The organism is Microbacterium sp. ZXX196 (genome assembly GCF_009709595.1).
Classification (GTDB): Bacteria; Actinomycetota; Actinomycetes; order Actinomycetales; family Microbacteriaceae; genus Microbacterium; species Microbacterium excoecariae.
Genome location: NZ_WMEE01000005.1, coordinates 57,313 through 113,482, shown reverse-complemented (window position 1 = coordinate 113,482; position 56,170 = coordinate 57,313). Strand labels below are relative to the sequence as shown.

Here is a 56,170-nt window from a genome sequence, read left to right as displayed (position 1 = left end):
GTGCGAAACGGCGGCAGGGCCAGTCGGAGCAGGATGGCCGCACCGATGGTCGCCCCGAGCGACATGACCCAGACGATGGGCAGGAAGAAGATCCCGACGCCCACGATGCGGAGGACCAGCTCGGGCGCGACGATGAGGGCGATGGGGCCGAGCGGGAATCCGACGAACCAGTAGACGGCGGCTTGCAGCCACGACATGTCGGGCGGCCGGGTGGCGGTGGTGGGCGTGGTCATGCGGGGACGCTATCCGGCCCATGCTCTGGCGTGTCCACCCGCGATTTAGACCTGTGGATAACTGCGGCACGAGGTCGGGGGCGGTGCGTGCCGCGTTCCGGGATCCGCCTCTCGTGCGTGGGAGAGGACGCGGTCGCTGCTTATGGATCCGCCCCACCCCGCGCCGGGGTCCCTGCGCGCCGCCCGCCGCAACGAGATGTCGGGGGTGCCCGCCATAATGGACGCATGAGCGCCGCGCCCGAGATCACCGGCTGGAAGCACGTCTATTCGGGGAAGGTCCGCGACCTGTACGCCCCGGAGGACGGCGCAGACGGCCGGATGCTCGTCGTCGCGAGCGACCGGGTGAGCGCGTTCGACCACGTCCTCGAGCCCGGCATCGGCGGCAAGGGCGCGCTCCTCACGGCGCTGAGCGGCTGGTGGTTCGCGCAGCTCGGGGGCGCGGACGGCGGCCCCGCCGTGCCGAATCACCTCACGGGCGAGAGCGCCCCGGCGGGCGTCGCGGATCGCGCGATGGTCGTGCGTTCGCTCGACATGCTGCCCATCGAGTGCGTCGTGCGCGGGTATCTGACCGGATCCGGGTGGGCCGAGTATCAGGCGTCGGGGACGGTGTGCGGCCTGCCGCTGACGGCGGGGCTCGAGAACGGCGACCGGCTTCCCGAGCCGATCTACACCCCCGCGTACAAGGCGCCGCTCGGCGAGCACGACGAGAACATCTCCTTCGAGAAGTCCGTCGAGCTCGTGGGCGAGGCACGCGCGGCCGAGCTGCGCGACGCCTCCCTCGCGATCTACACACGCGCCGCCCGCGCCGCCGAGGCGCGGGGCCTCATCCTCGCCGACACGAAGTTCGAGTTCGGCACCGACGCCGAGGGCGTCCTGCGCCTCGCCGACGAGGTGCTCACGAGCGACTCCTCACGCTACTGGGACAAGCGCGCGTGGGAGACCGGCGCGACGCCCGCCGCGCGCATGGCGAGCTTCGACAAGCAGATCGTGCGCGACTGGCTCGCCGCGAACTGGGACAAGACGGGCACGCCGCCCGAGCTGCCGGCGCACATCGTGGACCAGACGCGCGAGCGCTATCGCGAGCTGCTGGAGCGCATGACGCGCTGACCCGCGGGACCGATCCGCTCCTGCGGATAACTCCGCGCAGGGGCGGGTCTCGGTGGCACCGTGTCGGTATGACGCCGCGCCTTCCCCTACCGCCCGACCTTCCCGAAGCGTTCCACGTCCGCTCCGCGCGGGACGAAGGGGTCGGGCGGGACGGCTCCGCGGATCCGACCTCGACCGCCCGTTCCACGGCGTCCGCGCGCTGACGCCTGCGGTCGTCGCGACCGCAGATCCGGATCCGGATCCGACGGCGCACGTCGCGCGGCTCGCCCGCGCGGACGCGGACGTGCCCCGCCCTCCGGGCGGAGGGCGGGGCACGTCGGGGCGGGGTTACTTACCCGCGGCGAGGATCTTCTCGACGGTCTCGGCGGGCATGCCGAAGCTCACGAGACGGCCGAGCGGCATGGCCTCGCCCATCGCGGAGGGCTCGCCGTCGATGAGCATCATCTCGCCGAACGGGGATCCGGCGAACAGCTCGCGCGCGACGGGCGCGGCGGCCGGGTGCGCGAAGACGTCGCCGATCGAGGAGTCGCGCGTGACGGGGATGACGAGCTCGTCGCCCGCCAGCTCGGTCTCGGCCGCACCGCGCAGGTCGCGGCTCGATGCGCCCACCTCGACGCGGTACGTGCCGGGCTCGACCACCCACGCGTCCGTGCGGGTCTCCCAGTAGGCGAGGTCGCGGCGGCGGATCGCCAGCTCGACGCGGGCCGTCTCGCCCGCGGCGAGCTCGACGCTATGGAACGCCTTGAGCTCGCGCGGGGCGCGCTCGACCGTCGTGCCCGGGACCGACACGTACGCCTGCACGACCTCGCGGCCGGCGACGGATCCCGTGTTCGTCACGTCGAGCGCGACGGCGAGGCCGCCGTCCTCGGTCGCGGTCACGGTGGGCTCACCGTAGGAGAACGTCGTGTAGGACAGGCCGTGACCGAAGGGGAACGCGACGTCGATCGCGCGGGCGTCGTACCAGCGGTACCCGACATAGATGCCCTCGCCATAGCGAACGTGCTGGTGCTGGCCCGGGAAGGAGGTGAACGCCGGGGTGTCCTCGATGCGGAACGGGAAGGTCTCCGCGAGGCGGCCCGACGGGTTCACCTCGCCGAAGAGCACGTCGGCCGTTCCGGCGCCGCCGGCCTGGCCGAGGAGCCACGTCTCGAGGATCGCCGGCACGCGGTCCGCGAACGGCAGCGCCACGACGCCACCGTTAGAGAGCACGACGACCACGCGCGGGTTCGCCTCGACCACCGCGTCGAGCAGCGCGAGCTGCTCCGCCGGGAGCTCGATGTGCGTGCGGTCGAAGCCCTCGGACTCGTCCTCGTCCGGCAGGCCGAGGAAGACGATCGCGACGTCGGCGGCGGCGGCCTTCTCGGCCGCCTCGGCGCGCAGGCGGACGAGCACGTCCTCGGTCGGCTTCTCCGCCTTGCGGCCGCTCATGCCGATGCCCTCGGGCGCCTCGGGCAGCACGTACCCGGCGGCGTAGGTCACGTCGGCGGCGACCTGGCGGATGCTGTCGAGCGCGACGTCGACGCGGGTCGGGTTGATGTGGCTGGAGCCGCCGCCCTGGAAGCGCGGCTTCTCGGCGAACTCGCCGATGACAGCGATCCTCTGGGAGGGCTGCAGCGGCAGGGTCTGGTCGTCGTTCTTGAGGAGGACGATCGAGCGCGCCGCGGCCTCACGCGCGAGCGCGTGGTGGGCGTCGACGTCGAGCGCGTCGGCGACCGCCGCGCGCTCCGTGGCGCGACGGATCAGCTGGAGCACGCGCGCCGCGCTGCGGTCGAGGTCGGCCTCGGCGAGCGAGCCGTTGCGGACGGCGTCGACGAGCTGGCGATCCGTCATCCCGCCCGAGGACGGCATCTCGAGGTCCATGCCCGCGCGGATCCCCGCGGTGCGCACGTTCGAGGCACCCCAGTCGGAGACGACGAGGCCCTCGAAGCCCCACTCCTCGCGCAGGACCTGGGTGAGGAGGAACGGGTCCTCCGACGCGTAGACCCCGTTCACGCGGTTGTACGAGCACATGACCGTCCACGGCTGCTCGTCCTCGACGACGCCCTGGAAGGCGCGCAGGTAGATCTCGCGCAGCGGGCGCGGGTCCACGTCGCTGGACACGCGCATCCGGTCGGTCTCCTGGTTGTTTGCGGCGAAGTGCTTGAGCGACGTGCCCACGCCCTGGCCCTGGATGCCGCGCACGACGCCGGACCCCATGTCGGAGGCGAGGATCGGATCCTCGGAGAAGTACTCGAAGTTGCGTCCGCAGAGGACGGAGCGCTTGATGTTCACGCCCGGGCCGAGGACGACGGCGACGTCCTCGATCGCGGCCTCGCGGCCGATCGCGGCGCCGACGCGGGCGGCGAGCTCCGGATCCCAGGAGGCGCCGAGGCCGACGGCCGGCGGGAAGCACGTCGCCGGAACGCTCTCGTTGAGGCCGAGGTGGTCGCTCTCGCCCGCCTGCTTGCGGAGGCCGTGCGGGCCGTCCGTCACCATGATGCTCGGGACGTTCAGGCGCTCGACGGCCTTCAGCCGCCAGAAGTCGAGTCCGCTCGTGAGGGCGGCCTTCTCCTCCAGCGTGAGCTGCGAGACGTCGGGGAAATCGTTCGTCGACATGACTCTCCATCGGGTCGGGTGGGGTTCCCGAAAACCGTATGCCGTTAGGCTTTGAATCTCAAGCCCCGGTCGGCTTTAATCGAGGGATGGCACAACGAGGCGCATACGCGAAGGGCATCGCCAAGCGCGAGGAGATTCTCACGACCGCGCTCGACGTCATCGCCACGCACGGCTACCGCGGCGCCTCGGTGCGCCAGATCGCGGACGCCGTCGGCCTCAGCCAGGCGGGCCTCCTGCACTACTTCGGCAGCAAGGACGAGCTCTTCACGGCGGTGCTCCGCAAGCGCGACGAGGTCGACACCGTCGCGTATCAGGACGATCCCCTCGACGGCCTCCTGCGCGTCGTCGCGCACAACGCGACCGTCCCCGGCCTCGTGCGGCTGTACACGCAGCTCAGCGCGGAGGCGGCGGATCCCGACCACCCCGCGCACCCCTACTTCGCCGAGCGCTTTCGCCGCCTCACCGAGCTGAGTGCCGCAGCACTCCGACGCGGGCAAGAGGACGGCACGATCCGCGCCGATCTCGACCCGGATCGCGCCGCCGCCGCGCTCATCGCCGCCGCCGACGGGCTGCAGACCCAGTGGCTGCTGGATCCGTCCGCCGACATGGCCTCGAGGCTTCGCACGCTCGTCGACGCCCTGCGCGCATAGCGCGAGGGACGCCGGGGTCTCCCGCGGCGCCCCTCGCGCGGCGTCTCGTCAGGCGCCCGTCGGGCGGCCGTCGCCGTCGGCGTCTGGCCCCTCATCACCGGGCGCGTCCGCGGCCGCCTCGGCCGCCTCCCGCTCTCGGCGCTCGCGGCGCGTCCAGCGCTCCTCGCCGACCGTAAGGGACGCCTCGCCCGACGCGGAGTGGTGCGGATCCGCCGGGCCGCGCTGCTGGATCCGCCCCGGTTCGAGCGTGCGCGTGACGTCGCCCGCCGTCGTGGCCTGCGGCACGATCGGCATCTGCCCGGTCGCGGTGTCCCACCATTCGGTGAGCTCGAGCGCCTCGGTGTCAATGCCCGCGCCCGCGCCCTCGTCGGGCGCGACCTCGGTCGCCTCGAAGACGAAGTCGTCGCCGTGCTCCTCGATGCCGCGGCGCACGCCCTGCGCGATCGCGGCCTTCGCGAAGGCGCGCCGGATCATGTACGGGTCGCTCCGCAGGTCGCTGCCCCACGAGAAGAGCACGCCGATGAGGATGATCGCGAACGGCAGCGCCGTGACGACCATGATCGACTGCAGGCCCGTCAGCGCGTCGTTTCCGCCCGCGAGCAGGAGCACGAGGGCGGTCGCCGACAGCAGGAGGCCCCACGCGATCGTCACCCACGCGGTCGGCTCCGGGCGGCCGCGCTGGGTGATGGATCCCATCACGATCGACGCGGAGTCGGCGGAGGTCACGAAGAACAGGATGATCGAGATCATCGCCATGACGTTGAGGATCGTCGCGAGCGGGAACGCCGTGCCGAAGATCGTCACGTGCGACTGGAGCGCGTCGAACAGCGCATAGAGCACCGCCTGCGCGCCGCCATCGCCGTAGGCGGCCGTGAGGTCGCCGCCGGACGCCTCGTCGAAGAACATCGAGGCGCCGCCCATGATGCCGAACCATGCGACGCAGACGGCGGCCGGGACGATGATGACGACCGTGACGAACTCGCGCAGCGTGCGACCGCGGGAGATCTTCGCGATGAACATGCCGACAAACGGCGTCCACGAGATCCACCACGCCCAGTAGTAGTTCGTCCACGACGACACGAACGCCGCCGCATCCTCGCCCTCAGCGGCGTTGCGGGACAGCATGGCCCACAGCTCGTCGAGGAAGTTCGGGATGCTCGAGGGAATGATGTTCAGGAGGAACAGGGTGGGTCCGCCGACGAACACGACGACGGCGAGCAGGCCCGCGAGCACCATGTTCGCGTTCGAGAGCAGGCGGATGCCGCGCTTGAGGCCCGAGACCGCCGAGATCACGAAGCCGGCGGTCAGGACCGTGACGATCACGATGATGCCGGCGTTCCCGAGGTCGCCGATGCCGGAGACGACCTCCACGCCCGCCGCGACCTGCAGCGCGCCGAGGCCGAGCGTCACGGCCGTGCCGAAGAGCGTCACGAGGATCGCGAAGATGTCGATGACGGATCCGATCCAGCCCTCGGTCTTCTCCTTGAAAATGGGCGTGAGGATCGCCGAGATCAGCGGGGCGCGGCCGCGGCGGTAGGCGCTGTAGGCGATCGCGCCGCCGACGAGGGCGTACAGGCCCCACGCCATCGGGCCCCAGTGCAGCGTGGCCTGCGCGAGCGAGGCCATCATCGCGTCGCGCGAGCCCGGCTCGGCGTCGACGCCCGGCGGCACGTTCTGGAAGAAGTCGAGCGGCTCGGCCGGCCCCCAGAACAGCAGGCCGATGCCCATGCCCGCGGAGAACAGCATGGCGATCCACGCCGTCGTGGAGAACTCGGGCTGCTCGTCGTCGGCGCCGAGCCGCACGCCGCCGGTGCGCCCGTAGCCCACCACGAGCATGAAGCCGAGGATCACGATCGCCAGCGCCGAGAAGAGCCAGCCGAAGTTCGTCATCACCCAGGTGAGGGCGGATCCGCCCACCGCCAGGATGTTCTCGGGCGCCAGGATGCCCCAGATCACGACGCCGAGCGTCGCGATCCCGGCCACGCCGAGCACGACCCAGTTGGTCGCGAAGGTCCGGGGCGTGTCCTCCACGCCGATCCCGGGGATCAGGGCGGGGTGGGTCACCTCGCGCACCAGGTTGCGCACGGGGGTCTTCTTCTCCCGTGGGGTGTTCTCGTCCGTCATGTCCGTTCCGGATTCTCTTGTCTTCGCTCGGGTACTCGGGCGACAACATAGCGCGGAACAGCGCCCGCCATCAGGGGATTCATCGGCAATCCGACGAAATGCCGCCCAGGGAGATCCTGCCCGGGCGGCGTGCGCGATCCCTGGGAACGCGGGTAACGTGGATCCGACCGGCATGCGCTCTCCCGGTCACCCGCCCCTCGACGAAGGACCCGCATGTTCGGTTGGACCCTGCACGGAAACGGACGCACCGCCGCCCCCGGGGAGGTCGTCTCGCCCGGCGAGCGGCTGAACTGGCCCGCCACGATCGCGATGGGGATCCAGCACGTCGTCGCGATGTTCGGCGCGACGTTCCTCGTCCCGACGCTCACGGGCTTCCCCGTCTCGACGACCCTGCTGTTCTCGGGCCTCGGCACCCTGCTCTTCCTCGTCATCACGGGCAACCGCCTGCCGAGCTACCTCGGCTCATCGTTCGCGTTCATCGCGCCGATCACGGCCGCGACCGCGTCGGGCGCCATCGGGTCCGCCCTCGCGGGCGTCGTCGCGGTCGGCGTTCTCCTCGCCCTCGTCGGCGTCATCGTCCAGGTCGCGGGCCTCGGCTGGATCGATCGGCTCATGCCGCCGGTCGTCGCGGGCGCGATCGTCGCGCTCATCGGGTTCAATCTCGCCCCGACGGCGTGGGCGAACTTCCAGGTCGACGGCGTCGCCGCGACGATCACGCTCGTCGCCGTCATCCTGTTCGCGGTCCTCTTCCGCGGCTTCCTCGGGCGCATCTCGATCTTCCTCGGCGTCCTCGTCGGCTACCTCTACGCGATCGCGACCGGCTACTTCGGGGTCGAGAACCCCGACACGGGCCTCTCCCCCGCCGAGGTCATCTCGGACGCGGCCTGGATCGGGCTTCCCGAGTTCCACGCGCCGGACTTCGCCTCGCCCGGCACCTGGTCGACGATCGCGATGTTCCTCCCCGTCGTGCTCGTGCTCATCGCGGAGAACGTGGGGCACGTGCGCGGGGTCGCGACGATGACGGACCAGGGCGTGAACCGCTACACGGGCCGCGCCCTCATCGCGGACGGCCTCGCGACGACGATCGCGGGCGCGGGCGGCGGATCCGGCACCACGACGTACGGCGAGAACATCGGCGTCATGGCCGCGACGCGGGTGTACTCGACCGCGGTGTACTGGGTCGCGGGCCTCGCCGCGATCCTCCTCGCGTTCTCGCCAAAGATCGGCGCCGTGTTCAACTCGATCCCGCCGGGTGTGCTCGGCGGCGTGACGACCGCGCTCTACGGCCTCATCGGGATCATCGGGATCAAGATCTGGGTCGACAACCGCGTCGACTTCTCGCGCCCCGTGAACCAGTACACGGCCGCCGTCTCGCTCGTGATCGGCATCGCAGGCTTCACGGCGCACATCGAGGGCTTCGAGTTCGGCGGCATCGTGCTCGGCACGGTCGCGGCGCTCGCGATCTACCACCTCGGTAACCTCATCGCCCGCGCGCGCCGCACCGGCGCGGACGACGGCGGGCCGATCCCCGCCGTGGGCCAGATGGGCGGGGACCCGCAGTCCTGACGCCCTACCGCAACGTGTCGTCGGCCGCGACGATGTCGATCTCGTAGAACGTGCTGGCCGGATCGGCGCGGTCGTGCGCGCGCTCGGCGTCCGCGATGAGGTCCTGGATCCGCTCCATGAGGGCCTCGAACTCCGCCGGCGTCAGGCGCGCCGATGCGCGCGTGAAGGTGCCGTGCGTGTCCGCGTCGCGACCCGAGGTGTAGTCGGGCGCCCACGCGGCGACGCGGCGCACGAGGTCCTGGTGCTCGTCGACGACGGAGCGCAGCACGACCGCGCCGAGCGCCTCGTCCGGGACCGGGTGCTCCGGCCCGCCGAGGTTCCACGCCCCCGGCACCGCGCGCCACACGCGGTCGCGGCCATCGCGCGCGCGCTCCGGCGCCTCCACGAGGAAGCCGGCGTCCGCGAGCACGCGCAGGTGGAAGCTGACCTTGTTGGCGGGCTCGCCGAGCTCCGCGGCGGCGTCGGCGGCGCGGAGATACTCGCGGCGCCGGAGCAGCCGCACGAGGCGCTGGCGGATGGGGTGCGCGAGCGCCTTGAGCATCTCCGCCGTGAGCCAGCTCTCCCGCTCGGACCCCTCGGACCGCTCCGCGCCTGCCGTCATGCGTCGAGTCTAGCCAGCGATACTTGCGCAACTTTTATTGCGCAATTTCATTTGTGGATCTAGCCTGACGCTATGACCCCCCTGTTCCGCAACGCGCGCTACGTCGCCTGGCTCGTGAGCGACACGAGTCGGGGCCTCGCCGAGGCGCTGTTCGCCTTCGCCGTGCCGCTCATCGCGCTCGTCGTCACGGACGACCCCGCGCAGGCGGGCGTCATCGCCGCGACGGGCGCCGCCGTCCGGCTCGTCCTCACACTCGCGGGCGGCGTCCTCGCCGACCGGCGCCCGCGCGTTCCCCTCATGATCGCGGGAGCGGTGATCGGCTGCGCTCTCGCCGGGGCCTTTACCCTCCTCGCGACCGCCGACGCGCTGACCTTCGCCGTGCTCCTCGCAATCGACGCGCTGCTCGCGGCGCGCACCGGGTTGTTCGACGTCGCGGGGGAGAGCGCGCTGAAGCAGGTCGTCGCACCCGAGGCGATGGGCCGCGCGCAGGCCGCCAACCAGGCGCGCGACGCCGCGCTCCAGCTCGCGGGCGGCCCGCTCGGCGGCCTGCTGCTTGCGGCGGGCGCCGGCGCCGTCGGCGCGGCCATGGCCGCGTGCCACGCCATCGCGGGCGCCTCGGCCTGGGCGATCAGCCGCCTGCGCCCCGCCGCGGGGGCTCCCGGCGCCGCACCCCGCCCCCGCGCGGCCTCCGGGGCCGGCCCGCGATCGGCTGGGCGGGAGGTGGTCGAGGGGCTCGCGTGGATCTGGGCGCGGCCCGACCTCCGGGGCGTCGTCGTCGTCACGACCATCGTGAACCTCGGGATCTCGGCGGCCGTCACGACCGCGATCTACGCCCTCCAGCAGGCCGGCCACTCCCCCGCCGCGATCGGCTGGGTCGGTGCGGGCGTCGGCGCGGCCATGCTCGTCGGCGCCCTGGGAGCGGGCCCCGTCGTCCACCGCCTCCCGACCGGGCTCGTCGCGATCGCGGGGCTCGCCGCGCTCGCGTGCGGGGCGGCGGGCGTCGCGCTGGTGACGACCCCGTGGGCGGTGACGGCCGTGCTCGCGGCGCCCGCACTCCTCCTCCCCGCCGTGAACGCCGGCCTCAGCGGGTACTTCGTCGTGGCCACGCCCGACCGCCTTCTGGGGCGGGCGAACGCGGCGGCGCAGGTGTTCTCCCGCGGGGCGATGCCGCTCGCGCCGCTCGTCGCGGGCCTCGGGCTCGCGTGGGCCGGGCGCGGGCCGACGATCCTCGTGTGCGCGGGCATCTGCGCGCTCGCCGCCGCGCTCGCGGTCGGCACGCGCGCGCTCCGGATCCTCCCCGCGGAACCGGCGTGGGCAGAGCACGCGCGCAGGGCGGATCCGGTTCCCGCGGCGTAGCCCGCTCAGCCGCTGTCGCGCACGACCAGCTCCAGCGGTAGCAGCGTCTCGCGGGGCGGATCCTCCCCCGCGAGGATCCGCAGCATCACGTCGGCCATGGCGACGCCCTGATCGTGGGAGGGCTGGCGGATCGTCGTCAGCGCGGGCACCACCGCGCTGGCCACGGGCGAGTCGTCGAAGCCGACAATCAGGGCGTCGGTAGGCACGCGGATCCCCGCCCGCGCCAGCACGGCCAGCGCGCCCCGCGCCATGAGGTCGCTGGCGATGAAGAGCGCGTCGGGCGCGCCGCCCGCCGCGAGGATCCGCTCCATGGCGCGCGCGCCGCCGACCGCCGAGAAGCCCCCGTCCTCCACCGCGACGGGCGCCAGCCCCGCCTCTGCGAGCACCTCGCGGAAGCCCGCGAGCCGCTCCTGGCCGGCCGGCATGTCGAGCGAGCCGGCGATCGTCGCGATGCGCGTGCGCCCGCGCGCGAGGATCCACCGGGCCGCCATGCGCCCGCCCTCGCGGTTGTCGACGTCGACCCAGACGTCGCCGGGGCGGGGATGGGCCGGACGACCGCCGAAGACCACGGGGCCCGTGCGCGCGAGGCGCTCCAGGAAGGCGTCGCTCGTGTGGTGACTCACGATGAGGGCGCCGTCGACGCTCCCCGAGGCCACGAAGGCGGCGGCGCGGTCGTGCGGATCCTCCGAGGCCGCGAACAGCCCGAGCATGTACCGCGCCCGCGTCAGGCGCTCGTTCAGCCCCGCGACGATGGCCGCGAAGTACGGATCCCCGAAGAACCGCGACGTGTCCTCGGGCACGACGAGCGCGACCGTGTGGGTCTGGCGCGACGCGAGCGAGCGCGCCGCGCGGTTGGGCACGTACCCGAGCTCGGCAATCGCCCGGTTTACCGCGGCGAGCGCGGCGGGGCTGACGCGCTCCCCGCCGTTCACAACGCGGGAGACGGTCGATCGGGAGACGCCGGCGCGCGCGGCGACCTCCTCCAGCGTCGGGGCCGGACCGGGCGCGCGCGCCGGGCCGACGTCATCCGCGGGCATCGCGCCGCCCCCGTTCGCGCCGCGTCAGCGTGGGCGCCGCGGCGAGCGGGACCGGGAGTGAACGGATCATGGTGCGTCCCTTCGATGCTCCGGCGCGCCCATGCGCCGGTGCGCCCGCGTCGTCGCGGGCAGATCCGACGTTATGAAGAGCGCTCCCACGCTGTCAAGGCCCGCCGTGTCCCGTGCGAGGATCGAGGAATGCAGGCCACGGTCGACCGGATTCGCGGCGCCGCCCGCGCGGCGGGATTCGAGCTGACCCGTGATCAGGCGCGGGTCGCCGAGGCGCTCGCCTTCTCGCCGCGCGGCGTCTACGCGCATGGGCCCGTGGGGCGCGGGAAGACCTGGGTGGCCGACGCGTTCTGGCGCGAGGGCCCCCGCGTGAAGACGCTGCGCGTGCACGCGCACGCCCTGCTCGACGCGCTCCACCGCGCCGTGTTCCTGCGGCACGAGGAGGTCCGCGCGGCGCGGGAGGCGGCAGCACCGCCGGCGGGTCCTGCGGACGGCGACGGCCCCGCGGATCCGGGCCCTGCCGCTCGGCGCGACCCGCTGGATGAGGCGATCGGCGACGTGCTGGGCGATGCCCGCGCCGTGTTCATCGACGACCTGCAGATCGTCGACCCGGCCGAGGCGCGACTCGTGGGCCGGATCCTCGCCCACGCCCTCGCGCGCGGCGTGCGCATCGTCGCGACCTCGAACCACGCGCCGGAGGACCTGCTCGCCGACCCCGAGTGGCACCGGTTGGCCGAACCCGCGATTCGCCTCATCCGCGATCACCTGACCGTGATCGACGTCGCGGGCGGCGACGATTTCCGGGCGCGCGCGTCGGGAGGCGGGTTCGCCGCGGGGACCTGGCGCGTCGCGGCGGGCGGATCCCCCGGCCCGGCGGCCGCCCTGCTCCGCGCCGAGGGCCGCACGTTCCCCGCGGTCGCGACCGCGGACGGCGCGCTGACGATCACCTTCGCGCAGCTGTGCGAGGCCGCCACATCGGCGCGCGACTACCTCGCGTGGGCGCGCCGGTTCGGCGCCTGGACGATTCTCGACGTCCCGCCGCTCGCCACCGTGGATCCCGCCGCGCACCAACGCTTCATCACGGTCGTCGACGTGCTCGCCGACGCCGACGTGCGGCTCGACGTCGTAGCCCGCCGCACGCGGGTCGAGACGCTCGACGCCCCGCCGCTGCCGGGGAGCGTGCGCCTCGCCAGCCGGCTGCTCCTGCTGGGTTGATCAGCCCTGACCCCACCGACCTGTGCATCACGCGCGTCATCACGGTGACGCTAAGGATGCGAAGCGGGCGCAGGACCGGGAGGAAGACCATGGCGAGCTCAAACAGGTGCCGCGTGAACCAGCGGCGACGCGGATTCGCCAGTACTGGTAGGTCCGATTGTTGATGAGTGCACTTTTCGCGCACGGTTTGTCGACGATATAGAGGTTCGCGCTCGGAGGGCATTGGCGGCCCCTGCCAGAGCGGGGTGGGTGAACATTCGGTGACGAAGCCGGCTTGGACTCGCGGATTGATTCGATAGATGTCAATATAGATGCATGTCGAATCAAGAGGTGGAACTGGTCATCGTCGGGTCAGGTCCCGCCGGATACACTGCGGCTGTCTACGCAGCACGTGCGGGTCTCGCGCCGGTCGTGATCGCCGGCTCGGTGACGGCGGGCGGTGCGTTGATGACGACGACCGAGGTGGAGAACTTCCCGGGCTTCGTCGATGGCGTGCAGGGGCCGGAGCTGATGGAGTCGATGCGGGCGCAGGCCGAGCGGTTCGGCGCGCAGATCGTCTACGACGACGCGATCCGCCTTGATCTCGACGGCGACGTGAAGACCGTTGAGACCGGTGCTGGCGAGACGTACCTGGCGCGGGCGGTGGTCCTGACGATGGGATCCGCGTATCGCAAGCTCGGCCTTCCTGAGGAGGAGCGCTTGTCCGGGCACGGAGTGTCTTGGTGCGCGACGTGCGACGGGTTCTTCTTCCGCGACAAGGAGATCTCCGTGATCGGCGGCGGGGACTCGGCGATGGAAGAGGCTCTGTTCCTCACTCGGTTCGCGTCGAAGGTGACCATAGTGCACCGCCGGGACGAGTTCCGGGCGTCGAGGATCATGGCGCAGCGCGTGCTGGAGGATCCGAAGATCGAGGTCGCCTGGAACAGCGAGGTCGCCGCGATCCTCGGCGACGAGCAGGTCACCGGGCTCGTGCTGCGCGACACCGTCACCGGGGCCGAGCGCACGCTCGACGCGACGGGGGTGTTCGTCGCGATCGGGCACGATCCTCGCTCCGAGCTCGTCGCGGGCCAGGTAGACACCGACGCGGACGGCTACGTTCGTGTCGCGCACCCGTCCACGCGGACGAACCTGGCCGGGGTGTTCGCGGCCGGGGATCTCGTCGATCACACGTACCGGCAGGCGATCACCGCCGCGGGCACCGGCTGCGCGGCCGCGCAGGACGCCCAGCACTACCTGTCGAACCTCGCACCCGCCACCCTGCCCGAGCCCGTCCTGGAGGTCTCCGCATGAGCACCGTCACCCCCGTCACCGACGCCACTTTCCAGGCTGAAGTGCTCGAATCCGAGCTGCCCGTCGTGGTCGATATCTGGGCGACCTGGTGCGGGCCGTGCAAGGCGATCGCCCCGATCCTGGACCAGCTCGCCGGCGAGTACGCGGGCCGGGTGAAGATCGTGAAGCTCGACGCCGACCAGAATCCCGAGACTGTGGCCGCGGCCCGCGTGACCTCGATCCCGACCCTCGGCTTCTACCGGGACGGGGAACGCGTCGACACGCTGATCGGCGCGCACCCGAAGCCCGTCTACCTCGCGAAGATCGAGGAGCTGCTCGCATGACCGATGCTTTGACCCGTACCGCCCCGAAGAGGCTCTCCACCCTAGACAAGTGGCTGCCGCTGTGGATCGGCCTCGCCATGGTCGCGGGCCTGCTGCTCGGACGTTTCGTGCCGGCTCTTTCGGGGCTGTTGGCGAAGCTCGAGGTCGGCGGGATCTCGATCCCCATCGGCCTGGGCCTGCTGGTGATGATGTACCCGGTCCTGGCGAAGGTCCGCTACGACAAGGTCGCCGCCGTCACCGGGGACAAGAAACTGCTGGTCTCGTCGCTGGTGCTGAACTGGCTGGCCGGCCCAGCCGTGATGTTCGCCCTGGCCTGGTTGTTCCTGCCGGACCTGCCGGAGTACCGTACGGGGCTCATCATCGTCGGGCTGGCGCGGTGCATCGCGATGGTCGTGATCTGGAACGATCTGGCCTGCGGCGACCGCGAGGCGACGGCGGTGCTCGTCGCGATCAACTCGGTCTTCCAGGTCGTGATGTTCTCGGTGCTGGGCTGGTTCTATCTCACGGTGCTGCCCGGCTGGCTGGGCCTGGACGCGCAGGGCCTGGAGGTCTCCGTCTGGCAGATCGCGCTGAACGTTCTCGTCTTCCTCGGCGTGCCGCTGGTGGCGGGCTTCGCGTCGCGATGGATCGGCGAGAAGCGCCATGGCCGCGCCTGGTACGAGGAGAAGTTCCTGCCCGCGGTCGGCCCATGGGCGCTGTACGGGCTGCTGTTCACGATCGTGCTGCTGTTCGCGCTGCAGGGCGATGCGGTGCTGGCGAAGCCCCTCGACGTGGCGCGGATCGCGCTGCCGCTGCTGGTCTACTTCGGCCTGATGTGGTTCGCGGGGCTGCTGCTCGGCAAGGGCCTCGGCCTCGGCTACGCACGGTCGACGACGCTCGCGTTCACCGCGGCGGGCAACAACTTCGAGCTAGCGATCGCGGTCGCGATCGGCACCTTCGGCGCGGCCTCCGGACAGGCCCTCGCCGGAGTCGTCGGCCCCCTGATCGAGGTGCCTGTGCTCGTGGGCCTCGTCTACGTCTCGCTCTGGGCCGCCCGGGCCTGGTTCCGCACCGACCCCTACGCCGTCGAATCGAGGACGTCATGACCGATACCGCCGTCATCTCCAACACGGAGGCGTGCGCGCCGTCCGCGACGCATGCCATCGGCACCGAGGCCGCGACCACCGTGGCCGGCGCGCTCAAGGCGCTCGCTGATCCGCTGCGTCTGCGGATGCTCTCCGCGATCGCGATCGACCCTCGCGGAGAGTCCTGCGTGTGCGACCTCGCCGAGCTCGCCGAGGTGTCGCAGCCGACGGTCTCCCACCATCTGAAGGTGCTGAAGGAGACGGGGATGCTGCTGTCCGAGCGGCGGGGTACCTGGGTGTACTACCGCATCGCGCCAGGCAAGCAGCGCGCCGTCGCGGCTCTCCTTGACGCGTTCGCTCCCGCCGCAGCCGCCATGGACGAGCCCGAAGACACCGCAGCACGGGCCGAGGCCTTGCAGCAGATGGACACCCGCGTGACCCGCCTCGCCGAGGAACTCGCGGACGAGCTGACCGGGCTGAACCGTGATCTCGTGGTCGCGATCGTGCGCGAGTCCTACGCGGGCCTGGTGCGTTCAGCGAAGCTGACGGCGCACATGATCCCGCTGACCGAACGGTTCGCCCGGCAGCGCCTGGCCGATCTGACCAGAGATCGGGTGACAGCGGTGCCGCAGGTACTGTTCGTCTGCGTGCAGAACGCGGGCCGCTCGCAACTTGCCGCCGCGATTGTCAACCAGCTCGCCGGGGGCAAGGTCATCGCCCGCTCCGCCGGGTCGACGCCTGCGGCGGATGTGCACCCGCACTTGCGCTCTCTGCTCACCGAGATCGAAGGCGAACAGCTAGCGGGGGATGCGTTCCCGAAGCCGCTGACCGACGACGCGGTGCGCGCCGCGGACGTGGTGGTGACGATGGGCTGCGGCGACGTCTGCCCGATCATCCCCGGGGTCCGCTACGAGGACTGGGCCGTCGGAGACCCAGCGCTGGCCTCGCCCGAGGGCGTCGCCGCGATCCGCGATGACATCGAGGGCCGCGTCCGCGAGCTCCTCGCTACTCTCACCGACTGACTGAAGGAAACTGCCATGACTGACCAGAAGCCCTCCGTCCTTTTCGTCTGCGTCCACAACGCCGGACGCTCCCAGATGGCCGCCGGCTGGCTCCGCGAGCTCGCCGGTGACCGCGTCGAGGTCCGCTCCGCCGGATCCATGCCCGCTGACCAGATCAACCCCGTCGCCGTCGAGGCGATGCGTGAGGTGGGCATCGACATCACTGCGGAGCAGCCAAAAGTGCTCACCACCGAAGCGGTGCAAGACTCCGATGTCGTGATCACGATGGGCTGCGGCGACGCCTGCCCATTCTTCCCGGGCAAGCGGTATGAGGACTGGAAGCTCGACGACCCCGCCGGGCAGGGCATCGAGGCGGTTCGTCCCATCCGCGACGAGATCAAGGGCCGCGTCGAGACCCTTCTCGCCGACCTCCTGGGCTGAGCAGTACCGCACGTGCGAAGGGGCAGGAACCGTCTGGTTCCTGCCCCTTCCTGTTGTCCGCGATTCAGCGGCCAGCTGGTGCCGTGCCGAGCTGGATGAGCTGGGGGCTCGACGCGCAGCACGACCCGGCGGAAGACTCCTGGTCGGGAGCGTCGAACAGGCCGGAGCCTCCGCACACGCCCGTGTCCGGGAGGACGAGGTCCACGCGCTCGGCGGCCTCGCGGTCCCCGGCGATCGCGGCGACGACGCTGCGCACCTGCTCGAACCCGGTCAGGGCGAGGAACGTCGGCGCACGGCCGTAGGACTTCGCGCCCACGATGTAGAAGCCCGGCTCGGGCTGCTCGAGGTCGGCTGCGCCGGTGGCCCGCACGGAGCCGCACGAGTGCACGTTCGGATCGACCTCCGCAGCGATCTTCGACGGTGCCTGCAGGCGCATGTCGAGGTCGAGACGGATCTCGGAGAGGAAGGACAGGTCGGGGCGGAACCCGGTGGCGACGAACACCCGAGCGGCAGGTGCGAGCCGGCGGCCATCTTCTGCCACGAGCGCCGCCTGGCCGCCGTCGATGACGACCCGCTCGGAGCGGAACCCGGTCACGAGATCGACGAGCCCGTCTTCGACGGCCTTCTTCGCCCGCTGGCCCAGCGCGCCGCGCTCGGGCAGCTCGTCGGCGCTGCCGCCGCCGAAGGTGTTGCCGACCGCGCCGCGGCGCAGCACCCAGGTGATCCGCGTCCCCGGCTCACGCTTGGCCACCCTGGACAGGACCCCGATCGTCGTCGCCGCGGAGTGCCCGTTGCCGACCACCACGACGTGCTGGCCCGCCAGGGGGCTGGCGTCCTCGATCGCGGGCATGCGGTGCTCCAGGAGCCCAGCTTCGACCGCTGCCCTCTCACCGAGGGCGGGAAGACCGTCAGCGCCGGCGGGGCTGGGTGTCCGCCAGGTGCCGGAAGCGTCGATCACGGCACTCGCTTCGATCCGCTCCTCGGCGCCGTCGGCGCGCGCGACGTGGACGACGAAGGGCTGCTCGGCGCGGCCCGCGTCGACGGAGAGGTCCCGGCCCTTGCGGCCGACGCCGACCACGCGAGCTCCGTAGCGTACGCGGTCACCGAGGGCGTCGGCGAGGGGCGCGAGGTACTGATCGATCCACTGCGCGCCGGTCGGGTAGCCCTGAGTCGGGGCCGACCACCCGGTGGGCTCCAGCAGGCGTCGCGACGCGGCGTCGGTGAGCTCGGTCCACGGAGAGAACAGGCGGACGTGGCCCCACTCGGCCACCGCGGAGGCAGCCGTGTCGCCGGATTCCAGGACGATCGGGTCGAGCCCGCGCTCGAGCAGGTGAGCGGCGGCGGCCAGTCCCTGCGGACCGGCCCCGATGACGACGACAGGATTCACTGCGACCTCCATGCATTGACGTTCTTCGATGCGTTGACAGGAACGATCCTGTCCTTCATATCGACAGATGTCAATACGTCGGGCAGAATGGAGCCATGAACGCACTGCCCGCCACCATCGCCTCTTCCGCTGGGGCGTGCTGCGCCCCCGGCCAGGCGATGGACGACGGCACGGCCCACGACCTCGCGAAGGTCTTCAAGGCCCTCGGCGACCCGACGCGGGTGAAGCTGCTCTCGATGATCGTCGGCAGCAGCGCCGGCGAGATGTGCGTCTGCGACCTCACGGACCCCGTGGGCCTGTCGCAGCCGACCGTCTCGCACCACATGAAGCTGCTCGTCGAGGCGGAACTGGTCACCAGGGAGCAGCGCGGGAAGTGGGCCTACTACCGGCCTACCACCGGCACGCTCGCCGATGCGGCGAAGGCGCTGCTGGGCTGATGGGAGCGGTCGGGCTCCGGCCGATGGTCGAGACGGACTGGCCCGCGGTCGAGAAGATCTACCGCGCCGGGATCGCGACCGGCCACGCGACGTTCGAATCCGAGCCGCCGCCCTCCTGGGACGTGTTCGCAGCGGGCAAGCAGCCCGGTCTCATGCTCGTCGCGGCGGATGGACCGACGGTCGTCGGCTGGGCGGCCGCAGGCCCCGTCTCCGCCCGCGCCGTGTACCGCGGCGTGGTCGAGCACTCCGTCTACGTCGCGCCGCAGTCGTCGGGCAGAGGCGTCGGGCGTCTCCTGCTGGAGGGGCTGATCAGCGCCGCCGAGCACACGGGCATCTGGACCATCCAGTCCTCGGTATTCCCCGAGAACACGGCCAGCCTCCGCCTCCACGAGCGAGCGGGGTTCCGCCAGGTCGGCCGGCGCGAGCGGATAGCGCTCATGGAGCACGGCCCGCTCGCAGGCCAGTGGCGCGACACCATCCTGCTCGAACGACGCGCGGACGTGACGAGTGTAGGTGCACCTGTTCATAAGCCGGGGGCCGAGCGGAGCCCTGGATAGTCCGTCCAATCGCCGCTGGCGAGACGCGACCATGCGGCTGCGGAGGCGGGGGTGATGCCGAGCAGGTCGGAGACGATCCGCGGTGCATCCGACGGGTGAGATCGATCAAGGCCGTGGTCCGGGCGCTTCCTGAGCGAAGCCCCTGTTCGCGGAGACGTCGACTGAGCGGGCCGGGTGTGAGATGGAGCCCGGGGTTCCGTGGATCACCACGGACCTCGGATACTCGCAGGCCCCCGTCGTCGTTGTCGACGAGCAGGATCAGTGGTCCGGGTTCCAACCCGACGAGATCATACTGGTAGCGCCGACTGTTGTTGAGTTGCGTATTCAGCGGCTTCCGACTCTTCTCCCAATGAATGGTGGGGAACTGATCACCAATGATTGATCAGCGCTTGCTGTATAGTTCAGTACATGCTGACTATTGCTTCGCGCCTCGACGTCATGAACCGGCTCGGCCGGGCCATGGCGGACCCGACGCGCTCCCGGATCTTGATGACTCTGCTGAACGCCCCGAGCTATCCAGCCGTGCTCTCGCGCGAGCTGGAGCTGACCCGCTCGAACGTCTCGAACCACCTGACGTGCCTGCGTGACTGCGGGATCGTGGTCGCCGAGCCTGAGGGTCGCCAGACGCGCTACGAGATCGCTGACCCGCATCTTGCGGCTGCGCTCGTCGCGCTCGTGGATGTGACGCTGGCGGTCGATGAGCACGCGCCGTGTGTGGACTCGTCGTGCACGGTGCCGGGCTGCTGCGGTACAGGGGCGGACGCGTGAGCGCGGCGTGTAGCTGCGAGCACGAGCCTGCCACTGCGGCGGAGGATGAGACCGAAGAGGTGGAGCGGCCCTGGTGGAGGGACCGTGGGATCATGGTGCCGGTCTTCTCCGGTGTCGCGTTCCTGGCTGGTCTGATCCTTGAATGGTCCGGGCTCGAGATCCCGGCGCTCGTACTGTTCTGGATCGGCCTGCTGCTGGGCGCGTCGACGTTCACTCCTGGCGCGATTCGGAAGCTGTTCAAGGGCAAGCTCGGGATCGGGCTGCTGATGACGATCAGCGCGATCGGCGCGGTCATCCTCGGCTATGTGGAGGAGGCCGCTGCTCTGGCGTTCTTGTACTCGATTGCTGAGGCGCTTGAGGACAAGGCGATGGACCGTGCCCGTGGCGGCCTGCGGGCGCTGCTGAAGCTCGTGCCGGAGACGGCGACCGTGCTGCAGAACGGCGTCTCTGCGCAGGTGCCGGCGAGGGAGTTGACGGTCGGCCAGGTCATGGTGGTCCGCCCGGGCGAACGGATCGCAACCGACGGGATCGTCCGCTCTGGCCGCTCAAGCCTGGACACCTCGGCGATCACCGGGGAGTCGATCCCCGTCGAGGTCGAGCCCGGGGACGCGGTGTCGGCCGGCGCGATTAACAGCTCCGGCGTGCTGGAGGTCGAGGCGACCGCGGCCGGTACCGATAACTCGCTTACGACGATCGTGGAGTTGGTCGAGAAAGCGCAGACGGAGAAGGGCGAGCGTGCGCGTCTCGCGGACCGGATCGCCCGCCCGCTCGTACCCGGTGTGCTGATTCTCGCAGCGCTCGTCGCGATCATTGGGTCACTGCTGGGCGACCCGGAGGTATGGATCACTCGTGCGCTCGTCGTGCTGGTAGCGGCCTCTCCGTGCGCGCTGGCGATCTCGGTGCCGTTGACGGTCGTTGCCGCGATCGGCGCGGCGAGCAAGTTCGGCGTGATCATCAAGTCCGGCGCGGTCTTCGAGCGCTTCGGCACGGTCCGGCACGTCGCGGTCGACAAGACCGGCACCCTGACCCGTAACGAGCCCGCGGTCACCGCGGTCCTCACTGCGAACGGCATTGCCGAGGAGCAGGCGCTGGCTTGGGCGGCGGCTCTGGAGCAGCACAGCACGCATCCCCTTGCGGCGGCGATCACCGCTGCAGCCCCGGGTGTTCCCGTGGCCGCGGATGTGACCGAGCAGGCCGGGCACGGCATCGACGGCACCGTCGATGGCGCTCGTATCACGGTCGGCAGCCCCCGCTGGCTCGACGCCGGCGAGCTCGGCGACCGGGTTGCAGGGCTTGAGGAGCAGGGCATGACTGTCGTGATCGTGCACCGCGACGAGGCACCGGTCGCGGCGATCGGCGTCCGCGACGAGCTGCGTCCGGAAGTCCCCGAGGTGGTCCGCACGCTTGCGGATCAGGGCGTCGGCATGACGATGCTCACCGGGGACAACGCCCGCACCGCTCGTGCGCTGGCTGCGCAGGCCGGGATCGCTGATGTGCGCGCGGAGCTGCGCCCTGAGGACAAGGCGACCGCGATCGGCGAGTTGTCGAAGGCGGGATCGGTCGCGATGATCGGTGACGGCATCAACGACGCCCCGGCCCTGGCGTCCGCGGACATCGGCATCGCGATGGGAGCGACCGGCTCCGATGCGGCGATCGAGTCTGCGGACGTGGCCTTCACGGGTCATGATCTGCGGCTCATCCCGCGGGCGTTCGATCACGCGCGGCGGGGCCGGCGGATCATCAACCAGAACATCATCCTGTCCCTGCTGATCATCACCGCACTGCTCCCGCTCGCGCTCTTCGGGGTCCTGGGGCTCGCGGCTGTCGTCCTGGTCCACGAGGTCGCGGAGGTCATCGTGATCCTCAACGGCCTGCGCGCCGCACGCACCCGCACACCACGAATGGAAAGCTGATGCTCGCAACCATCGGGTCGGCGATCGGCCTGTTCGCGGCGACCAACATCGACGACATCGTCGTGCTCACCGTGCTGTTCCTCGCCTCCAGCCGGGGAAAGCCGCGACCGTGGCAGATCGTCGCAGGCCAGTACCTCGGGTTCATCACACTCGTCGTGATCAGCGTGATCGCCGCGCTCGGTCTCACGATCGTCCCGGACGAATGGGTCGGCTTCCTGGGTCTGATCCCGCTCGGCATCGGCATCTGGACGCTCATTCGCGGCCTGCGCCGTAACGGCGACGACGATGATGACGACTCCAAGATCACCGCGGTCGGACTATGGGGGGTCGCCGGGATCACGATCGCCAACGGGGCCGACAACATCTCCCTCTACACGCCGATCTTCCGCACCAGCTCGCCCGGCGACGTCGCGGTCATGATCGTCGTGTTCCTGATCCTCGTCGCCGTCTGGTGCGCTGCCGGGCGACTGATCGGCACCCACAAGGCCGTCACCGAAACGCTCGAACGTGTCGAGCACTGGCTCGTCCCCGTCGTGTTCATCGGCCTGGGCCTGTTCATCCTCATTGAATCCGGCGTTATCGTCCGTCTCTTCGAGGCCCTCGCATGACCCCGGACACGAATACCGACGTTGAGTCGGCATCGGCGTCGGGAGAGCGTCCGCAGAGAGGACGCTGGCGGCTCACTGCCTGGGCGCTTCTGATCGCCGTGGTCGTCGTCGTGATCGATCAGGGAACGAAAGTGTGGGCCGAGGCCACCCTGTCGGAGCACGAGCGCATCCCGCTGATCGGCGACCTGTTGGGCCTGCAGCTCGCGTACAACCCCGGCGCGGCGTTCTCCTTCGGGGAGAGCTTCACCTGGGTGTTCGCTCTCATCGCCGTCGCGGCCACGGCCACCGCGATCGTGTTCGCGTTCCGGGTCCGACGCCCCGGGTGGGCGATCGTGATCGGTGCGCTCGGCGGGGCCGCTGCTTCGCACGCCGGCGACCGGCTTTTCCGCCAACCAGGATTCGCCCGGGGGCACGTCGTCGACTTCCTCGCCTACGGCAACTGGTTCATCGGGAACCTCGCCGACATCGTGATCGTCACCGCTACGATTGCCGGAGCGCTCCTGATGCTCCGCGGCACCGAGAACTGAGAGGGCCAACCATGGAGATCACCCTGCAGTACTTCGACGGCTGCCCGAACTGGGAAGTACTCGACCGCCGGCTTGCTGAGCTGCTCGACGGTCGATCAGATATCCGCGTCACACGACAGTTGGTCGAGACCGCCGAGGACGCCGAGCGCCTCGGATTCCACGGGTCACCGACCGTCCTCGTCGACGGCGTCGATCCCTTCGCCGACGAGCACACGCCGGTCGGGCTCGCCTGCCGGGTGTTCCGTACCCCTGCCGGGCTGGGAGGCTCTCCGACCGTCGAGCAACTGCGCGAAGCGATTTCCGGCCCGGCTCTGACGGGTGATGCTTGATCAGGGGTGGGTGGAGCGGAGAGCCGGGTAATCGGACCACTCGCCACCGGCGAGACGCGACCATGAGGCAGCGGATGCCGTCGTGATGCCGAGGAGATCCGAGACGATCCGGGGATGCAGTTGCCGGGTGAGCTCGATGAGCGCTGTCGTGCGGGCGCTCCCGGCAAGCAGGCCTTCGGCGCGAAGGCGACGGCTGAGCGGCCCCGGGGTGAGGTGACGGCCCGGGTTCCGGCCGGGGAACAACCACCCTTCAGGATGGCCCTTTGTGGCATCGACGAGCTCGACGATGGCGTCGCCGAGGATCGCGGGGACCTCGATCGGCTCGGCCCCGACGGTGAGCGTCACGGGCCGCGAGCTCGTGTCGACCTGTGCCCGGGTGATCGTGACGATGCGGGTCAGCTGGATCCCGTAGAGCAGCACGAGGAGACCCGCGGCCCGGGTCTTCGGGTCCATGTCGGCATCGGACAGGAACCTGCGGGCCATCTGCCATCGGTGATCAGAGGCGTAGTCTCGCCCCTCGAGGCGATGGGCTCGAAACTCGACCCGAAGGGTGCTCAGCCGGTGTTTTCGCAGCCAGCGAGTGAACGGTGCCAGCGCGTCGCGTTGGCTAGGCGAATCGGTCAGATACGCGTCGAGTAGGCGCTGCGGGAACGTCGCCAGCGTCTCCTGCTGCGCCCGGATCTCCCCGAGGAACGCGGCGCAGTACTTCAGTGCAGCCCTCTGCCTCTGGAAGCCGGAAGCAGGGCTGGACGCGCTGCGCAGTGTCCGAGTGGATCGGAGGAGCTCCCAGGTGCAGTAGCGGCGCAGGATCAGCCGGTCCTCGGGATGGTCGATGCCACCGAGCCAGTCGTTGAGCCAGTGGTCGAAGCGCGTGCCCTCGACGTCGAGCTCCGGCAGCACGCCGGAACGGACCAGCAGTGAGAGGAGGAACGCGACCGACTGTCCCGACCGGGCTCGGGTGATGATCGCCTCGGCGGTGAGCGGCAGGGTCCCGTCCGCGAGCTCGCGGAGCACCATCGCGCACTTGCTCTTGTGCAGCCAGCGTTCGAGCGACGCCGCTTTGCCATGGTGCGTGAGCAGATAGTCAGCAAGCGGGTGGAGATCCTCACGGATCTCTCCCGCATCGTCGGCGAGCAGCTGTTGGATCGCGACGGGCCGGCGGCACTCGACGCAGAGGTGATGTTTGCGGATTTCCTCGATCGAGCCGCATCCAGGGCAGGCCATCGTGATCGGAGTGCCCGCGCAGTCGGCGCAGACCTTCTGGCCATTCATGAACCCGGTGAGGAACACTCTGCGCGCGCACTCGGGACAAGGTTGGGGTCTGCGCATCGCGTAGTAGCAGCGCGCGCATACTCGTCGTCCGTCGAGGTGCGAGGCGACGCGGCCAGGTTCTCCGCAAAGACCACAGGTCTTGATCGGTGCGGTGTAGCAGGCCAGGCAGACGAGTTCCGGGCGACGGACGACGATGGTCGCGTGCTGACCGCACCGCGAGCAGTCGCCGAACGATCGAGGGTCGGCTCGCCAACAGTCACGGCAGAAACGCTGTCCGTCGATGGTGCGCTGCACGGGCCGGACCCGGCCACAGGACGCGCAGGAGACGGACCGGGCCTTCCGCTCGCATCGGGAGCAGTGCCGACCACCGCCCGGCGTCTTGTGGGGCATTCTCACCGCGCGTCCGCAGGACTCACACGTCGGCAACACCACCCGGCTCGCCCCTTCTTTGACCAGCGCATGGGCCAGATTCTGAACGGTCGCTGGCACGTTCGCATGCTGCCCCTCCAGGACTCCGGGCTGCTTGATCAGCGCGAGCTCAAGAAGCCGCTGCGTGAGGGGTACTGGCGCGACCGTATGCACGATCTCAGTGAGTCGCTCGGGAGAGATCTCGGGAACGAGAGGGCGGACGAGAGCGACGACTTCAGCGACTCGCGGCAGCTGCGGAGGCTTGGCCACCGCGGCTACTTCGTACGCGGCCGACGGATCGCCGCGCGAACAGGACGGAGATCACCGATCGCCCCCCGTGTCGCCTCCTCACCCACCGCCACCGGGGTCGAGGCCTCCCGGCGAGTGATCGTCACGAGATCGTCGAGCGAGCACTCCAGCGCATCGCACAACGCCGCCAACACGTCGAGACGCACCCGCTGGGGCGGCTGAGTCACCAGCCGATACACCTGCTCCCGGGACAGGTCGATGCCGCGCTCTTCGAGTAGGGGTTTCAGTTTGGAGGTCTGGAAGATCCCGCGCGACGCCATCACGCTGCGCAGATTCCAGCCGGTGTCGAGCTCAACGGTCATCAGCTTCTCCTTCGATGAGGGCCTTCAGCGCTTCGGCGAGCACACGGTTCTTGTAGTCCGAGCTGACGGAGGCGTAGATCGAGGTCGTCGAGGCATGCATATGCCCGACCTGCTCTTGGACGAATCGATCGGCGTACCCGAACTCCAGAAGGTGTGTGACATAGGAGTGCCGGAGGCTGTGCAACGTCAGGTCCTTCGACAGGCCGGCTTCATCACGCAACTCTGCGAACCTCCGATCGAGATACCCAGCAGACAGACGCGTGCGGCGCTCGGTCACCCAGAGCGCGTCGAGGTCGTCTCCGGGCGCGAAACGGGCCCGGGCCTGCTCGAGCCATTGCTGCATGCCGGGGACCCACCAGTCGAATTCCGGCACCAGCAGCACCGTGCGACGTCGTGGCGCGCCACCGCCCGCCGCCTTCGCCCATCGCACGTGGACCCCGCCGTAGCGGCCCCACTGGCGCATCTTCGCGTTGTGGTGCAAATCGACGGTATCGAGCATCACCGCCTCAGTGCGGCGCAGACCGAACGCGTAGACCGTCTTCAGCAACTGGGCATCCCGCAACGCGCCGAGCGCACCCTTTCGCCCGGAACTCACGAGCAGCTCGACGCGGGCGTCGGCCGTATCGAACAGGCGCTCGATCTCGTCGTACGTGAACGGGCGACGCTTCCCATGGCCTTCGAACTCGAACCGGTGCGCCACGGTGTTCCACGGCAGGCACACCTGCGAAGGGACCTCCCCAAACTCGCGATCGCAGATCTCCATCCAGTCGTACAACGGGTTCGTGAGGTAGTCACAGAACCCACGGATAGACCCATGGTTGGCGCGCATCGTCGACAACGTCCGAGTGCGACCGCCAGACTGAGCAGTGAACTCATCCACATCCGCGACAGTCCACCTCCAAGGCGGTTTGTCCACGAAATCACGGAACCGTGTCACCGTCGCCGTCCGGTTCCGGATCGTCTGCTCACGGAGCCCGCGCGACAGCTGCTGGTTCCGCCAACCATCGATCATCGCACTGAAAACCTGCGCTTCCGGGTTCGCCAGTGCGACGTTCGATGCTGACGTGATCAGCCGAAGCGCCGCTGGAGAAGCCTCAAAATCTTGCATTAGATGCAACAAAGTATGGGACAGTGCATCACTGTGTCAACCCAGATCTCCGCATCCGCGAGATCACGCTGTTATGGGCGGAACACTTCGACACCGAAGGAGCCGAATAGGTATCGATTGCAAGCACGGACAGTTGCATTCACTGCAACATGCGAGGGTTCGTTCCGCGGAGCGAGCCGCCCGCGGATAGAATCGATGCGCACACCCCGCCCGCGACATCCGGAGCTCACACATGCCCACCATCGTCGTCGACGTCATGCCCAAGGCCGAGCTGCTGGATCCGCAGGGCAAGGCCGTCACCGGATCTCTGGATCGCCTCGGCCACGGCCGCTTCGAGAACGTGCGCATCGGCAAGCGCATCGAGATGACCGTGACCGGCGAGGTCACCGACGAGGTGCTCGCGGAGGCGAAGCTCGTCGCCGACGAGGTCCTCTCCAACTCGGTCATCGAGGACGTCGTCGGCATCGAGGTCGTCGAGTGACCGCGCGCATCGGCGTCGTCACCTTCCCCGGATCCCTCGACGACCGCGACGCCCAGCGCGCCGTCCGCATCGCGGGCGCCGAGCCAGTCGCGCTGTGGCACGGATCGCACGACCTCGACGGTGTCGACGCCGTGGTCCTGCCCGGCGGTTTCAGCTACGGCGACTATCTGCGCGCCGGCGCGATCGCCGCGCTCGCGCCCCTCATGAGCGAAGTCAAGGACGCGGCGGGACGCGGGATGCCCGTCCTCGGCATCTGCAACGGCTTCCAGATGCTCGTCGAGGCGCACCTGCTGCCCGGCGGCCTGATCCGCAACGCGCACCAGCAGTTCATCCGACGCGACCAGAAGCTCGTCGTCGAGAACGCGGACACGGCGTGGACGAACGCGTACGAGGCGGGACAGGAGATCATCATCCCCCTCAAGAACGCCGACGGCGGCTACACCGCCGACGCCGAGACGCTCGCGCGCATCGAGGGCGAGGGGCAGGTGGCCTTCCGCTACCGGGGCGTGAACCCCAACGGATCCCTGAACGACATCGCGGGCCTGACCAACGAGCGCGGCAACGTCGTGGGCCTCATGCCCCACCCGGAGCACGCCGTGGAGGCCGGGTTCGGCCCCGACACCGCCGCCGCCATGCGGTCGGGCGTCGACGGGCTCGGGTTCTTCCAGAGCGCCATCTCGGCCCTCGCGGCGCAGGCGGCGTAAGCCCCCGGCGGGCGCCCCGGCGCCTCCCCGACCCACACAACGCAGCCAATTTTCGGGCGTCCCGGCCGCTTCGCGCGGATCCGGGGCCATCGCGACGAAAATTGACTGCGTTGTGTTGTGTGGCGGGCGGTTAGGCGCGGCGGCGGATCGCGAAGATCGCGCCCGCCGCGATCAGGAGTAGCCCCGCGAGTCCGCCTGCGACCCACACGCCCGCACGGTCCGCTCCTGTCGCGAGGAGGCCGTCGGTCGCGCCCGGGGTTGTTGCCGCCTCCGTCGTCGCGCCGGATCCGCTGCCCTCGGCACCCTCGGATCCGGAGCCCGCGCCGTCAGCTCCCGCGGCCGAGCCGTCCGCTCCGGAACCGGCGGATCCGCCCGCGTCGGGCCCCGTTTCAGCGCCGCCCGCTCCCGCGGCGTCGCCCCCGGAGCCGGAACCCGCGGATCCGTCGGAGCCCGCGCCACCCGAGTCCGACCCCGCACCGTCCGCGTCGGACCCGGGGTCGGACCCCGCCCCGGCGTCGCCGCCGGACCCACCGTCCGCGCCCCCGGAGCCGTCGCCCGGCTCCTCCGCGAGCGCGAGGCCCGCGATCCCGGCGCGCAGCCCGGATACCGCCGCATCGAAGGCGGCGTAATCCGCGCCGCCCGTCGTCGCCCGTGCGGCCACGAGAGCCGCGGCGAGCGCGTCGGCGCTCTCGCGGGTGTAGGGCGCCGTGTCGATCGCCTCGGCGCGCGCGATCAGCGCCGGGAGCTCCCGCACCGGCCGCCACTCGAGCTGCCCCGACGCGAGGCCGAGCACGCGCGCGGCCTCGTCGACGTCGGCCTGGTCGCTCTCGGCGAGGCCGGCGATGCGGCGAGCGTCGGCGAGCGCGGCCGCGAAGACCGCGAAGTCGATGGGGATGTAGCGCTCGGGAACCGCCTCGATCCCGCCCGCCTCGTCGATCGCCGCGAGGAGCGCCGTCCGGTCCACCGCCGGGACAGCCCCGGCCGCGGGCGCGAACTCGTACCAGTCGAGGTTCGACACGTACTGGTAGTCGCGGCCCGGGATCGGATCCGCGCGCATCACGACGACGAGCTCGTGGATCCCGGACACGGGCTCCGCCAGCTCGACGGTCGTCTCCTGCCACGCGCCCCACCCGCCCGTCAGCGGCAGGGCCACCTCCGCGACGGGCGCTCCGTCGAGGAAGAACTCGAGCCTCGGGTTCTCGCCCATGCGCTCGTCGCGGGTCGAGGTGCGCACGGTGAGCGCGGCGAGGGGGTCCTCCCCGAGGTCGACCAACGCGTAGGTGAGCTCACCGCCGTCCCACGTGCCCCCGACGTTGCCCTGCTCGGCCGTGCCCTCCTTCGCGAGGCCGCCGCCGTTGTCCGACGTGTAGGCCTCGGCCTGGATGCGCACCGGCGCGATCTCCTCTGCCTCGCCTCCCGCGGCGAAACGGATCCAGTCGAGGTTGATGAGCCAGGGATTCGTTCCCACCGTGCCCTCGAACACGACGTACAGGTCGTGGGATCCGGCGAGCGCGTCGCGCGCGTCGTCGTCGAGGGGCACGTCGATCGTGGCGTATCCGTTCCAGGTCGACGCCGTCGCGGGCGTGGCGATGGACTGCACGAGCGGTCCGTCCGGCGCGTCGAGCCGGAGTTCGAGCGTCGCATCGGCCGCGCTGCGCCCGCTGTTGTTCACGTAGCGGACGAGGACGCTCTCGGGAGCGGACCCCGCGAAGTCGAGCCCGGAGTAGGACAGCCAGCTCCCCGGCAGGACACCGCCGAGGTTCGTCAGGCCGGAGCCCGTCGCGTCGGTGCCGGACTCAACCTTGAGCGATCCGCCCGACCACGCGTCGAAGGCCTCCGCCTCGAGGAGGCGGTATGGCGTGGGCGCGATTTCGAGCGCGTCGGCCGCGCGTCGGAGCGCGGAGAACGCATCGCGCAGCGCGGCTTCGGTCGCGCCCTCGTCGGCAAGGACGCCGGCCGCCTCCTCGCGCGCCGCGTCGAACGCGGCGAACGCGGCGGGGGCGTACGCGCCCGGGACCACGAGACCCGCCTCGTCGGCGAGCTCTGCGAGGCGAGCGCGCCACTGCGGATCCCGGACGATCGCGAGCGTACCGAGGCCGGAGACACCGTCGCCGCGGAGTGCCGCGGCCGTCGTGCCCGTCAGTGCCTCGTCGGCGAACCGCAGCGCGAACGACGCGCGCTCGGCGTCACCCAGGTCGCCCGTGAGCGTCAGTGCGAGCGTCGAAGCGTCTCGCACCTCGGCAGCCGCGGAAATCGAGGCCGGGAGCCCCGGCAGCGCGAGCAGCCCGTCTGCCACGAGGTCGCGGCCCGCCTCGCCGGCGAACCGAGCGCCGCTCAGCGTGACAAGGAGCTCGGCGTCCACGACGCCCGCGGGAGTGGCGAGGACCCGGCCGGGCTCCGCGCGGAGCGTGGCCCCGTCGAAGGTCACCTTGAGCGCGAAGTCGCGCGAGCCGGTCGATGGCGGGGAGGCGAACGCCGCGTCGGAGACCGCGACGACGAGATCATCGACGCTGTCGAGCGTCCCCGAGGCCGCCGCCTGCCCCGCGAGGGCGAGCGTCACGGCCCGGTCGCCCTCGCGCACGGCGGTGAGGGTGAGCCCGTCGGGAACCCCGCTCGCCGTGATGGCGCCGGAGGCGACGAGGTCCTCGCCGTCGCGTCCCGCGAAGGATCCGTTGCGCAGCGTGAGGCCGATCTCGGTGTCGACGGATCCGTCGCCCGCGGCCGCCTCGGTGAACTCCCGCCCGCTCACGACGACGGCGCTCGCGGCGTCGTACACGGAGCTCGGGAGGTCGTCGCTCAGCGACGAGGGCGCGACGCCGTCCGCGGCCCAGCCCGACGGATCCGTCCCCATCGAGAAGACGAGGGACCCTCCGGAAGTGAGCTGGTCGTACGTGACCCACGTGCGGTCGAACGGCTCGCCGTTCAGCTCGGCGTCCTGAATGTAGAAGGCGTCGGGCGTGACGCCGCGGGCCGTGATGTCGAAGGTGCGCCCCGTGTCGTAGGTGATGCGCACGTTGTCGAAGAACGGCGTGCCGATCTGGTACTCGTCGGATCCGGCGTGCACGGGGAACAGCCCGAGCGCGGCGGCCACGAAGGTGGAGGACATGGTGCCCGCGTCGTTGTCCATCGTGGGGAGGAAGCCCTGCGGAGAATTGGAGAACACGCGCGTCTTGACCGCGGGCGTGAACTCGCCGTTCGACGAGGGCGCCTCGTGCGTGGAGCCCGTCGCGATGTACCGGTTCCAGGTCTCCTTCGTGTAGATGTTGCGGACCCAGTACTGGGTCTTCGCCGGCTCGCCGACGTAGTTGAACAGGTAGGGAGCCTGCAGGTCGATCTCGTTGGCGTTGGAGTGCAGCATGCGGCTGCCGTCGTCCGGCGCGTGCTCGCCGAACATGAAGCTGAGCGCCTCGCCCGCCTGTGCCTCACCGCCCATCAGATCGACCATTCCGCCCATGTCGCCCGCGGCGTACCAGTTGTACTGCCAGAGGGTGCCCTGGTACACGTTCCCCACCTCGAAGCGCTCCGGATCCACGTCCGCCCAGCGCCCCGCGGCGTCCTTCGGGAACACAAGACCGGAGCGCGTCCCGTCGGCGAGCGTCACGGCGTCCTCCCGGAAGAGATTCGTCCAGTTTGCGGCGCGGAGCCGGTAGGCGGCCGCGTCCTCGTCGCGGCCGAGCGCCTCCGCGATCGTCGCCATCGCCTGGTCGTCGTAGGCCGTCCCTAGGGTGTCGTCGACCTCGTTGGCGATGTAGCCGCGGCGTACATTGTCGGCGTCGGCGTAGCCGCCCGCCGACTGCGAGACGAGCGCGGGCCACGCGTCCGCGAGCCCGTCGAGCTCGGCGCCCTTGGCGACGGCGTCGGCGATCACGACGGCGGCGCGCTCGAAGCGCACGGTCGGCACCGCGTGCACGGTGCTCGAGAGGGACCCGCGCCCGCTGTCGGCGAAGGAGGCGTAGAGGTCGACGAGCGACTGCGCGATGTCGCGGAACACCTCCGGATAGCCGATGGCGAGGATCTCGTACTTGCGGAAGTCGTCCCAGAGCGCCCACCCGTCGTAGTGCGTGTACCCGTCGGCCTCGTGGATCGCCCCGTCCAGGCCGCGGTACGTGCCGCTTGTGCTCGTCGCGTTCATCGGCATGCCGAACAGGCGGTAGAGGTGCGTGTAGAACAGCGTCTGCAGCTCGCCGTCCGGATCGCTCGCGTCGGACGCGGTCACGGCGAGTCGGCCGAGGATGTCGTTCCACGCGTCCGACGTGTCCGCCCGCACCTCGTCGAACGTGCGCTCGCCCATCTCCGCGGCGAGGTCGATTTCGGCCTGCTCGGCGCTGATCGGCGAGACCGCCACCCGCAGTCCGACCTCCTCGCCAGCGGCGACGCCCACCTCGAGCACCGCGCCGATGTCGGTGCCGTCGCGGTGCGCGGCCGGGGTGAGGGATCCGGATCCGCCCCATGTCTGCACACCCTCGACCGCGTCGGTCGTTTCGACGCGATAGAACATCTCGTAGTCGTAGCCGTTGAAGTGCCCGCCGAACGCGCCGGACAGCGCGACGCGGCCGTCCGGGAGTTCCTCGACGTCGAGGGTCGCGGAGTTGCGGCGCGTGAAGTTGTTGCGCAGGTCGACGACGATCGACGCCGTGCCCGCGTGGGAGAAGGTGAAGCGGTCCTGGCCCGTCCGCACGTCGGTCGTCGCCTCGGCGAGGATCGTCGCGTCCCCCGCGCCCTCCAGGAGCGCGCCGTAGTAGCCCGGCTCGGCCTCCTCCTCGTCGTGCGAGAAGCCCGCCGCGTACGTCGACGTCGCGGGGCGGTCGGTGTAGGTCTCGTAGGTCGGCACGACGAGGAGGTCGCCGCCGCCGCCGGATCCGCCCACACCGTTGAGGTTCGTGTGCGTGAAGCCGGCGATCTGGTCCGCGGCGTAGTCGTAGCCGCTGTGCGCCCGGCCGGGCGCGGTCATGGGGTTGATCTTGACGATCGAGTTCGGCGCCTCGGCACCGGGGAGGTCCTGGCCGAAGTCGTCCTCGGTCGAGACGAAGGCGTTCACCCACTCCGTCAGGTCGGGCGCGGCGGGCGCCGGCTCGGCCGCCAGCGCCGGTGCGGGGACGAGCGTCGCGCCGAGGACAGCGGCGGCGGTCACGAGCGCGGACGCGCGGAGGGAGGGAGACATGCGTGTCTTTCTGAAGAGTGGGAGGGAGGCGTGGCACCGGCGCCGGGCCTTGGGGCCCGGCGCCGGTGTGGGTTGCGCTAGGAAATCGCGCGGCGGCGGGCCCAGAAGAGGACCGCGCCCGCGGCGAGCAGCAGAACGGCGATGCCGGCGGCGAGCACCGTGCCTGCCTGCTCGGCGCCCGTGGGGAGGAGGGCGTCGTCGGACGCCGCGTCCTCGTCCGTCGCGGCGTCCGCGACGGTGACGGTGGACCACCCGACGAGCTCGCCGTCAGCGTCGAGCACGGCGATGCGGTGCTCGCCCGCCGACAGCACGCCCGCGAGGTTCAGCGTCGCCTGGCCGTCGGCGTCCGCGAGCGCCCACCCGAGGCCCACGGGCGACGAGTAACCGTAGGCGTAGGCCCAGGCGCCGGGCTCGAGGCCCGTCAGGCTCAGGACGTCGCCCGAGACCGACGCGCCGATCACACCCTCGAGCGCCGCCGGGAGGTCGGCACCGTTCGCGACGGGGGCCGCCGGGGTGAAGGCCGGCCGCTCGTCCGCGGCGCCGTCACCATCCGCGCCCGAACCGGCACCGTCCGCGGTGCCCTCGGCATCCGCATCCGAACCGGACCCGTCCGCGGCACCCTCAGCATCCGCATCCGAACCGGATCCGTCCGCGGCGCCCTCGGCGTCCGCATCCGAACCGGATCCGTCCGCGGCGCCCTCGGCGTCCGCATCCGAACCGGACCCGTCCGCGTCGCCCTCGGCATCCGCGTCGTCGGCCGCGGCGACGACCGTCACCGTGCGCTCGTGCGTCGTCTCGTTGCCGCGCGCATCCTCCACGCGGTAGGTGAGAACGTAGGTCCCCGCGACTGCGACGTCGACCGTGCCCTCGATCGTGACGGACTCCGTGAGGATTCCGTCGACGTTGTCGACTGCCGAAACACCCTCGAGCGCGTCGAACGACGCACCCAGCTCGATCTCGCCGTCGGCGGGGACCGTGAGCTCGGGGGCGGCGTCGCGCGTCAGCACGACCTCGTCGACCACGCTGTTCACGGGGCTCTCGGCGCCGTTCGCCTCGCTGCGGAGCGTGCGCAGCGTCATGTCGCTGTCGGTTACCTCGATGACCGAGTAGTTGCGCACCTTCTCCTGGTTCATGACCGAGGAGTACCAGGCGTCCGGAGCCGTCGTGTTGTAGTACTTGGATCCGCTCGCCGAGTTGGCCGTGAGGTACAGCACCTCGCCGTCCTTCGCCTCGACCGTGGCCTGGCCCGCGATCTCCTGCGCGTCGGCGAGCTCGCCGTTCTCGATGAGGTAGCTGCGGGTGTAGTTGTGGTCGTGGCCCATGAGCACGACGTCGAACCCGAGCTCCGAGATCGTCTGCGGCATGTTCGTGCGGCGATCGAGGATATCGCCGTCGAACGCGTGCGACGCGACCGAGTAGATCGAGTGGTGGAAGGCGAGCACCTTCCAGGTGGCCTCGTCGCCGTGCTCCGCGATGACCTGCTCCATGAAGGCGTTGTGCGAGGCGTAGTCGCGGCTGTTCGAGTTGATGTTCAGGAACAGAACGTCCTTGTAGATGAACCAGTAGTCACCGCCGGAGCTCGAGCCGCTCGACGCCGCGCCGGCCGTGAGGTCCTCGTTCGGCAGGTTGAAGTGCTGCTCGTACGCCTTCGACCCCACGTCGTGGTTGCCGTTGGTCGCGACGAGCGGCACGCTCGTGAGCTGTTCCGGGGCGAGGAAGGCGCTGTACTCGGCCTCGCTGGAGGCGGTGTTGACCTGGTCGCCGGCCGAGAAAATCATCTCGGCGTCGGGGTAGCTCTCCGTCGCGATGTTCATCGTGTCGACCCAGCCGGCCTCGTCGTTAGCGAGGTTGCCGGACGCGCCGACCTGGGGGTCCCCGAAGAACAGGAACTCGAAGTCGCCCGAGAACGCCTGCGTGCGGAAGGTGTAGACGTCCGACCAGCCAGTGTCGTCGCTTCCGACGCGGTAGGCGTACTCCGTGTTCTCCGCGAGGTCCGTGAACTCGACGTCGCGGAAGAACTCACCGCTCGAGGTACCGCCCGCCGCGGACGGCTCGATGGTCGCGGCCGAGGCGGGGAAGACGCCGTCCGCGACATCCGCCGCCGGCGCGAGCTGCGCGACCTGCGCGACGTCGACGTTCGAGTACCAGGCGAGGTTGCGCGCGGCCTCCGTCTCGCCGACGCCGAGGACGACGTCCGAGATCTCGGCCGGTGCCGCGGCCTCGACGGGCGCGAGCTCCGAGAGGTCGAAGTAGATGTCGCTGCTCGACTCGCGGTCCTGGTAGAGCGCCACCGAGACGGTGTTCTCGCCCGCGTGGAGGAGCTCCGCCGGCACGTGGAACGAGCTCGTGATGGGGTTGCCGTTGCTGTTGCCCGCGTACGTCAGGTTCGGGTTGGCCGCCTCGTCGACGCGCCCGTCCTCGTACCCGGCCACCTGCTCGCCGTTGACGTAGATCCGGATCGCGTCGTCGTAGGTCACGGTGCCGTCGAGGGCGCCGATCTCGGCGAGCTCCGCCGCGGAGATGTCCACGTCGGTCCGGAAGTGGTACGTCTGGACCGTGTCCGAGGATCCGGGCTGGGTGTAGGTGAGCAGCGTGTTCGCGACGAAACCGCCGCCGAGGTCGGCCGCGCCGCGCTTCGAGCCGAAGCTCCCCGTGCCCGTCTTCCAGGCCGCGTCGTCGAAGTCGGCGAGCGTCCAGGAGAGGGATCCGTCGCCGGAGGGATCCGTGTTGTTGTCCGAGTAGCGCCAGGTCGAGTCCGTGTCGAGGTACGCGTCCGGGAGCTCGATCGGCGCGGGGCCGAACTCGAACCAGTCGAAGTTGCCGACGTAGGGGTGCGCGTCGTCGGTCGTCGCGTGCATCACGACGATGAGCGTGTGCTCGCCGGTCACCTCGGCAGGCAGGTCAACGGACACCGTGTCGTAGGCGTTCCAGTTCGACCCCGTCACGGGCAGGTCGACGGTCACGAGCTTGTTCGCCTCGGACGTGTCGTCGAGGTAGAAGTCGAGCGAGGCGTTCTGCCCCACGCGGCTCGAGTTGTTGACGTAGCGCACCGTGAGCTGCTCCGGTGCGATCTCGCCGAAGTCCACGGCGTCGTACGAGATCTCCGCGCCGTCCCAGGTGCCGCCCACGTTGCCGAGCGACTCGCCGACCGCGTCAGTGGACGTCTCGGTCTTGGTGCCGCCGCCGTTGTTGCCGGTGTAGCTCTCGGCCTCGATTCGGAGGGCCTCGGCGACGGTGCCGTCGCTCGCGGCCTGCGCCACGGGTCCGGTCGCGGCGGACGCCGGGAGGGTGACCGCCGCAAGGGAGCCCGTCGACAGCGTGAGGAGGAGGGCGCCGGCGATGCCGCGCCGCCCCAGGGGGATCCGTGCCGTTCTGGCCGCGCCGTCGGGCGGGGCCGGTCTGCTGCTATGCAAGGTGTCACATACCAATCTCGAGTTGTCTTCGTCTGTGCGGAAGGTCGCCGAGGCGCCCCGTGTAACGGTGGAGACCGGGTGTGGCCCGCACGCGATATTTTGTGGAACGTTGCGTAACGCGCAGGCGAAGGGTTACCCCGCGCTCAGCAGAATCACGCCGCCGGTGTCCCCCGCCCAGACCGCGTCGAGGCCCGCGACGAGCGCCGCGCGGGCGCGGGAGTCCGTGACGGTGCTGGGGTCGAGCGCTCCGTCCGCGCTCGCGGCGGATCCGCGCGACGTCGCGCCGTCCCACACGACGGCGGTGACGTTCTCGGTCGGCTCCGCCACCTGCGCGCCGACGAGGAGGAAGGACCGATCGAGGAGCTGGGCGGACTCGAGCGAGAACACGTCGACGACGCCGGCGCCGAGGCCGACCACGACGTCCGGATCCGCCGCGAGGGCCTCCGCGAGCGCCGCGGCTACGCCGTCCGCGTCGGGCGTCGGCGCGGCAAACACGTCGGCGTCGACGCCCGCGTCTGCCGCCAGCGCCACCGCCGCGTCGCGCATCGTGGCTGCCCCGGCCTCGTCCGCGCGGAGCACGATGGCGAGCGTTGCCCCGGGGAGGGCGGGAAACGCGTCCGCGTCCGGCGGCGCGGCGAGCGTCGTGGCGCCGGGGACGGGGTCCGCGGGGAGGACGGGTGCGGCCGCGGGCGGGGCGGGATCCGCCGCTCCTCCGCAGCCCGCCAGGACCGCAAGGAGGAGGAGCGGGGTGGCGGCGCGCAGGATCCTCATCCGGGCAGTGAACACGGCGGCCTCGCCGTCCCGGTGACGCACGGGTGTCCGCCCGGTGAACGGCCGGCAGGGGCCCCGCCGGCGATACGCTCGCACCATGACCTCCTCTCTCGTCGTTTCCGTGCCCACCCAGCAGCTCGCCGAAGACGTGCGGGCGCTCGTCGACCCCTCGCTCGGCATCGAGATCGTGCTGTGGGAGGACGGAGAGGCTCCGCGCGACGACATCGGCATGGTCGTGCCGCCCTACATGAAGCAGGGATCCATGCTGCGCGCGCTGGAGACGATCCGGCCGCGCCTCGTGCAGGGCCAGGCGATCGGCTTCGACGGCGTCGCGGACGTCCTGCCCGAGGGCCTCGTCTACGCGAACGGCACGGGCGTGCACGAGACGGCCACGGCGGAGCTCACGCTCGGCCTGCTCCTCGTCGCCCAGCGCGGCCTCGACGACGTCGTGCGCCGCCAAGATCGTGCCGAGTGGCGCGCCGAGTGGACGCCGGGCCTCGCGGACAAGCGCATCGTCCTGCTCGGCTACGGCGGCGTCGGCAAGGCGATCGCGACCCGACTCGCGCCCTTCGAGGTCGACGTGGTGCCCGTGGCGTCCCGCGCCCGCGTCGAGGACGGCGTCGAGGTGCACGGCATCGATGAGCTGACCGGCCTGCTCGCGGGCGCGGACATCCTCGTCAACGTCCTCCCGGGCGGCCCCGCGACGCGGCACCTCATCGACGACGCCGCGCTGGCCGCGCTCCCCGACGGCGCCCTCGTCGTCAACGTGGGCCGCGGCCCGACGTTCGACACCGACGCCCTCGTCGATCACGTCACGCGCGGACGGATCCGCGTCGCGAGCGACGTCTTCGACCCCGAGCCGCTGCCCGCCGACCACCCGCTGTGGGGCCTCGACGGCGTGTTCGTCGCGCCGCACGTGGGCGGGCTCTCGGCCGCCATGCGCCCCCGCATCGCGCGCCTCGTGGCGAGCCAGGCCGAGCGCCTCGCCCGCGGCGAGCGCCCGGCCAACATCGTCCTGGGCGGCTGAGCCCCCGCACGCCCCCGCCCCCAGACAAGTCCACATTTCTCCGGCACGTCTCCGTGGAATCCACGGAGACGTGCCGGAGAAATGTGGACTTAGGGGCGAGGGGTGTCGATGTCCTCGCCCGAGAAGAGGTCGTCACACGGGATCTCGCGGACGCCGTGTGACGCGAGGTAGCTGCGCGCGCCGCGGTCCCCCGCGAGCTGCGCGGCGAGCGGGGCGACGTGCGCGGATCCGATCAGCACGGGATGGCCCGGCCGGCCCCCATACGTCGCCTGCACGAGCGCGTCGGGGCCCTCGGCGGCCGCGAGGATCCGCGCCACCGCCGCCGCGGGCAGGTCCGGGGTGTCGACGGGGATAACGAGCACGGATCCGCCCGCCGCGGCCAGGGCCGCCCGGAGCGTCGCGGACACGCCGCGCTCCCAGTCGGCCGCGTGGACGACGCGCGCGCCCCGCGGGACGAGGGCGCGCGCGTCGTCCGCCCGGGCGCCGAGGGCGACGACAACGTCGGCCACGCCGCCGCCCGCGAGCGCGCGCACAGCGCGCGCGAGCCACGGCGTCCCGTCCGCCGCCCGGGCGAGCGCCTTGGGCCCGCCGAAGCGCCGCCCGGCGCCGCCGGCGAGCACGACCCCCGTCACCGCATGCATGCCCTCACGGTAATGGGACGAGCACGGCTCAGGGAACGTTGTGCCCGGCCGCGCGGATGAGCGAGTACCACTCGCCGCGGGTCAGCGGCAGGTCGCTCCCCTCCGCCGCCGCGGTCACGCGCGCCGGCGTCGTCGTGCCGAGCACGACCTGGATCCCCGCGGGGTGGCGCGTGATCCACGCGACGGCGATCGCCATCGGATCCACGCCGTACTTCGCGGCGAGCCGATCGATCTCGGCGTTCAGCTCCGGGTACTCGGGCGAGCCGAGGAACACGCCGGTCCCGAAGCTGGCCTGGAACGGCGACCACGCCTGCAGGGTGATGCCCTGGATCCGCGCGTACTCGACGAGCCCGCCGCCGTCGCGGGTGATCGCGTCGTCGACGTCGGCCATGTTGGCCGAGAGGCCCTGGGCCACGAGGGTCGAGTGGGTGATCGACAGCTGCACCTGGTTCGCGACGATCGGCTGCGTCACCGCCGTCTTCAGCAGGTCGATCTGGCGCGGCGTGTGGTTCGAGACGCCGAAGCTGCGCACCTTGCCGGAAGACTCGAGGTGGTCGAACGCGCGAGCGACCTCCTCGGGCTCCACGAGCGCGTCCGGCCGGTGCAGCAGGAGGACGTCGAGGTAGTCGGTCTTCAGCGCCGCAAGCGAGCGCTCGGCCGAGGCCACGATGTGGTCGTACGAGTGGTCGTAGCCCCACGGATCCGAGACGATGCCGGTCTTCGTCTGCAGGACGATGCCCTCCCGCTCCGACGGCGACAGGCCGAGCGCGTCGGCGAACCGCTGCTCGCACAGGTGATAGCCGCCGCCCGGGTGGTTGAACCCGTACAGGTCGGCGTGGTCGAAGAAGTCGATCCCCGCCTCCCGCGCCGCGGTGTACAGCTCGCGGATCTCCTCGTCAGACTTCTCGGGGATCCGCATCATCCCCGCGACGACGTTCGGCACCGAGGATCCGGTCGATCCCCACGCAACACTTCGCATCGTTCTCCCGATGTGATCTCGGCGGGGCCGGTCGACGGTGACCGGCGCGCTGCGCCTTCTCCCGCGGACGCTACTCCCCCGCGGCCGCCGGTGCGCGAATCGGCGCACATTCCCCGAGCGGCATCACCGCGCGGCCGCAATAAACCCGCAATCTGCGGCGCCTACATTGGGCAGATGCTCGACCTCGCCCGCCCGATCCTCGACCGCCGCGCCCGCGGGCGGCGCGTCGCCGTCGTGACCGTCACCCACGTGGCCCGGAGCGCCCCGCGCGGGCTCGGCGCCGCCATGGCCGTGTGCGACGACGGCGAGATCATCGGATCCATCTCGGGCGGATGCGTGGAGGGCGACGCGGTCGAGCTCGCGCACCTCGTTCTCGCCGACGGGTGCGCCCGCACCGCACGCTTCGGCTTCGACGACGACACGGCCCACGCCGCCGGCCTCGCCTGCGGCGGGCAGGTCGACGTGCTGGCGCACGCGGTCGACGACGCGCTCGCCGCGGCGCTCGCGCCGGCCGCGCGGGGCGAGGCCACGACGATCGGGATGGACCTCGCGACGGGCCAGCTCGCGGATCACCCCGAGCTCGCGGCCGCGGCGCTCCTGCGCGAGACGCGGCTGCTCGCGGGCGCACGCCCCGTCCTCGCCCTCAGCCGCGCGCCCCGCCCGCGGCTGATCCTCCTCGGCGCCACCGAGCACGCCGCCGCCCTGTGCCGCGTCGCGACCGCCGCGGGCTACGCCGTGACCGTCTGCGACCCGTGGTCCGTGCTCGCCACCCCCGAGCGCTTCCCCGACGCCGCCGAGGTACGGGTGGAGATGCCGCAAGTCCTGCTGGCGAATCCGGGCCCCGTTGACCACCGCACGGCCGTCGTCGTCCTGACCCACGACACGCGGCTCGACGTGCCCGCGCTCGCGGCGGCGCTCGCGCTCCCCGTCGGGTTCGTCGGCGCGCTCGGCGCGCGCCGCACCGTCGGCCGGCGCGCCGAACTCCTCGCCGAGGCGGGCGTCGCCGCCGCAGACATCGCCCGGATCCACTCGCCGCTGGGGCTGGACCTCGGCGGGTCCTCCCCCGAGGAGACGGCTGTGTCCGCCCTCGCCGAAATCCTCGCCGCGCGCTTCGGCGGATCCGGCCTGCCGCTGCGCGACCTCGACGGGCCCCTCCACCGCGATCGCGTCGCGTCCGAGCCCGCCGCCTGCGCCGAGAGCGGGGTGTGATCGTGGACCTCACGGCCGTGACCTCCTACCGCCGCGCCGCGTCGCGCGCGGACCTCGCCCTCGCCCCCGGCGAGGAAGTCCTCGGCGGCGGGACCTGGCTCTTCAGCGAGGCGAACCCGCACGTGACGGGGCTCGTCGACCTGCAGGCGATGGGGTGGGCCCCGATCGAACCGCAGGGTGGCGGGCTCCGCATCGCCGCGACCTGCACGATCGCCGAGCTCGTCGCGTACGGCGAGGCCGCGAACATCCCCCTGTTCGGCGAGGCCGCGAACGCGCTCCTCGCCTCGTTCAAGATCTGGCACACGGCGACCGTCGGCGGCAACATCGCCCGGTCATATGCCGCCGCGGCAATGGTGTCGATGGCCGTCGCGTTCGATGCCGAGGCGCTCATCTATACGCCCGACGGCGGCGAGCGCCGCACGAGCGTCGCGGCGATCCCCGCCGGCAACGGCGAGAACACGCTCGCGCGCGGCGAGGTGATTCGCGCGATCGACATTCCCGCCGCCGCGCTCCGGGGCCGCACGGCGCTCGCGAAGGAGGCGCTCGCCGAGCACGGCCGCTCGGGCGCCGTCGTGACGGGGCGCCGCGACCCGGACGGATCCACGCTCGTCGCCGTCACGGCCGCCACGCTCACCCCGCGCCTCGTGCGCTTTCCCGCCCCGCCGAGCGCCGACGCGCTGCGCGCCGCCGTCGCGGGCATGGGCGGCTGGTACACGGATCCGCTCGGATCCGCCGACTGGCGCCGCGGCGTGACCCAGGTGCTCGCCGAACGCGTCCGAAAGGCCCTGGCATGAGAATCGACGTCAACGGCTCCGCCCTCGAGACCGCGCCGCGGCCCGGCCAGTGCCTGCGCACCCTCCTCCGGGAGCACGGGCACACCGAGGTCAAGAAGGGGTGCGACGCGGGCGACTGCGGGGCGTGCTCCGTCATCCTCGACGGATCCCCCGTGCACTCCTGCCTCATCCCCGCCGCGCGGGCGGAGGGATCCGTCATTGCGACCGCGGCGGGGCTCGCGCCGGGCGACGAGCTGCACCCCGTGCAGGAGGCCCTCGCGACGGGGTTCGGCTTCCAGTGCGGCTTCTGCACGCCCGGCATGAGCGTGACGGCCGCCTGCCTGGGCCCCGACGACGCCGACGATCTTGACCGCCGCCTGAAGGGCAACCTCTGCCGGTGCACGGGGTATCGCCCGATCCGCGAGGCGATCGAGTCCACGCTCGGCCCCGTGCGCGAGACGGGCGCGCGGGCCGAGCCGGGCGCCGTGGCCGAGACGGGCGCGGGCGGCGTGCGCGAGTCGGTCGTCCCCGAACCGGCGCGGCGCGTGGTCCAGGGGCTCGAGCCGTTCACGTTCGACGAGGTGCCCGCGGGCACGCTCGTGCTGCGGGTGGTCACCTCCCCGCACCCGCACGCGCGGATCCGCGCCATCCGCACGGCCGCGGCGCTCGCGCACCCGGGCGTCGTCGCCGTGTTCACGCACGCCGACGCGCCGGACGTGCTCTACTCGACCGGCCGCCACGAGCGCCACACGGACGACGCGGCGGACACCCGGATGCTCGACGACGTCGTGCGCTTCGTCGGCCAGCGCGTCGCGGCCGTCGTCGCGGAATCCGCCGAAGCCGCGGACAACGCGTGCCGCCTCGTCGAGGTCGACTACGAGATGCTCCCGGCCGTGTTCGATCCGGACGAGGCGCGCTCCCCCGGCGCCCCCGTGATCCACCCGGGGCGGACGCCGGGAGACCGGGTCGCGGACGCGAATCGCAACGTCGTCGCCGACCTGCACACGGGCCGCGGCGACGTCGAGGGCGCGCTCGCCGGATCCGCCGTCGTGATCGACGAGACGTGGAGCAACGGGCGCACGATCCACGCGCAGCTCGAGACGCACGGATCCGTCGGTTGGCTCGCGGAGGACGGATCCCTCGTGATCCGCTCCTCGACGCAGGTGCCGTTCCTCACGCGCAACGAGCTCGCGCGCGTGTTCGGCCTGGAGCGGGAGCGCGTGCGCGTGTTCGCGCCGCGGGTCGGCGGCGGCTTCGGCGGCAAGCAGGAGATCTTCACGGAGGACCTCGTCGCGCTCGCGGTGCTCGCGACGGGCCGGCCGGTCGCGTACGAGTTCAGCCGCACGGACGAGTTCCTGCGGTCGAGCTTCCGGCACCCCATGCGCACGCGGGTGCGTCTCGGTGCCGACGCCGCGGGCCGATTCACCGGGATCGCCATCGAGCTGCTCAGCGACACCGGCGCATACGGCAATCACGCCTCCGGGGTGATGCACCACGCGCTGTCCGAGTCGGTGTCGCTCTACAACGTCCCCGCCGTGCGGATCGACGCGGAGGCCGTCTACACGAACAACCCGCCCTCCGGCGCCTTCCGCGGGTACGGGCTGGGCCAGGTCATCCTCGCCGTGGAGTCGGCGGTCGACATGGTCGCGGAGCGCCTCGGAATGGATCCGTTCGCGCTCCGGCGCGCCAACGCGATCCGCGACGGGGATCCAATCATGCACGCCTCCGGCGAGATCGACGCGGGCACGCTGTGGGGCTCGTACGGCCTCGACCAGTGCCTCGACCAGGCCGAGGCCGCGCTCGCGGGACCGGACGACGTGCCGGCCCCCGCCGGGTGGCTCGTGGGCGAGGGCGTCGCGGCGGCGATGATCGCGACGATGGCGCCGTTCGGGCACGTCGCGCACGCCTCCGTCACCGCCCACCCCGACGGATCCTTCACGGCCCGCACCGGGACCGCCGAGTTCGGCAACGGGTCGACGACCGTGCACCGCCAGATCGTCGCGAGCGTCTTCGGCGTCCCGGTCGCCCGGGTCCGCATCGTCCACGCCGACACCGACGTCGTCGAGCACGACACCGGGGCGTTCGCGTCGGCGGGCCTCACCGTCGCGGGCAAGGCGCTGTACGCGGCGGCGCTCGCGCTGCGGGACCGAATCGGCGGATCCGTGCCGCGGGAAGACGAGACGGCCACCGGATCCGAACTCGGCGAGAAGCGGTCGCTCGCGTTCAACGTGCACGCCGTCCGCGTCGCGGTCGACCCGGAGACCGGATCCGTCCGGGTGCTCCGACAGGTGCACGCGGCCGACGCGGGCACGGTGCTGAACCCCGCGCAGTGCGTGGGGCAGATCGAGGGCGGCGTCGCGCAGGGCCTCGGCGGCGCGCTCTACGAGGAGATCCACCTCGCGGAGGGGCGCGTGACGAACCCCATGTTTCGGGCATACCGCGTGCCGCAGTTCGTGGACGTGCCGGTCACGCACATCTCGTTCGCGACGACGCACGACGACCTGGGGCCGTTCGGCGCCAAGTCCATGAGCGAGAGCCCCTACAACCCCGTCGCGCCCGCGCTCGGAAACGCGATCGCGCGCGCGCTCGGATCGCGCCCCTTCGAGCAGCCCTTCACCCGCGACCGGGTGTGGCGCCTCGCCGGCGGCGCGTAACTCCGTCGCGCCCGCCCCTAAGTCCACATTTCTCCGGTAAGTCTCACCGCCTGGCGGTGAGACTTACCGGAGAAATGTGGACTTGTCGCTGGGTATTACGACACGAGCGCCAGGATCGGGTCGAGGAGGAAGTAGACCACGAAGAGGATCGAGATGAGCCACATCAGCCAGTGGATCTCGCGGATCCGGCCGCGCGCGAGCTTCACGAGGACGAACGCGACGAAGCCCGCGCCGATGCCGTCCGAGATCGAGTAGGTGAACGGCATGATCACGATCGTGAGGAACGCCGGGATCGCGACGTCGAGGTTGCGCCAGTCGACACCCGCGATCTGCGTCATCATGAGGAACCCAACGAGCACCAGCGCGGGCGCGGCCGCCTCGTAGGGCACGAGCGCGACGAGCGGCGCGAACAGGGTCGCGAGCAAGAACGCGACGCCCGTCACGATCGACGCGAGCCCCGTGCGCGCGCCCTCGCCGACCCCGGCGCTCGACTCGACGAACGCGGTGTTCGAGGAGACGGATCCCACGCCGCCCGCGATCGCCCCGACCGAGTCGACGAGGAGGATCCGCCGGGCCTTCGGCGGGTTGCCGTCGGCGTCGAGCAGGTGCGCCTCCGCGCCGACGGCGACCATCGTGCCCATGGTGTCGAAGAAGTCGGCGAGCAGCAGCGAGAACACGAGCAGGACGAGCGTGACGGCGCCGATGCTCTGGAAGGATCCGAGCAGGTCGAACTGGCCGATCAGCGAGAAGTCGGGCACGGCCATCACGCCGTCGAAGGTCGGGGCGCTGTTGAAGCCGCCCGGGTTCTCCTCCGACCGCTGGCCGATGTGCAGCGTGTTCTCGAGCACGATCGCGAGGACCGTCGCGGCGAGGATCGAGATGAGCAGCGCGCCCTTGACGCGCCGCACGTGCAGCACGATCGTCAGCACGAGGCCGACGACGAACACGAGGATCGGGAGCGTGCCGAGGTTGCCGAGCGCGAGGATCGTGGACCCCTCGTTCGTCACGAAGCCCGCGTTGCCCAGGCCGATGAGCGTGATGAACAGCCCGATGCCGACGCCGATCGCGACCTTCAGCTCCTGCGGCACGGCGCGGAACACGGCCTCGCGGAAGCCCGTCAGCACGAGCACGAGGATGATGATGCCCTCGATGACGATGACGCCCATGGCGTCGGCCCACGTGACGCCCTCGATGCCCGCGATCGAGAACGCGACGACCGCGTTCAGCCCGAGGCCCGCGGCGAGCGCGAGCGGGTAGTTCGCGACGACGCCCATGAGGATCGAGAGGATCCCCGCGATCAGCGCGGTCGCCGAGGCGATGGCGGCGAAGTTGGACCCGTCTCCGGATCCACCCCCGAGGAACGCGCCCGTGCCGTCAGGCGTCGTCCCCAGGATGAGGGGGTTCAGCACGACGATGTACGCCATGGCGAAGAAGGTCACGAGGCCGCCGCGGACCTCCGTGCCGATCGTCGAGCCGCGCTCGGTGATGCGGAAGTAGCGATCGATGCGTCCGCGCGGTGGGGCGGAGGTGGTGGCGCTCATTTCGCCGATTTTCGCACAGCAGCCTGACCGTTTCCGGGCGCCCCGACGCTCTTCGACAGGCGTAGGCTCGGCCTGCGCGCCGATATCCCGAGAGCGCGCCTGGCGCGCCCCGCGCGTCATCTTCACGGAGTCCAAGGAGGACCACAATGGGTTTTGACGGAAAGATCGCGCTCGTCACGGGCGGCGGATCGGGCATCGGCGAGGCGACGGCGAAGGAGCTCGCGGCGCTCGGCGTGAAGGTCGTCGTCACCGACATCAAGCTCGAGGCCGCGCAGCGCGTCGTGAACGAGATCGCGGCGGCGGGCGGGGAGGCCGCCGCGTTCCAGGGCAACACCGCTGTCGCCGAGGACAGCGAGAAGGCCGTCGCGTTCGCGAAGGAGACCTACGGCAAGCTGAACTACGCGTTCAACAACGCCGGCATCGGCGGCGCGAGCGCGCCGATCGGCGAGATGGACATCGCCGCGTGGGACACGGTCGTCGGCATCAATCTCAACGGCGTCGCGTACGGCATGCGCTACCAGGTGCCCGCGATCCTCGAGGCGGGCGCCGAGGAGGGCGCCATCGTCAACATGGCCTCGATCCACGGCACCGTCGCCGCCCTCGGCAACGGCGCGTACACCGCGACGAAGCACGCGGTCGTCGGCGTGACCAAGAACGCGGCCGCCGAGTACGGCCCCCAGGGCCTGCGCATCAACGCCGTCGGCCCGGGCTACATCGACACGCCGCTCCTCGCCGGGGCACCCGACGAGATCAAGCAGGGCCTCGTCGCGAAGCACCCCCTCGGCCGCCTCGGCCGCGCCGACGAGATCGCCAAGGTCGTCCGCTTCCTCCTGAGCGAGGACGCCTCGTTCGTCACGGGCGCGTACTACCTGATCGACGGCGGCTACACGACCGTCTGATCGTCCGGACGGGCCCCGCGACGCGCCTCGCGTCGCGGGGCCCGTCGCATTCCCGAAACACGCGGCGCCTACGGTAGGGCGGGTAGGAGTCCTATCACCATGGCCGGCACACCGGCCGGCTCAGGGCGGGGACCGAGATCCTGACAGGGAGCCGGAACCATGTCCGCATCCGACATCGTCGATAAGTCCGCCGAGGGGCGCACCGCCCGCCAGTACCACATCGGCGTCGCGCCGGGCGAAATCTCGTCCGTCGCCCTCCTGCCCGGCGATCCGTTCCGGGTCCCGCTCGTGGCCGAGTTCCTCACGGACGTCGTGGAGGTCGCGCACAACCGCGAGCACCGCACGATGACCGGCTGGTACAAGGGCCGGCACATCACGGCCACCTCGACCGGGATGGGGTGCCCGTCGACCGCGATCGCGGTGGAGGAGCTCGCCCGCGTCGGCGTCTCGAGCGTCATCCGCGTCGGGAGCTCCGCGGCGCTGCAGCCGGGCATCGAGCCCGGCGACCTCCTCGTGAGCGAGGGGTCGCTGCGCAACGACGGCACGACGGCCGCCTACGTGCACGCGGGCTATCCCGCGGTCCCCGACACGCTCCTGACCGCGCGGCTCGCCGCCGAGTCCGCCCGCATTGCCGAGGCCGCGGGCACGCGCTCGCACACCGGGATCAGCGCGTCGGACGACGCCTTCTACGCGGAGACCCCGGAGTGGATCCAGCAGCTCGCCGGCATGGGGATCCTGAACGTCGAGATGGAGGCCTCGGCGATGTACGTGGTGGCGCGCCTGCGCGGGATGCGGGCCGGGATGGTGTGCGCCTGCTCGAGCAACCTCGTGGACGGCGCCTCGCTGTACAGCGAGAAGAACCGCGCCCTGAAGGACGGCTGGATGCGCAGCATCGAGGCGGCGCTCGAGACCGCCGTCGCCCTCGAGCTCTGACGCCCGCTCAGCGCCCGAGCGCCTCCTTGACGACGACGAGGCGCGCGGGCGCCTGGCGCGACCACCACCGGTGGGGGGTGCCGCCGCCGACGTAGGCCGAGTCCCCCGGCGCGAGGCGGTGCTCGACGCCGTCGAGCTCGACCGCAACCTCGCCCGCGACGACGTAGAGAAACTCCCCCTCCTCGTGCCGGAAGGCGTCGCCGGGGTCGGACCGCTCCACGTCGACCTCCATGGGATGAAAGCGCGCGGGCGCGCGGGCGAGCATCCGCGCCGTGCCCGCGGAGAAGGATGCGGGCACGGCGCCCGTGCCCGCGCGCTGCACCTCGAAGCGGCAGTCGGACGGCGGCGCGCCGTCGGACGCCGCGATCAGCTCGATCGGGCTCGTCTCCATGGCGAGCGCGATTCGCCGGAGGGATGGCAGGCTCGGCTGCACGATCCCCCGCTCGAGCTGGCTGAGGAAGGCGTGGGACAGCTCGGTGCGGGCACCGAGCTCGACGAGCGTGAGGGACCTCGCCCGGCGGATCCGGCGGATCTCCGCGCCGAGGCGCGCGGCCGCCCCCGCGTCGCCCGGTGCCCCCTCGAACGTCACGTCAGCCCCTGGCGACGCCCTGTTCCTCGGCGAACGCGTCGAGCTCCGCGAGGAACGCGGCCTTGCGCCCGGGCGTCAGCCACGAGGCCTCGAACGAGTTCCGCGCGAGCGTCACGAGGTCGGCCGGCTCGAGCCCCGCGTGCTCGGCGAGGAGCACGTAGTTCTCGGCGACGTAGGCCCCGAAGTAGGCGGGATCGTCGGAGTTCAGCGTGACGCGCACGCCCTCGCGCATGAGCTGCACGATCTCGTCGGCCTTCATGCTCTCGGTGACGAACGAGTTCGACGAGGGGCAGCAGGTGAGGCCCAGGCCGCGCTCGCGCACGACGGAGACGAGCGCCGGGTCCTCGACGACGTTCGTGCCGTGGTCGATGCGGTCGACGCCGATCTCCTCGATGACCTGCCGGATGTGCTCGATGGATCCGTCCTGGTCGATATCGCAGTGCATCGTCAGGAGGAAGCCCTCCTGCTTCGCGCGGGCGAAGACGGCGGCGAACTTCTCGGGAGGGTTGCCGCGCTCGTCGGAGTCGAGGCCGACGCCGACGATCCAGGCGCGGTACGGGAGCGCCTCCATGAGGGTCGCCATCGCGAACTCCGCCGAGAAGTCGCGCAGGAAGCACAGGATCAGCTCGGCCGAGACGCCCAGCTCCGCCTGGGCGCGCACCGCGGCGCGGCGATAGCCCCCGATGACGTCCGCGAACGGCACGCCGCGGCTCGTGTGCGCCTGCGGGTCGAAGAACATTTCGACGTGGCGGACGCCGTCGGCGGCCGCGCGTGTCAGATACGCCCACGCGAGGTCCTCGAAGTCGCGGGCCGTCTGCAGCACGCCCATGGCGGGGTAGTACACGGCGAGGAAGCTCGTGAGGTCCGTGAAGTCGTAGGTGGCGCGCACCTCCTCCACAGTCGACTCGGCGAGGGCGATGCCGTTGCGCTCGGCGAGGGCGAACTTCAGCTCGGGCTCGAGCGTGCCCTCCAGGTGCAGGTGGAGTTCGGCCTTGGGGAGGGCGCGCGCGAAGGCGGCGAGATCGATCGTCATGGGGCTAATCTTTCGGGTCAGGCGCGGCCGGCCATGCCCATGCGCGCGAGCAGCACGGACTCGACGATCGCGACGAGGTTGTAGAGAACGAGGGCGGCGGCGGTGACGAGCACGACGGCGGCCCAGAGCGCGGAGAACTGCGCGGAGGCGCTGAACTGCCCGAGGCTCCCGCCGATCCCGCCGCCGACGGCGAGCCACTCCGCGAGGAGAGCGCCGGTGATGGCGCCGGGGATGGAGATCCGCACCGCCGCGAGCAGCGCGGGCACGGAGCTCGGCAGGGCCACCTTCACGAGCGCGGTCCAGGCGGATCCGCCGTACACCGCGATCAGGTCGTTCATCTGGGGCGAGGTCGACCGCAGCCCGAACACGATGTTCACGAGGGCCGGGAAGAGGACGACGATGCCGCCGATGACGGCGACCGACCAGAAGTCGCGGCCGAAGATGAGGATGATCACGGGCGCCATCGCGACGAGCGGGACAGATCGCAGGAGCATCGCGATCGGCATGAGCGCCGCCTCGATCCCCCGGCTGAGCTGGAAGGTCATGGCCGCGAGCAGCGCGACGAGGAGGCCGGCGGCGAAGCCGATCGCGGCGTGGCCGAGCGTCACGGCGAGCAGCCCCGTGAGCTCCGCGAGGTGCGCGGAGGCGTCCTCGCCGCTGACGAGGTACTCCCACACGTCCGCCGGCCCCTTGCCGACGTAGGGCGTCACGGCGAACGCCCACAGCGCGAGCTGCCAGAGCGCCACCACGGCGACGAGGGTGAGGGCGAACGTCGTCAGGCTGCGCGCGAGCGCGCGGCCGGTCGCGCGGCGCGCCTCGCGCCGGACGTCGGCGCTCACGAGGCCACCCCCTTCGACCACGGCGCGATCGCGCGGGCGAGGAGCGCCACGATGAGGTACCCCACGAGCGCGACGGCGCCCGAGACGAGCGCGAGCGCCCACACGCGCGCCGCGTCGATGTTCTGCTGGGCCGCGATCATCGCGGGGCCCACGCCGAGCTCGACCTTGCCGAAGAACTCGCCCAACACGGCCCCGAGGAACGCGGCCGGGACGGCGACCTGGAGCGCGTTGAGGATCGCCGGCAGCGCCGCGATCAACCGCACCTTCCGCAGCTGCGTGAGCCGGGATCCGCCGTACACGCTGACGACGTCGAGGGCCGCGGGATCTGCCGCCTTCAGCCCGAGGAGCGAGCCGACGACGGTTGTGAAGAACACGCTGAGCGCCGCGAGGAAGGCGGCGTTGCCGGACGGCTCGCCCGCGTCCGGGACCGGGATGATGACGACGAGGAGGATTCCGATCGCCACGACCGGAATGCAGTACGTGATGATCGCGAGCTGCATGATTACGCCCTCGAGGCGGGGGAAGACGAGCACGATCGCCGCCGCGAGGAGGGCGAGCCCGTTGCCCCAGGCGTATCCGATCCCCGCCTCCGCGATCGTGACCGAGAAGTTGCGCGCGTAGAAGTCCCACCCGGAGGCCGCGATGCTCGCGATGACCTCGGGCGGCGTGGGGATGGCCTGCGCGCCGCCCGGGCCGACGCTACCGAGGACGGTGGCCGCGAGGATCCACCACAGGGCGATGACGCCAACCCCGCCGGCCACGCCGACGGCCCACGCGGGAACGCGCCGTGCGCCGGGGGCGGCGAGGACCTCAGAGGCCACCGGATCCGCCCTCGTCCGTGCCGAACAGCAGGTCGGAGGCCTGGTCGACGTATGCGTGGAATTCGGGGGTGCGCATCATCTCGGGCGTGCGCGGGCGCGGCAGGTCGATGTCCATGACCGTCTTGATGCGGCCGGGGCGCGGGCTCATGACGGCCACCTTGTCGCTGAGGAAGATCGCCTCCGAGATGCCGTGGGTGACGAGGAGGGTCGTCACGGGCTTCTCGGTCCAGATCCGCAGGAGCTCGAGGTTGAGCCGCTGGCGCGTCATGTCGTCGAGCGCGCCGAACGGCTCGTCGAACAGCAGCACGCTGGGCTTCATCACGAGCGAGCGCGCGATCGACACGCGCTGGCGCATGCCGCCCGAGAGCTGACCCGGCTTGGCCTTCTCGAACCCCGAGAGGCCGACGAGCTCGATGAGCTCCGAGACGTAGTCCCGATCCACCGGGCGGCCCGCGACCTCGAACGGCAGCTGGATGTTCGACTGGACGCTGCGCCAGGGCAGCAGCGCCGAGTCCTGGAACGCGATGCCCATCGCGCCGTCCCGCCGCAGCTCGCGGGGGCTCTTGCCGTCGACGCGCGTCGTCCCGCTCGAGGGATCCTCGAGGCCCGCGAGGATCCGCAGGATCGTCGACTTGCCGCAGCCCGAGGGCCCGAGCAGCGAGAGGAACGTGCCCTGCTCGGTGTGGAGCTCGGCGTCCTGGAGGGCCGTGACGGACCTGCGGCCGACCCGGAAGACCTTGTTCAGCCCCGAGATCTGCAGGCCCGTCCCGGCCATCGTGGTGGTGTCGCTCATGAGGTGGTGCGTGCTCCGAATCAGCCGGCGTAGTCGACGAGGTCGGGGTTCTCGGAGTACATCTCCTCGAGCAGGCTGAGGTCGAACAGCTCGTCCGCCGTGACCTCGACGCCGGCGCCCGCGAGGGAGTCGATCGTCGCGGACTGCAGCTCCTCGCTGATCGTGAACAGGCCGTTCTCCTCGGTCTCGTCGGAGGTCACGAGGAGGTTCTGCGCCTCGGATCCGCGGAGCGTCTTCTCCGGGTCGAGGTCGAGGTCTGCGCCGTAGGTCTCCATCGCGAGGTCCGCGCCGAGCTGCGGGTCGGCGACCGCGTCGCTCCAGCCCTGCACCTCAGCCTTGAGGAACGCCTTCAGCATGTCGCGCTCGTTCGCGAGCGTCTCGTCGGTGACGACGACCGTCTCCGCGACGAACGGGAGGCCGTTCTGCGCGAGCTCGAGGTTGGTGATCTCGTTGCCCGCGAGCTCGACCGTGATCGCCTCGTTGGTCGTGTAGGCGAAGAACCCGTCGACCTCGCCGTTCGTCAGCGGCGCCGGGTCGTACTGCACGGGCACGACCTCGACGTCGCCCTCGTCGATGCCGTTCGCGGCGAGGAAGGCCTGGAACAGGGCGAGGTTCGAGTCCTGCACGCCGATCTGCGTGCCGACGAGGTCCTCGGGCGTGGCGAGGTTCGCGCCGTCGGCCAGCGAGAGGATCGTGAAAGGGTTGGCCTGGAAGGTCGCGCCGATGATCGTCAGGGGCGCGTCCTCGTTCGCGATCGCGGTGCCGACGGCCACGGCGTCGCTCAGGGCGATGTCGGCCGTGCCGCCCAGGAGCTCGGCGACGCCGGTGGAGGGCCCGGCGACGAGCTCGACGCCGTCGAAGCCGGCCTCCTCGTAGTACCCCTCGCTGTCAGCGATGTACTCGCCCGCGAACTCCTCGTTCTTGATCCAGGAGAGCTGCAGCGTGACGTCCCAGCCGCCCTCCTCGGCGGCCTCGCCGCTGTCGGTGTCGGCGGATCCGGAGGAGCAGGACGCGAGCACGAGCGTCGTGGCGGCGGCGAGCGCCAGGGCGGAGGCGCGGCGGGAGAGGCGGATCGACATGGGGACTCCATCGGGTAGACGCGGTGAGCGGATGACCCGACCGTACGGAATGTAAGTTTCACGAACATCGCCATACGTTGCGATCCTGTTTCGGGGGTCCCGCCGCGGGCGCCCGCGGCGGGACCCCAGCCGCGTCAGCCCCGCGAGTACGTGCCGACGAGCCGGTTCTGCTCGAGGATCGCGTCGGCGTAGTCGCGGAGGAATTCCTCGCGGGTCGGCTCGCCCGCGACGGGGCGGGAGAGCGCGTATACCCAGAAGTAGTAGCTGTGCTCGCCGTGCCCGGGAGGGGGAAGCGGCCCGGAGTATCCCGCCTCGCCCTTCGTCGTCACGCCCTCGCGCCCCGAGTCGGCCGCGATGCGCGTCGCGTCGGCCGGGATGCCGTACACGGTCCAGTGGGTCCACCCGAAGGGGATCGGCGCGTCGGGATCGTGGCAGATGAGGGCCAGCTCGACCGCGTCGCGGGGGACCCCCGAGACCGCGATGGCGGGCGCGACGTCCTCGTGCTCCGCCGCGAAGCGGTCGGCGAGGCGCGTGCGGTCGGCGAAGTCCGGGCTCGTGACGGTGATCGTTCCGGGAAAAGCCATGTCGTCTCCTTGTCGTAGGTCGCACCCCCGATCCTGGCGTGCGGGAGCGGATCCGTCGAGCGCCTACGCCGCGGGCTCCGCACCCCGGTGCGCGACCGCCTCGGCGAAGGCGCGCAGGCCCAGGGCAACGTCGGATCCGCTCACCGCCTCGTCCGGGTGGTGGCTGACGCCGTCGGGGTTGCGGAGGAAGAGCATGCCGACGGGCGCGACCCGGCCGATGGACATGCCGTCGTGGCCGGCCGGGCTGAAGAGGGTCGTCGGCTCGGCGGCGCCGCGCGGCAGGGTCTCGCCGATCCCCGCGCGCACGACGTCCTGGAGCAGCGGGTCGCAGAACACCGCCGGCGCCTGGTGCACCTCGCGCGCACGCCACCGCAGGTGGCGGCGGCCCATGATGTCGTCGAGCTCGCGGCTGAGCTGGTTCCACACCCGGTCGCGGCTCTCGTCGAACTCGCCGCGCAAGTCGAGGCTGAAGCGCGCCTCGCCCGGAACGACGTTCACGGCGCCGGGAAACGCCTCGAGCTGGCCGACCGTGCCGATGATGTGATGCTCGGCCGCGCACACGCGCTCGACCGCGAGGGCCGCCTCGCTTGCGCCGAGGAGGGCGTCGCGCCGCATGTCGTAGGGCGTGCCGCCCGCGTGGCGGGCCTCGCCCTCGACGGCGATCTGGAAGCGCCGCGCGGACGCGATCGAGGAGACGACCGCGAGCGACTCGCCGCGCCGGTCGAGCTCCGGGCCCTGCTCGATGTGCGCCTCGAGGTAGCCGACGAGCTCGCCTTCCCGACGCGCGGCCTCGCCCACGCGGCCCGGGTCGAGCCCGAACTCGCGGTACGCCTCGCGCAGCGTGATCCCGTCGGCGTCGGTGAGCGACCACCAGCTCTCGTCCCACGTCCCGGCGACGGCGGAGGATCCGAGCAGGGCCTTGCCGAAGCGCGTGCCCTCCTCGTCGCTGAACGCCGCGACCTCGATGCCGAAGTCGAACGGGCTGAGCCACGCCCCGTCCTCCCCCGCCACGCGCAGGAGCCGGACGACCTCGATGCTCATGAGGACGCCGAGGATCCCGTCGAAGCGCCCCGCGTCGATCACGGTGTCGAGGTGGGATCCGAGCATCAGCCGGGGGGCGTCCGGAGCGGAGGCCGGGAGCACGCCCAGCTGGTTGCCCGCCGCGTCGAGGCGCGTCGACATGCCGACTTCGCGCATCCACTCCGCCGCGAGGCGGTTCACGCGCGCGTGCTCCGGCGAGAGGTATACGCGCGTGATCTCGCCGTCCTCGGCGCTCACGCGGGCGAGCTCGTCGCAGCGCGCCATCACGCGGCGCGCCGCCGCCGCGAACGCCTCGGGCGCGATGCTGTCGAGCCGGCCCCCCGTCACTGGGCGGCCCCGCGGAAGACGTCGGCCGCGGCCTCCACCCCGCCGCCCGCGGGCACCGAGGTGCGGCGGCGGAGGACCTGCTCGAGGGCGGCGAGCGTCGTCAGGACGGTGTCGCGGCGCGCGTTGTACCCCATCGTCCCGATCCGCCACACGCGGCCGTGCAGCGGGCCGAAGGAGGTCCCGATCTCGATGCCGAAGTCGTCGAGCATCTCCTGGCGCGCCTGGTCGCCGGGCACGCCCTCGGGGATCTCGACCGCGACGACGTTGTGCATCTTGTGCGCGACGTCGCCGAACACGGTGAGGCCCAGGCCCTCGACGCCCGCGAGCATCGCGCGCCCCGCGACCTCGTGGCGGGCGATGACGGCGTCACGTCCCTCGTCGAGCAGGACGCTCGCGCACTCGCGCGCGGCGTAGAGCATGCTCGTCGCCTCGGTGTGGTGGTTGAGGCGCCGGGGCCCCCAGTAGTCCATGATCATGCCGAGGTCGAAGTAGTTCGACCGCACGAAGTCGTCGGCCGACGCGTCCGTGTCCTCCCGAATCCCCGCCTCGACGCGGGAGCGCTGGCGGATCGCCGCGACGGCGCGCTCCGACAGCGTGATCGGGGCGGATCCGCTCGGGCCACCGAGGCACTTCTGCAGGCCCGCGGTCGCCGCGTCGAGGCCCCAGGCGTCTGCCTCGAACGCGTTCCCGCCGAGCGAGGCGGTCGCGTCGGTGTAGAACAGCGCGCCGTGGCGGCGGCAGATCTCGCCGATCTCGTCGAGCGGCTGGTTCATTGTCGTCGACGTGTCGCCCTGCACGAGGGCGAGAAGGCGCGGCTTGACCCGCGCGACCGCCTCGGCGATCACCGAGACCGGGACGACCTGGCCCCACGGCACCTCGACCGTGTGCACCTCAGCCATCGCGCGCTCGGCGATCTCGGCGAGCAGGTGTCCGAACCGCCCAAACACGGGTACGAGCACGCGCTCGCCGGGCCGCACGAGCGAGGTGATCGCGGCCTCGATGCCCGCGCGCGAGGTCCCGTCGATGAGGAACGTCTGCTCGTTCTCGGTCGCCCATACGCGGCGGTAGAGCGCCTGCACCTCCGCCATCGTGCGCGTCATGAACGGGTCGTACTGCCCGACCAACGGCGCTGACATGGCGCGGAGGACGCGCGGGTAGGCGGAGATGGGGCCGGGCCCCATCAGGAGGCGGGCGGGCGGGTCGAGCGGCGCGGAAGCGTGCATGGGTTCTCTCGTTCTCAGGCGGGAAGGGTCTCGTCGGCGATCCGGCGGGCGAGGCGCACGAGCGCGATGTCGGTCTCGGCGCGCGAGGCGACGCACACGCCGACGGGCGCGGGGCCGA

Annotated in this window: 50 protein-coding genes (2 of these 50 running past the window's edge); 25 read left to right on the top strand and 25 right to left on the bottom strand. The window is 71.4% G+C overall.

The window, feature by feature from the left end; translation table 11 throughout:
- Positions 1-233: the 5' portion of a hypothetical protein gene (locus tag GJQ66_RS06875; RefSeq protein WP_155048615.1), read on the bottom strand. The gene continues 256 nt to the left of window position 1, outside the view; only the first 233 of its 489 coding nucleotides appear in the window; its start codon is at positions 231-233; its stop codon lies off the left edge, out of view.
- Positions 234-458: 225 nt separating this feature from the next.
- Between GJQ66_RS06875 and GJQ66_RS06870 the strand changes: the two genes are divergently transcribed.
- Entirely contained in the window at positions 459-1,340 is an 882-nt protein-coding gene (locus GJQ66_RS06870) for a phosphoribosylaminoimidazolesuccinocarboxamide synthase (RefSeq protein WP_155048614.1), read from the top strand.
- 327 nt (positions 1,341-1,667) lie between these two features.
- On the opposite strand, the gene GJQ66_RS06865 is transcribed toward GJQ66_RS06870, so the two are convergent.
- Positions 1,668-3,935, bottom strand: a complete 2,268-nt coding sequence (locus GJQ66_RS06865; protein WP_155048613.1) for a glycoside hydrolase family 3 C-terminal domain-containing protein — start codon at positions 3,933-3,935, stop codon at positions 1,668-1,670.
- Positions 3,936-4,021: 86 nt separating this feature from the next.
- Here GJQ66_RS06865 and GJQ66_RS06860 point away from each other — a divergent pair, with 86 nt between their 5' ends.
- On the top strand, positions 4,022-4,585 hold the full coding sequence (locus GJQ66_RS06860; RefSeq protein WP_155048612.1) for a TetR/AcrR family transcriptional regulator: 564 nt from the start codon (positions 4,022-4,024) through the stop codon (positions 4,583-4,585).
- A gap of 48 nt (positions 4,586-4,633) precedes the next feature.
- On the opposite strand, the gene GJQ66_RS06855 is transcribed toward GJQ66_RS06860, so the two are convergent.
- Positions 4,634-6,709, bottom strand: coding sequence for a BCCT family transporter (locus GJQ66_RS06855; RefSeq protein ID WP_155048611.1), 2,076 nt, complete (start codon positions 6,707-6,709; stop codon positions 4,634-4,636).
- A 213-nt stretch (positions 6,710-6,922) separates the two neighbouring features.
- Here GJQ66_RS06855 and GJQ66_RS06850 point away from each other — a divergent pair, with 213 nt between their 5' ends.
- A complete protein-coding gene (locus tag GJQ66_RS06850) occupies positions 6,923-8,275 on the top strand; it encodes a uracil-xanthine permease family protein (RefSeq protein ID WP_155048610.1) in 1,353 nt (450 codons plus the stop codon).
- A gap of 4 nt (positions 8,276-8,279) precedes the next feature.
- Here the strand turns inward: GJQ66_RS06850 and GJQ66_RS06845 are convergent, their stop codons facing one another.
- The gene (locus GJQ66_RS06845) at positions 8,280-8,876 is read right to left on the bottom strand and encodes a helix-turn-helix domain-containing protein (protein WP_155048609.1); all 597 of its coding nucleotides are present in this window, start codon (positions 8,874-8,876) and stop codon (positions 8,280-8,282) included.
- Positions 8,877-8,948: 72 nt separating this feature from the next.
- On the opposite strand from GJQ66_RS06845, the gene GJQ66_RS06840 reads away from it, so the two are divergent.
- A complete protein-coding gene (locus GJQ66_RS06840; protein ID WP_155048608.1) occupies positions 8,949-10,232 on the top strand; it encodes an MFS transporter in 1,284 nt (427 codons plus the stop codon).
- 5 nt (positions 10,233-10,237) lie between these two features.
- Here GJQ66_RS06840 and GJQ66_RS06835 read toward each other — a convergent pair whose 3' ends face one another.
- Positions 10,238-11,269, bottom strand: coding sequence for a LacI family DNA-binding transcriptional regulator (locus GJQ66_RS06835; RefSeq protein ID WP_155048607.1), 1,032 nt, complete (start codon positions 11,267-11,269; stop codon positions 10,238-10,240).
- A 198-nt stretch (positions 11,270-11,467) separates the two neighbouring features.
- On the opposite strand from GJQ66_RS06835, the gene zapE reads away from it, so the two are divergent.
- From zapE to GJQ66_RS06805, 6 genes are all read left to right on the top strand, one after another.
- Positions 11,468-12,493: an AFG1/ZapE family ATPase gene (gene zapE, locus GJQ66_RS06830; protein ID WP_196215828.1), complete on the top strand. Its 1,026-nt coding sequence runs from the start codon at positions 11,468-11,470 to the stop codon at positions 12,491-12,493.
- A gap of 315 nt (positions 12,494-12,808) precedes the next feature.
- Positions 12,809-13,783: a thioredoxin-disulfide reductase gene (gene trxB / locus GJQ66_RS06825; RefSeq protein WP_155048605.1), complete on the top strand. Its 975-nt coding sequence runs from the start codon at positions 12,809-12,811 to the stop codon at positions 13,781-13,783.
- Positions 13,780-14,106 (top strand): thioredoxin, encoded by a 327-nt coding sequence (trxA, locus tag GJQ66_RS06820; protein ID WP_155048604.1) that lies wholly within the window; start codon positions 13,780-13,782, stop codon positions 14,104-14,106. Before trxB ends, trxA begins: the two co-directional genes overlap by 4 nt.
- Positions 14,103-15,191, top strand: coding sequence for an ACR3 family arsenite efflux transporter (gene arsB, locus GJQ66_RS06815; RefSeq protein ID WP_155048603.1), 1,089 nt, complete (start codon positions 14,103-14,105; stop codon positions 15,189-15,191). The genes trxA and arsB overlap by 4 nt, the downstream gene beginning before the upstream one ends.
- Positions 15,188-16,192 (top strand): metalloregulator ArsR/SmtB family transcription factor, encoded by a 1,005-nt coding sequence (locus GJQ66_RS06810; protein ID WP_155048602.1) that lies wholly within the window; start codon positions 15,188-15,190, stop codon positions 16,190-16,192. Before arsB ends, GJQ66_RS06810 begins: the two co-directional genes overlap by 4 nt.
- 15 nt (positions 16,193-16,207) lie before the next feature.
- Positions 16,208-16,612, top strand: coding sequence for an arsenate reductase ArsC (locus GJQ66_RS06805; protein ID WP_155048601.1), 405 nt, complete (start codon positions 16,208-16,210; stop codon positions 16,610-16,612).
- Positions 16,613-16,676: 64 nt separating this feature from the next.
- Here GJQ66_RS06805 and GJQ66_RS06800 read toward each other — a convergent pair whose 3' ends face one another.
- Positions 16,677-18,011 (bottom strand): NAD(P)-binding domain-containing protein, encoded by a 1,335-nt coding sequence (locus GJQ66_RS06800; protein WP_155048600.1) that lies wholly within the window; start codon positions 18,009-18,011, stop codon positions 16,677-16,679.
- An 83-nt stretch (positions 18,012-18,094) separates the two neighbouring features.
- On the opposite strand from GJQ66_RS06800, the gene GJQ66_RS06795 reads away from it, so the two are divergent.
- The 7 genes from GJQ66_RS06795 (at position 18,095) to GJQ66_RS06765 (ending at position 23,138) form a co-directional block, all read left to right on the top strand.
- Positions 18,095-18,436, top strand: a complete 342-nt coding sequence (locus GJQ66_RS06795) for a helix-turn-helix transcriptional regulator (protein WP_155048599.1) — start codon at positions 18,095-18,097, stop codon at positions 18,434-18,436.
- Positions 18,436-18,993, top strand: coding sequence for a GNAT family N-acetyltransferase (locus GJQ66_RS06790; protein WP_155048598.1), 558 nt, complete (start codon positions 18,436-18,438; stop codon positions 18,991-18,993). Before GJQ66_RS06795 ends, GJQ66_RS06790 begins: the two co-directional genes overlap by 1 nt.
- Before the next feature lie 408 nt (positions 18,994-19,401).
- Positions 19,402-19,761: a helix-turn-helix transcriptional regulator gene (locus tag GJQ66_RS06785; RefSeq protein WP_036297877.1), complete on the top strand. Its 360-nt coding sequence runs from the start codon at positions 19,402-19,404 to the stop codon at positions 19,759-19,761.
- 92 nt (positions 19,762-19,853) lie between these two features.
- Entirely contained in the window at positions 19,854-21,674 is a 1,821-nt protein-coding gene (locus GJQ66_RS06780; RefSeq protein WP_230379400.1) for a cation-translocating P-type ATPase, read from the top strand.
- Complete coding sequence (locus GJQ66_RS06775; protein ID WP_036297875.1) at positions 21,674-22,282, top strand: cadmium resistance transporter; 609 nt, start codon at positions 21,674-21,676, stop codon at positions 22,280-22,282. Before GJQ66_RS06780 ends, GJQ66_RS06775 begins: the two co-directional genes overlap by 1 nt.
- On the top strand, positions 22,279-22,809 hold the full coding sequence (locus GJQ66_RS06770; RefSeq protein WP_036297873.1) for a signal peptidase II: 531 nt from the start codon (positions 22,279-22,281) through the stop codon (positions 22,807-22,809). The genes GJQ66_RS06775 and GJQ66_RS06770 overlap by 4 nt, the downstream gene beginning before the upstream one ends.
- An 11-nt stretch (positions 22,810-22,820) precedes the next feature.
- Positions 22,821-23,138: a hypothetical protein gene (locus GJQ66_RS06765; RefSeq protein ID WP_058631820.1), complete on the top strand. Its 318-nt coding sequence runs from the start codon at positions 22,821-22,823 to the stop codon at positions 23,136-23,138.
- Here the strand turns inward: GJQ66_RS06765 and GJQ66_RS06760 are convergent, their stop codons facing one another.
- From GJQ66_RS06760 to GJQ66_RS06750, 3 genes are all read right to left on the bottom strand, one after another.
- Positions 23,139-24,428, bottom strand: a complete 1,290-nt coding sequence (locus GJQ66_RS06760; RefSeq protein ID WP_058631821.1) for a hypothetical protein — start codon at positions 24,426-24,428, stop codon at positions 23,139-23,141.
- A 665-nt stretch (positions 24,429-25,093) separates the two neighbouring features.
- Positions 25,094-25,429: a helix-turn-helix transcriptional regulator gene (locus GJQ66_RS06755; RefSeq protein ID WP_058631822.1), complete on the bottom strand. Its 336-nt coding sequence runs from the start codon at positions 25,427-25,429 to the stop codon at positions 25,094-25,096.
- Positions 25,419-26,537, bottom strand: coding sequence for a tyrosine-type recombinase/integrase (locus GJQ66_RS06750; RefSeq protein WP_230379397.1), 1,119 nt, complete (start codon positions 26,535-26,537; stop codon positions 25,419-25,421). Before GJQ66_RS06750 ends, GJQ66_RS06755 begins: the two co-directional genes overlap by 11 nt.
- 232 nt (positions 26,538-26,769) lie before the next feature.
- Here GJQ66_RS06750 and purS point away from each other — a divergent pair, with 232 nt between their 5' ends.
- Positions 26,770-27,018, top strand: a complete 249-nt coding sequence (purS, locus tag GJQ66_RS06745) for a phosphoribosylformylglycinamidine synthase subunit PurS (RefSeq protein ID WP_155048597.1) — start codon at positions 26,770-26,772, stop codon at positions 27,016-27,018.
- A complete protein-coding gene (gene purQ, locus GJQ66_RS06740) occupies positions 27,015-27,722 on the top strand; it encodes a phosphoribosylformylglycinamidine synthase subunit PurQ (RefSeq protein WP_368732753.1) in 708 nt (235 codons plus the stop codon). Before purS ends, purQ begins: the two co-directional genes overlap by 4 nt.
- Positions 27,723-27,852: 130 nt before the next feature.
- Here purQ and GJQ66_RS06735 read toward each other — a convergent pair whose 3' ends face one another.
- From GJQ66_RS06735 to GJQ66_RS06725, 3 genes are all read right to left on the bottom strand, one after another.
- On the bottom strand, positions 27,853-32,883 hold the full coding sequence (locus GJQ66_RS06735; RefSeq protein WP_155048596.1) for a glycoside hydrolase domain-containing protein: 5,031 nt from the start codon (positions 32,881-32,883) through the stop codon (positions 27,853-27,855).
- 77 nt (positions 32,884-32,960) lie between these two features.
- Positions 32,961-36,296 (bottom strand): immunoglobulin-like domain-containing protein, encoded by a 3,336-nt coding sequence (locus GJQ66_RS06730; protein WP_196215827.1) that lies wholly within the window; start codon positions 36,294-36,296, stop codon positions 32,961-32,963.
- Positions 36,297-36,428: 132 nt separating this feature from the next.
- Positions 36,429-37,067, bottom strand: a complete 639-nt coding sequence (locus GJQ66_RS06725) for a BMP family ABC transporter substrate-binding protein (RefSeq protein ID WP_155048594.1) — start codon at positions 37,065-37,067, stop codon at positions 36,429-36,431.
- A 97-nt stretch (positions 37,068-37,164) separates the two neighbouring features.
- Between GJQ66_RS06725 and GJQ66_RS06720 the strand changes: the two genes are divergently transcribed.
- On the top strand, positions 37,165-38,094 hold the full coding sequence (locus GJQ66_RS06720; protein ID WP_155048593.1) for an NAD(P)-dependent oxidoreductase: 930 nt from the start codon (positions 37,165-37,167) through the stop codon (positions 38,092-38,094).
- An 89-nt stretch (positions 38,095-38,183) separates the two neighbouring features.
- On the opposite strand, the gene GJQ66_RS06715 is transcribed toward GJQ66_RS06720, so the two are convergent.
- Both GJQ66_RS06715 and GJQ66_RS06710 read right to left on the bottom strand, forming a co-directional pair.
- On the bottom strand, positions 38,184-38,735 hold the full coding sequence (locus GJQ66_RS06715; RefSeq protein WP_155048592.1) for an NTP transferase domain-containing protein: 552 nt from the start codon (positions 38,733-38,735) through the stop codon (positions 38,184-38,186).
- A gap of 28 nt (positions 38,736-38,763) precedes the next feature.
- Complete coding sequence (locus tag GJQ66_RS06710; RefSeq protein ID WP_155048591.1) at positions 38,764-39,714, bottom strand: aldo/keto reductase family oxidoreductase; 951 nt, start codon at positions 39,712-39,714, stop codon at positions 38,764-38,766.
- A 174-nt stretch (positions 39,715-39,888) separates the two neighbouring features.
- Between GJQ66_RS06710 and GJQ66_RS06705 the strand changes: the two genes are divergently transcribed.
- Genes GJQ66_RS06705 through GJQ66_RS06695 form a run of 3 tightly spaced genes read left to right on the top strand, consistent with a single transcriptional unit; the run spans position 39,889 to position 44,350 of the window.
- Positions 39,889-40,923: an XdhC family protein gene (locus tag GJQ66_RS06705; RefSeq protein WP_155048590.1), complete on the top strand. Its 1,035-nt coding sequence runs from the start codon at positions 39,889-39,891 to the stop codon at positions 40,921-40,923.
- Positions 40,920-41,717, top strand: coding sequence for an FAD binding domain-containing protein (locus GJQ66_RS06700; RefSeq protein ID WP_368732752.1), 798 nt, complete (start codon positions 40,920-40,922; stop codon positions 41,715-41,717). Before GJQ66_RS06705 ends, GJQ66_RS06700 begins: the two co-directional genes overlap by 4 nt.
- Positions 41,714-44,350, top strand: a complete 2,637-nt coding sequence (locus tag GJQ66_RS06695; RefSeq protein WP_155048588.1) for a molybdopterin-dependent oxidoreductase — start codon at positions 41,714-41,716, stop codon at positions 44,348-44,350. Before GJQ66_RS06700 ends, GJQ66_RS06695 begins: the two co-directional genes overlap by 4 nt.
- Positions 44,351-44,445: 95 nt before the next feature.
- Here the strand turns inward: GJQ66_RS06695 and GJQ66_RS06690 are convergent, their stop codons facing one another.
- On the bottom strand, positions 44,446-45,891 hold the full coding sequence (locus GJQ66_RS06690; RefSeq protein ID WP_155048587.1) for an NCS2 family permease: 1,446 nt from the start codon (positions 45,889-45,891) through the stop codon (positions 44,446-44,448).
- 146 nt (positions 45,892-46,037) lie between these two features.
- Here GJQ66_RS06690 and GJQ66_RS06685 point away from each other — a divergent pair, with 146 nt between their 5' ends.
- Together GJQ66_RS06685 and GJQ66_RS06680 are read left to right on the top strand one after the other, a co-directional pair.
- Positions 46,038-46,790 carry an SDR family NAD(P)-dependent oxidoreductase gene (locus GJQ66_RS06685; RefSeq protein WP_155048586.1) on the top strand — a complete coding sequence of 251 codons (753 nt, stop codon included), beginning with the start codon at positions 46,038-46,040 and terminating at the stop codon, positions 46,788-46,790.
- Positions 46,791-46,949: 159 nt separating this feature from the next.
- Positions 46,950-47,723: a nucleoside phosphorylase gene (locus GJQ66_RS06680; RefSeq protein ID WP_155048585.1), complete on the top strand. Its 774-nt coding sequence runs from the start codon at positions 46,950-46,952 to the stop codon at positions 47,721-47,723.
- A gap of 7 nt (positions 47,724-47,730) precedes the next feature.
- Here the strand turns inward: GJQ66_RS06680 and GJQ66_RS15375 are convergent, their stop codons facing one another.
- From GJQ66_RS15375 to GJQ66_RS06630, 10 genes are all read right to left on the bottom strand, one after another.
- Positions 47,731-48,312, bottom strand: coding sequence for an XRE family transcriptional regulator (locus GJQ66_RS15375; RefSeq protein WP_155048584.1), 582 nt, complete (start codon positions 48,310-48,312; stop codon positions 47,731-47,733).
- A 1-nt stretch (position 48,313) separates the two neighbouring features.
- On the bottom strand, positions 48,314-49,345 hold the full coding sequence (add, locus tag GJQ66_RS06670; protein ID WP_155048583.1) for an adenosine deaminase: 1,032 nt from the start codon (positions 49,343-49,345) through the stop codon (positions 48,314-48,316).
- 17 nt (positions 49,346-49,362) lie between these two features.
- The gene (locus GJQ66_RS06665) at positions 49,363-50,184 is read right to left on the bottom strand and encodes an ABC transporter permease (RefSeq protein ID WP_368732751.1); all 822 of its coding nucleotides are present in this window, start codon (positions 50,182-50,184) and stop codon (positions 49,363-49,365) included.
- On the bottom strand, positions 50,181-51,005 hold the full coding sequence (locus tag GJQ66_RS06660; protein WP_368732750.1) for an ABC transporter permease: 825 nt from the start codon (positions 51,003-51,005) through the stop codon (positions 50,181-50,183). The genes GJQ66_RS06665 and GJQ66_RS06660 overlap by 4 nt, the downstream gene beginning before the upstream one ends.
- A complete protein-coding gene (locus tag GJQ66_RS06655; RefSeq protein ID WP_155048582.1) occupies positions 50,995-51,798 on the bottom strand; it encodes an ABC transporter ATP-binding protein in 804 nt (267 codons plus the stop codon). Before GJQ66_RS06655 ends, GJQ66_RS06660 begins: the two co-directional genes overlap by 11 nt.
- Before the next feature lie 20 nt (positions 51,799-51,818).
- On the bottom strand, positions 51,819-52,877 hold the full coding sequence (locus GJQ66_RS06650; RefSeq protein ID WP_155048581.1) for an ABC transporter substrate-binding protein: 1,059 nt from the start codon (positions 52,875-52,877) through the stop codon (positions 51,819-51,821).
- A gap of 134 nt (positions 52,878-53,011) precedes the next feature.
- Positions 53,012-53,461: a YbhB/YbcL family Raf kinase inhibitor-like protein gene (locus GJQ66_RS06645; protein WP_155048580.1), complete on the bottom strand. Its 450-nt coding sequence runs from the start codon at positions 53,459-53,461 to the stop codon at positions 53,012-53,014.
- A 63-nt stretch (positions 53,462-53,524) separates the two neighbouring features.
- Positions 53,525-54,829: an allantoate amidohydrolase gene (locus tag GJQ66_RS06640; protein WP_368732749.1), complete on the bottom strand. Its 1,305-nt coding sequence runs from the start codon at positions 54,827-54,829 to the stop codon at positions 53,525-53,527.
- On the bottom strand, positions 54,826-56,052 hold the full coding sequence (locus GJQ66_RS06635; RefSeq protein WP_155048579.1) for an alanine--glyoxylate aminotransferase family protein: 1,227 nt from the start codon (positions 56,050-56,052) through the stop codon (positions 54,826-54,828). Before GJQ66_RS06635 ends, GJQ66_RS06640 begins: the two co-directional genes overlap by 4 nt.
- A gap of 14 nt (positions 56,053-56,066) precedes the next feature.
- Positions 56,067-56,170, bottom strand: partial view of an AtzH-like domain-containing protein gene (locus GJQ66_RS06630; protein WP_155048578.1) — the end only. The gene runs 1,483 nt beyond the window's last position; only the last 104 of its 1,587 coding nucleotides appear in the window; the start codon falls outside the window, past its right edge; it ends in the stop codon at positions 56,067-56,069.

Bases quoted from the DNA above. Each gene is read 5' to 3' on its own strand.
- GJQ66_RS06780 (WP_230379400.1), top strand. From the start codon at position 19,854: ATGGTGCCGGTCTTCTCCGGTGTCGCGTTCCTGGCTGGTCTGATCCTT.
- trxA (WP_155048604.1), top strand. From the start codon at position 13,780: ATGAGCACCGTCACCCCCGTCACCGACGCCACTTTCCAGGCTGAAGTG.
- GJQ66_RS06695 (WP_155048588.1), top strand. From the start codon at position 41,714: ATGAGAATCGACGTCAACGGCTCCGCCCTCGAGACCGCGCCGCGGCCC.
- GJQ66_RS06715 (WP_155048592.1), bottom strand. From the start codon at position 38,735: ATGCATGCGGTGACGGGGGTCGTGCTCGCCGGCGGCGCCGGGCGGCGC.
- GJQ66_RS06655 (WP_155048582.1), bottom strand. From the start codon at position 51,798: ATGAGCGACACCACCACGATGGCCGGGACGGGCCTGCAGATCTCGGGG.
- GJQ66_RS06810 (WP_155048602.1), top strand. From the start codon at position 15,188: ATGACCGATACCGCCGTCATCTCCAACACGGAGGCGTGCGCGCCGTCC.
- GJQ66_RS06750 (WP_230379397.1), bottom strand. From the start codon at position 26,537: ATGCAAGATTTTGAGGCTTCTCCAGCGGCGCTTCGGCTGATCACGTCA.
- GJQ66_RS06705 (WP_155048590.1), top strand. From the start codon at position 39,889: ATGCTCGACCTCGCCCGCCCGATCCTCGACCGCCGCGCCCGCGGGCGG.
- GJQ66_RS06765 (WP_058631820.1), top strand. From the start codon at position 22,821: ATGGAGATCACCCTGCAGTACTTCGACGGCTGCCCGAACTGGGAAGTA.
- GJQ66_RS06710 (WP_155048591.1), bottom strand. From the start codon at position 39,714: ATGCGAAGTGTTGCGTGGGGATCGACCGGATCCTCGGTGCCGAACGTC.
- arsB (WP_155048603.1), top strand. From the start codon at position 14,103: ATGACCGATGCTTTGACCCGTACCGCCCCGAAGAGGCTCTCCACCCTA.
- zapE (WP_196215828.1), top strand. From the start codon at position 11,468: ATGCAGGCCACGGTCGACCGGATTCGCGGCGCCGCCCGCGCGGCGGGA.
- GJQ66_RS06840 (WP_155048608.1), top strand. From the start codon at position 8,949: ATGACCCCCCTGTTCCGCAACGCGCGCTACGTCGCCTGGCTCGTGAGC.
- GJQ66_RS06680 (WP_155048585.1), top strand. From the start codon at position 46,950: ATGTCCGCATCCGACATCGTCGATAAGTCCGCCGAGGGGCGCACCGCC.
- GJQ66_RS06795 (WP_155048599.1), top strand. From the start codon at position 18,095: ATGAACGCACTGCCCGCCACCATCGCCTCTTCCGCTGGGGCGTGCTGC.
- purS (WP_155048597.1), top strand. From the start codon at position 26,770: ATGCCCACCATCGTCGTCGACGTCATGCCCAAGGCCGAGCTGCTGGAT.
- GJQ66_RS06845 (WP_155048609.1), bottom strand. From the start codon at position 8,876: ATGACGGCAGGCGCGGAGCGGTCCGAGGGGTCCGAGCGGGAGAGCTGG.
- add (WP_155048583.1), bottom strand. From the start codon at position 49,345: ATGACGATCGATCTCGCCGCCTTCGCGCGCGCCCTCCCCAAGGCCGAA.
- GJQ66_RS06735 (WP_155048596.1), bottom strand. From the start codon at position 32,883: ATGTCTCCCTCCCTCCGCGCGTCCGCGCTCGTGACCGCCGCCGCTGTC.
- GJQ66_RS06775 (WP_036297875.1), top strand. From the start codon at position 21,674: ATGCTCGCAACCATCGGGTCGGCGATCGGCCTGTTCGCGGCGACCAAC.
- GJQ66_RS06650 (WP_155048581.1), bottom strand. From the start codon at position 52,877: ATGTCGATCCGCCTCTCCCGCCGCGCCTCCGCCCTGGCGCTCGCCGCC.
- GJQ66_RS06790 (WP_155048598.1), top strand. From the start codon at position 18,436: ATGGGAGCGGTCGGGCTCCGGCCGATGGTCGAGACGGACTGGCCCGCG.
- GJQ66_RS06870 (WP_155048614.1), top strand. From the start codon at position 459: ATGAGCGCCGCGCCCGAGATCACCGGCTGGAAGCACGTCTATTCGGGG.
- GJQ66_RS06635 (WP_155048579.1), bottom strand. From the start codon at position 56,052: ATGCACGCTTCCGCGCCGCTCGACCCGCCCGCCCGCCTCCTGATGGGG.
- GJQ66_RS06645 (WP_155048580.1), bottom strand. From the start codon at position 53,461: ATGGCTTTTCCCGGAACGATCACCGTCACGAGCCCGGACTTCGCCGAC.
- GJQ66_RS06785 (WP_036297877.1), top strand. From the start codon at position 19,402: ATGCTGACTATTGCTTCGCGCCTCGACGTCATGAACCGGCTCGGCCGG.
- GJQ66_RS06800 (WP_155048600.1), bottom strand. From the start codon at position 18,011: ATGGAGGTCGCAGTGAATCCTGTCGTCGTCATCGGGGCCGGTCCGCAG.
- GJQ66_RS06755 (WP_058631822.1), bottom strand. From the start codon at position 25,429: ATGACCGTTGAGCTCGACACCGGCTGGAATCTGCGCAGCGTGATGGCG.
- GJQ66_RS06805 (WP_155048601.1), top strand. From the start codon at position 16,208: ATGACTGACCAGAAGCCCTCCGTCCTTTTCGTCTGCGTCCACAACGCC.
- GJQ66_RS06720 (WP_155048593.1), top strand. From the start codon at position 37,165: ATGACCTCCTCTCTCGTCGTTTCCGTGCCCACCCAGCAGCTCGCCGAA.
- GJQ66_RS06860 (WP_155048612.1), top strand. From the start codon at position 4,022: ATGGCACAACGAGGCGCATACGCGAAGGGCATCGCCAAGCGCGAGGAG.
- GJQ66_RS06770 (WP_036297873.1), top strand. From the start codon at position 22,279: ATGACCCCGGACACGAATACCGACGTTGAGTCGGCATCGGCGTCGGGA.
- GJQ66_RS06855 (WP_155048611.1), bottom strand. From the start codon at position 6,709: ATGACGGACGAGAACACCCCACGGGAGAAGAAGACCCCCGTGCGCAAC.
- GJQ66_RS06865 (WP_155048613.1), bottom strand. From the start codon at position 3,935: ATGTCGACGAACGATTTCCCCGACGTCTCGCAGCTCACGCTGGAGGAG.
- GJQ66_RS06725 (WP_155048594.1), bottom strand. From the start codon at position 37,067: ATGAGGATCCTGCGCGCCGCCACCCCGCTCCTCCTCCTTGCGGTCCTG.
- trxB (WP_155048605.1), top strand. From the start codon at position 12,809: ATGTCGAATCAAGAGGTGGAACTGGTCATCGTCGGGTCAGGTCCCGCC.
- GJQ66_RS06835 (WP_155048607.1), bottom strand. From the start codon at position 11,269: ATGCCCGCGGATGACGTCGGCCCGGCGCGCGCGCCCGGTCCGGCCCCG.
- GJQ66_RS06690 (WP_155048587.1), bottom strand. From the start codon at position 45,891: ATGAGCGCCACCACCTCCGCCCCACCGCGCGGACGCATCGATCGCTAC.
- GJQ66_RS06850 (WP_155048610.1), top strand. From the start codon at position 6,923: ATGTTCGGTTGGACCCTGCACGGAAACGGACGCACCGCCGCCCCCGGG.
- GJQ66_RS06685 (WP_155048586.1), top strand. From the start codon at position 46,038: ATGGGTTTTGACGGAAAGATCGCGCTCGTCACGGGCGGCGGATCGGGC.